The 49,386-nt window shown below is 60.1% G+C and carries 36 protein-coding genes (1 of these 36 cut by a window edge); 12 read left to right on the forward strand and 24 right to left on the reverse strand.

Annotated features, from left to right (window positions below):
• Positions 1-1,722 carry the 5' portion of a PD-(D/E)XK nuclease family protein gene (locus tag PMX21_RS01290; protein WP_271757400.1) on the reverse strand. 1,368 nt of this gene lie to the left of the window's left edge, so the window shows 1,722 of its 3,090 coding nt (coding positions 1-1,722); its start codon is at positions 1,720-1,722; its stop codon lies beyond the left edge, outside the window.
• Positions 1,723-1,906: 184 nt separating this feature from the next.
• Positions 1,907-2,206: a YerC/YecD family TrpR-related protein gene (locus tag PMX21_RS01295; RefSeq protein WP_022094855.1), complete on the reverse strand. Its 300-nt coding sequence runs from the start codon at positions 2,204-2,206 to the stop codon at positions 1,907-1,909.
• A 324-nt stretch (positions 2,207-2,530) separates the two neighbouring features.
• On the opposite strand from PMX21_RS01295, the gene PMX21_RS01300 reads away from it, so the two are divergent.
• The gene (locus PMX21_RS01300) at positions 2,531-2,896 is read left to right on the forward strand and encodes a phage holin family protein (protein WP_035137358.1); all 366 of its coding nucleotides are present in this window, start codon (positions 2,531-2,533) and stop codon (positions 2,894-2,896) included.
• A gap of 141 nt (positions 2,897-3,037) precedes the next feature.
• Here PMX21_RS01300 and PMX21_RS01305 read toward each other — a convergent pair whose 3' ends face one another.
• A complete protein-coding gene (locus tag PMX21_RS01305; protein WP_022094857.1) occupies positions 3,038-3,466 on the reverse strand; it encodes an RrF2 family transcriptional regulator in 429 nt (142 codons plus the stop codon).
• 253 nt (positions 3,467-3,719) lie between these two features.
• Here PMX21_RS01305 and cysK point away from each other — a divergent pair, with 253 nt between their 5' ends.
• Together cysK and mnmA are read left to right on the forward strand one after the other, a co-directional pair.
• On the forward strand, positions 3,720-4,658 hold the full coding sequence (gene cysK / locus PMX21_RS01310; protein WP_055310201.1) for a cysteine synthase A: 939 nt from the start codon (positions 3,720-3,722) through the stop codon (positions 4,656-4,658).
• 57 nt (positions 4,659-4,715) lie between these two features.
• Positions 4,716-5,939 (forward strand): tRNA 2-thiouridine(34) synthase MnmA, encoded by a 1,224-nt coding sequence (gene mnmA, locus PMX21_RS01315; RefSeq protein ID WP_271757467.1) that lies wholly within the window; start codon positions 4,716-4,718, stop codon positions 5,937-5,939.
• A gap of 8 nt (positions 5,940-5,947) precedes the next feature.
• Here the strand turns inward: mnmA and PMX21_RS01320 are convergent, their stop codons facing one another.
• The 4 genes from PMX21_RS01320 to PMX21_RS01335 form a co-directional block, all read right to left on the reverse strand.
• Positions 5,948-7,321 (reverse strand): hypothetical protein, encoded by a 1,374-nt coding sequence (locus PMX21_RS01320; protein WP_271757404.1) that lies wholly within the window; start codon positions 7,319-7,321, stop codon positions 5,948-5,950.
• A 138-nt stretch (positions 7,322-7,459) separates the two neighbouring features.
• A complete protein-coding gene (locus tag PMX21_RS01325) occupies positions 7,460-8,479 on the reverse strand; it encodes a M42 family metallopeptidase (RefSeq protein WP_271757471.1) in 1,020 nt (339 codons plus the stop codon).
• 265 nt (positions 8,480-8,744) lie between these two features.
• On the reverse strand, positions 8,745-9,911 hold the full coding sequence (fucO, locus tag PMX21_RS01330) for a lactaldehyde reductase (protein WP_022094861.1): 1,167 nt from the start codon (positions 9,909-9,911) through the stop codon (positions 8,745-8,747).
• Between the two features lie 164 nt (positions 9,912-10,075).
• A complete protein-coding gene (locus tag PMX21_RS01335; protein ID WP_052044066.1) occupies positions 10,076-10,792 on the reverse strand; it encodes a YoaK family protein in 717 nt (238 codons plus the stop codon).
• Positions 10,793-11,045: 253 nt separating this feature from the next.
• On the opposite strand from PMX21_RS01335, the gene PMX21_RS01340 reads away from it, so the two are divergent.
• Complete coding sequence (locus PMX21_RS01340) at positions 11,046-13,187, forward strand: YgiQ family radical SAM protein (RefSeq protein WP_271757406.1); 2,142 nt, start codon at positions 11,046-11,048, stop codon at positions 13,185-13,187.
• A gap of 126 nt (positions 13,188-13,313) precedes the next feature.
• On the opposite strand, the gene PMX21_RS01345 is transcribed toward PMX21_RS01340, so the two are convergent.
• A complete protein-coding gene (locus tag PMX21_RS01345; protein WP_161144795.1) occupies positions 13,314-14,684 on the reverse strand; it encodes a PTS transporter subunit EIIC in 1,371 nt (456 codons plus the stop codon).
• 11 nt (positions 14,685-14,695) lie between these two features.
• Positions 14,696-16,174: a family 1 glycosylhydrolase gene (locus PMX21_RS01350; protein WP_271757409.1), complete on the reverse strand. Its 1,479-nt coding sequence runs from the start codon at positions 16,172-16,174 to the stop codon at positions 14,696-14,698.
• 153 nt (positions 16,175-16,327) lie between these two features.
• Here PMX21_RS01350 and PMX21_RS01355 point away from each other — a divergent pair, with 153 nt between their 5' ends.
• Positions 16,328-17,320, forward strand: coding sequence for a helix-turn-helix transcriptional regulator (locus PMX21_RS01355; protein WP_271757412.1), 993 nt, complete (start codon positions 16,328-16,330; stop codon positions 17,318-17,320).
• Between the two features lie 8 nt (positions 17,321-17,328).
• On the opposite strand, the gene PMX21_RS01360 is transcribed toward PMX21_RS01355, so the two are convergent.
• The 12 genes from PMX21_RS01360 to PMX21_RS01415 form a co-directional block, all read right to left on the reverse strand.
• Complete coding sequence (locus PMX21_RS01360) at positions 17,329-18,270, reverse strand: CPBP family intramembrane glutamic endopeptidase (protein ID WP_271757415.1); 942 nt, start codon at positions 18,268-18,270, stop codon at positions 17,329-17,331.
• The gene (locus tag PMX21_RS01365) at positions 18,267-18,488 is read right to left on the reverse strand and encodes a type II toxin-antitoxin system RelB/DinJ family antitoxin (RefSeq protein WP_271757418.1); all 222 of its coding nucleotides are present in this window, start codon (positions 18,486-18,488) and stop codon (positions 18,267-18,269) included. The genes PMX21_RS01360 and PMX21_RS01365 overlap by 4 nt, the downstream gene beginning before the upstream one ends.
• Before the next feature lie 216 nt (positions 18,489-18,704).
• On the reverse strand, positions 18,705-20,084 hold the full coding sequence (locus PMX21_RS01370; protein ID WP_271757422.1) for an ATP-binding cassette domain-containing protein: 1,380 nt from the start codon (positions 20,082-20,084) through the stop codon (positions 18,705-18,707).
• A gap of 3 nt (positions 20,085-20,087) precedes the next feature.
• On the reverse strand, positions 20,088-21,146 hold the full coding sequence (locus tag PMX21_RS01375) for an ABC transporter substrate-binding protein (protein ID WP_271757425.1): 1,059 nt from the start codon (positions 21,144-21,146) through the stop codon (positions 20,088-20,090).
• Between the two features lie 2 nt (positions 21,147-21,148).
• Positions 21,149-22,960, reverse strand: a complete 1,812-nt coding sequence (locus tag PMX21_RS01380; RefSeq protein ID WP_271757428.1) for a [FeFe] hydrogenase, group A — start codon at positions 22,958-22,960, stop codon at positions 21,149-21,151.
• On the reverse strand, positions 22,954-24,786 hold the full coding sequence (locus PMX21_RS01385) for an NAD(P)-binding protein (protein WP_271757431.1): 1,833 nt from the start codon (positions 24,784-24,786) through the stop codon (positions 22,954-22,956). The genes PMX21_RS01380 and PMX21_RS01385 overlap by 7 nt, the downstream gene beginning before the upstream one ends.
• A gap of 256 nt (positions 24,787-25,042) precedes the next feature.
• The gene (locus PMX21_RS01390) at positions 25,043-26,425 is read right to left on the reverse strand and encodes a 6-phospho-alpha-glucosidase (RefSeq protein ID WP_271757433.1); all 1,383 of its coding nucleotides are present in this window, start codon (positions 26,423-26,425) and stop codon (positions 25,043-25,045) included.
• 3 nt (positions 26,426-26,428) lie between these two features.
• On the reverse strand, positions 26,429-28,045 hold the full coding sequence (locus PMX21_RS01395) for a PTS transporter subunit EIIC (RefSeq protein ID WP_117769497.1): 1,617 nt from the start codon (positions 28,043-28,045) through the stop codon (positions 26,429-26,431).
• A gap of 99 nt (positions 28,046-28,144) precedes the next feature.
• Positions 28,145-28,999: a PRD domain-containing protein gene (locus PMX21_RS01400; protein WP_271757436.1), complete on the reverse strand. Its 855-nt coding sequence runs from the start codon at positions 28,997-28,999 to the stop codon at positions 28,145-28,147.
• A gap of 17 nt (positions 29,000-29,016) precedes the next feature.
• Complete coding sequence (locus PMX21_RS01405; RefSeq protein WP_271757440.1) at positions 29,017-29,529, reverse strand: PTS sugar transporter subunit IIA; 513 nt, start codon at positions 29,527-29,529, stop codon at positions 29,017-29,019.
• A 343-nt stretch (positions 29,530-29,872) separates the two neighbouring features.
• Positions 29,873-30,574 carry a ferredoxin family protein gene (locus tag PMX21_RS01410; RefSeq protein WP_271757442.1) on the reverse strand — a complete coding sequence of 234 codons (702 nt, stop codon included), beginning with the start codon at positions 30,572-30,574 and terminating at the stop codon, positions 29,873-29,875.
• A 681-nt stretch (positions 30,575-31,255) separates the two neighbouring features.
• A complete protein-coding gene (locus tag PMX21_RS01415; protein ID WP_271757443.1) occupies positions 31,256-33,502 on the reverse strand; it encodes a DEAD/DEAH box helicase in 2,247 nt (748 codons plus the stop codon).
• 588 nt (positions 33,503-34,090) lie between these two features.
• On the opposite strand from PMX21_RS01415, the gene PMX21_RS01420 reads away from it, so the two are divergent.
• The 7 genes from PMX21_RS01420 (at position 34,091) to PMX21_RS01450 (ending at position 45,086) form a co-directional block, all read left to right on the forward strand.
• On the forward strand, positions 34,091-35,053 hold the full coding sequence (locus PMX21_RS01420; protein WP_195245911.1) for an FHA domain-containing protein: 963 nt from the start codon (positions 34,091-34,093) through the stop codon (positions 35,051-35,053).
• Positions 35,054-35,224: 171 nt separating this feature from the next.
• Entirely contained in the window at positions 35,225-37,309 is a 2,085-nt protein-coding gene (locus PMX21_RS01425) for a protein kinase domain-containing protein (protein ID WP_271757446.1), read from the forward strand.
• 320 nt (positions 37,310-37,629) lie between these two features.
• Entirely contained in the window at positions 37,630-40,965 is a 3,336-nt protein-coding gene (locus PMX21_RS01430; protein WP_271757448.1) for a CAP domain-containing protein, read from the forward strand.
• 418 nt (positions 40,966-41,383) lie between these two features.
• Positions 41,384-43,723, forward strand: a complete 2,340-nt coding sequence (locus PMX21_RS01435; RefSeq protein WP_271757451.1) for a heavy metal translocating P-type ATPase — start codon at positions 41,384-41,386, stop codon at positions 43,721-43,723.
• A gap of 147 nt (positions 43,724-43,870) precedes the next feature.
• On the forward strand, positions 43,871-44,092 hold the full coding sequence (locus PMX21_RS01440; protein ID WP_271757453.1) for a heavy-metal-associated domain-containing protein: 222 nt from the start codon (positions 43,871-43,873) through the stop codon (positions 44,090-44,092).
• Positions 44,093-44,230: 138 nt separating this feature from the next.
• Positions 44,231-44,500, forward strand: a complete 270-nt coding sequence (locus PMX21_RS01445; protein WP_231501630.1) for a metal-sensing transcriptional repressor — start codon at positions 44,231-44,233, stop codon at positions 44,498-44,500.
• Positions 44,501-44,612: 112 nt separating this feature from the next.
• On the forward strand, positions 44,613-45,086 hold the full coding sequence (locus PMX21_RS01450; protein WP_271757456.1) for a hypothetical protein: 474 nt from the start codon (positions 44,613-44,615) through the stop codon (positions 45,084-45,086).
• A 91-nt stretch (positions 45,087-45,177) separates the two neighbouring features.
• Here PMX21_RS01450 and PMX21_RS01455 read toward each other — a convergent pair whose 3' ends face one another.
• The 3 genes from PMX21_RS01455 to PMX21_RS01465 all read right to left on the reverse strand — a co-directional run bounded on the left by PMX21_RS01455 (position 45,178) and on the right by PMX21_RS01465 (position 48,983).
• Positions 45,178-46,548: an amidohydrolase family protein gene (locus PMX21_RS01455; protein ID WP_271757459.1), complete on the reverse strand. Its 1,371-nt coding sequence runs from the start codon at positions 46,546-46,548 to the stop codon at positions 45,178-45,180.
• Between the two features lie 295 nt (positions 46,549-46,843).
• Positions 46,844-47,920: a hypothetical protein gene (locus tag PMX21_RS01460; protein WP_271757462.1), complete on the reverse strand. Its 1,077-nt coding sequence runs from the start codon at positions 47,918-47,920 to the stop codon at positions 46,844-46,846.
• A 355-nt stretch (positions 47,921-48,275) separates the two neighbouring features.
• The gene (locus PMX21_RS01465; RefSeq protein WP_271757465.1) at positions 48,276-48,983 is read right to left on the reverse strand and encodes a hypothetical protein; all 708 of its coding nucleotides are present in this window, start codon (positions 48,981-48,983) and stop codon (positions 48,276-48,278) included.
• Positions 48,984-49,386: the final 403 nt, after the last annotated feature.

The following is a 49,386-nucleotide window of genomic DNA, read 5'->3' on the forward strand; positions in this document are numbered from 1 at the left end:
CGGATAGCTGTCCAGGTCGACATCGGCAAACAGCACGGCATCGTAGCTGCCAGGACGCAGAACCGACGCATCGGCAAGCGACGCGAAGCGCACTTGTGCCCGTGGTGTGCGATCGACCTCGTAGGTCTCGTAATCGTAGGCGGTACTGCGCTTGTCCACCTTGGTTCGAACGCCGTCGAGAACCGGCACGGTCGCGGCCTGCGACACGTCGAGCGCGCGGGCGTCGTTCATAAGAATGTCGATGGCATGTCGCAGCAGGGCGGCCTCCGCCTGGCGACGGGCCTGACCGTCGAGACCGCCAAACGCGCGATCGGGCAGCGCCTCGGCGACGGCAAGCATGGCCTTGAGCGCCGTCACGGGCTTGTCGCGCCACAGCGCCTGGAACACGTCCGAGACCACGCACGGCACGTTCTTAAACCAGTTCTCGTCACTCGCCGCCTTGCGCGCGCCCCTCACCTGGCCCTGAACGCTCTGCAGTAGGCTCTTAACGCCCGCAGTAGTCTTGCTGCGCGAAAGACGCATATTCTTATCGAAGGTACGGGCATTGACGGCATCAGCGCCCGAAAGCGGACTGTAGATCCAGTCGGTAAGCTCCGGCGCGGGCCACCACTCGGTCTTTGACACCGTGCCCTCATCGCCGGCCTTCATGCGCTCGATCAGGCCGGCGAGCGCCGCAAACTGCCTGCCCGCAATGGATTGGGAAAACGCCGTGAACTCAGTCGTCTCGGCCGCAATGTGACGCGCCGCCAGACGAGAGGCGAGCTCACCGAACAGCTGGGATGCCCGGGCAGAAACAACGAGCACGCGCACGGGGTCGGCAGAAGCGCCGTCGACCTCGGAACCCCGGCACGTTTTTACCAGATCATCAATTGCGTCCGCATAAGCATGAGCACGGGCATGGGGGCCAGCGACCTCAATAAAGGCAGGCTGAGCGGCGGTCCCGTAAGCGGCATCAGACGCGCCGACACCCTCCCCTAGCGGCGCGATCTCAAACAACACATCGCGGGCATCAAATGCCGTGGCAAGCTCCTCGCGCATCGCCGCCTGCTCGCGGGCAAGCAGCACGACGACCTCTCCCCCATTGTTCGCCACGGCAGACAGCAGCTCGAGCAGACCGTGCGTAAACGACGTGATACCGCGCACGCATACGGCGCGAGTGCACGCCGGCAGGCTATCGGCCAGGACACTGGTCATAATGTCAGCTGCCTCGCAGGGCTCAACCATATCTCGACGGTCCAAACCGCCCGCGTAGGCGCGCAAAAGCTCGAACACACGAGCCTCGGCATCGCTTTTTGGCTCAGGCTGGCAGTTGTCGCCACGGCATCGTTCGGCACCCGTCCCCGCAACGCCCGGCAACACGTCGCGGGCCATGCGCGCGAGCATGCGCACTGTGCCCTGGCTGCGCGAAAGCGGCTGCAGGCCGGCATCGTCGCGGCGGGCAATCATATCCGAAAACAGCATCTGACGTTGCAGGTTGTCGACGAAACCACGCCCGTCGCCCAAAAGCTCCCAAAGCGAGCGAAGCCACGATGCGGGTGTCTTGTAGTCGATACCCAGCGAAATGCCGGCTTCCGCCGCATCATGACGGCACAGATCGAGCTCGGCAAACGTTGGTGCCAGCAACACGGCACGCCCGTGACGGGCAATAAGGTCGGCAAGCAGCGCCGACTCGGCATCGCTCAAATCCGTGCCGGCATTGGTGGTATAGATTCGAACAGGCATGGTCCTCCGCTCAAACCGTTCGCAATAATCAATGCATCCATCCTACCCGCCCAAGCGGACACATTGCCACCGCAGTTCCATCTTTTGGTACAAAGCAACCTGAACCCAACGCACCAGCCGATTGCAGGCATATAAAAACCGCCCCCGGAGGGACGGTTCTTCGTAATTCAATGTTGTCGCTGGCCTACTCGCCATCCTCCAACTTAATGAGGATCTTGCGGTAGCCACCGTACTCGCCGTTCAGCGCCTTTGAAACGCGGCTCACCGTGGTGGACGAAGCGCCGGTACGGGCCTGAACCTCAACATAAGGCTCGCCCTCGTCCAAATAGCGCGCAACCTGCAAACGCTGAGAAAGGTCGCAAATCTCGCGCGGCGTGCAGATATCGGTCAAAAACGCTTGGATATCCTTCTCGTCGTCCAAAAGGCTAAATGCGTGGACCAGCTGCTTGACATCAGGCTTGTCAAACATGTTCTCGATATTCATCGATCACCGCCAAACCCGCCAAAAGGCATCGAAGCTGATACTGACATCGGGCATCGTTCACCCGTTCTATGCAATAGGGCAACGCCTGTGGCTTTTGCCCGTAGCAGTGTAGCACACCACCAAACTAAAGCGACAAGACTCTCTGCCAGCGGCGCGTTTTTCAGGACGAACGCCGTTTAGAAACCATATGCGCACGTAAGCTCCACGAATATTTGAGACAATGGGCGCCCAAACACCGCGGCGCGCCCGCGCAACCATCCAGGTCGCCGCCGTAAGCCGCTTCACGCGACGCCAGCAATCCCGGCGCAAGAAAGGATTCACGCCATGCGCTTTATGCTTAACTGGCTCTTCACCTCGATCGCCATCGCGATCGCCACGTTCCTCGTCCCCGGTATCCAACCCTTCGGCTTTGCCGAGACCTGGGTCTGCTTTGCCTTTGTGGGACTGTTCCTGAACATTGTCGATTCGTTCGTCAAACCGTTCCTCACGGTCATCTCGCTGCCGCTCACAATCATTACGCTGGGCATTTTCCAGCTTGTCGTCAACAGCTTTATGCTTGAGCTCGCGAGTTACCTGTCGGTCAACCTGCTGGGCGTCGGCATCTCCATCGCCAGCTTTGGATCGGCCTTTATGGGCAGCATCCTGGTGTCCATCACGCGCAGCATCCTCGACAGCATCGCCGAGGACTAAAACGGCCATTCCGGCCGTGTCCGTCTCAACAGCCCAAAACGAAGGCCGCCCATCGCAAAAATGGGCGGCCTTCTTATTTGCCAAGTCTCAAAGGGCGAGAAAATCTACCATTTCCACCCCGTCCCCAAATGCAGGTGTGGGTTAGATGACGTAGTCGTAGCCATGGTTGGGAGCGACAAGTTGATCGAGCGTCACACCGTCGAGGTAGTCGTTGATGAGCTTGTCCAGGTTCTTCCACACGTCGAGCGTGGGGCACTCATCCGAACGCGAGCAGCCCTTGCAGTCGCCATCCAGGCAGGCGACCGGCGCCAGACTGCCCTCGGTCAGGCGCAAGATCTCGCCCACCGTGTATTGCTCGGGCGGGCGCGTGAGCACATAGCCGCCGCCCTTGCCGCGCATGCCCGAGAGCATGTTGGCGCGCACGAGCGTAGCCAAAATGTTCTCGAGATATTTCTCGGAAATCCCCTGTCGCGCCGCGATCTCTTTGAGCGGGATGCGACCGGCTGCCTGGTGCTCGGCCAGATCGACCATAACGCGCAGGGCATATCTGCCCTTAGTAGAAACCAACATGTATAGTGCTGCCTTTCGGTCATTTAGTCCGTAGAAATTCTAGCCGAAATATTGGTTTTGAAAATACCCGTTCCGGTCAAGATGGTTAATCGACTCGTAATAATCTTCTATTTCCTATTGCGTTACTAGGCTTTACTGTCTACTATGCTTGCCAACAGCAAAACGAACAACCCATAAGGTTTGTGGGTTTCTCTGCTACACACACCGTAAAACCACACGGTATCCAGTCATTTGAACACTTTGGAGGTTCACCATGAGCAATGTTTACACGTCCATCGATCAGCTTATCGGCCACACTCCGCTTCTGGAGCTCACTCACTTTGAGGCCGATGAGGACCTCAAGGCCCGCGTGCTCGTCAAGCTGGAATACTTCAACCCCGCCGGCTCCGTCAAAGACCGCGTCGCCAAGAACATGATCGACGAGGCCGAGAAGGCCGGCAAGCTCGTGCGCGGCGGCGACTACACCATCATCGAGCCCACGAGTGGCAACACCGGCGTCGGCATCGCCTCGGTGGCGGCGGCTCGCGGCTACAAGGTGATCATCACCATGCCCGAGACTATGTCCGTCGAACGCCGCAAGCTTATGCAGGCATATGGCGCACAGCTCGTGCTCACCGACGGTTCCAAGGGCATGAAGGGCGCCATCGCCAAGGCCGAGGAACTGCAGAAGGAGACGCCAAACAGCATCATCGCCGGCCAGTTTGTGAACCCCGCCAACCCCGCCATCCACAAGGCCACGACCGGCCCCGAGATCTGGGATGACACCGACGGCGAGGTCGACATCTTCGTCGCCGGCGTTGGAACCGGCGGCACCGTGACCGGCGTGGGTGAGTTCCTTAAGGAGCAGAACCCCGAAATCAAGGTCGTCGCCGTCGAGCCCGCCACTTCCCCGGTGCTCTCCAAGGGCCAAGCCGGCCCGCACAAGATCCAGGGTATCGGCGCCGGTTTTGTGCCCGACGTCCTCGACACCCAGGTCTATGACGAGATCATCCCCGTCGAGAACGACGACGCCTTTGCGACCGGCCGCGCCGTGGGCCACAAGGAGGGCGTGCTCGTGGGCATTTCGTCCGGCGCCGCCGTGTGGGCCGCGCTGCAGCTGGCCAAGCGCCCCGAGAACGAGGGCAAGACCATCGTGGCCCTGCTTGCCGACACCGGCGAGCGCTACCTGTCCACGGCGCTCTTCCAGGACTAGGGCCTGTCGCCCATAGGTTGAGCCCACGGACGAGCCGGTCTCCTCTCTCCCGGCAGTCTGAGCCCATCCAATCAGGGTGTCCCACGAGACGCCCGAACTTGCTACAATGTCTGCGGCGCGGAACCAGCCTCCCGCGCCGCTTTTCTTTTTTGGCCACATGCCACCAAGGAGAACCTCCCCATGCACAACAAGCGCGTGCTCGTCGCCATGAGCGGCGGCGTCGATTCCAGCGTGACCGCGTACCTGCTCAAAAGCCAGGGCTACGAATGCGTCGGCGCCACCATGCGCCTCACCTGCCCCGCGCCCGATCCCGCCACGGGCATGAGTAAGGTCGACCGCGACATCGCCGATGCGAAGGCCGTCGCCGAGCGTCTGGGGATACCCCACCATGTGCTCGACTTGCAGCAGACCTTCGACCACAGCGTTATCGAGCGCTTTGTGAACGCCTACCAGGAGGGGCTGACGCCCAACCCGTGCATCATCTGCAACCGCCACATAAAGTTTGGCACGTTGCTCGGTGCGGCGCTGGACATGGGCTGCGACTACATCGCAACGGGTCATTACGCCAAAACAAGCCAGACAGTAGACGGCACCTGGCAGCTGCATCGCGGCGAAGATCCCAAAAAGGACCAGAGCTACTTTTTATATTCGCTTACGCAGGAGCGCCTGGCGCACACGATCTTTCCGCTGGCAGGCCTAGACAAAGAGCGCGACGTGCGCCGCATAGCCGCCGAGCAGGGCTTCATAAACGCCAAGAAAGCCGAGAGCGAGGATATCTGCTTTATCGCGGACGGCGACTACGCGGGCTATATCGAGCACCGCCGTGGACATGCCGCCGAGCCGGGCGATATTGTATGGCGCGACGGCAGCGTGGTCGGGCGCCACAACGGTGCGCTGCGCTATACCATCGGCCAGCGCAAGGGCTTGGGCGTCGCGATGGCGCATCCCGTGTATGTGACGGGCGTCGACACCGCCAACAACACCGTGCATCTGGGCGAGGCCGAAGACCTAACGGCCACAGCACTCACGGCCGACGACTGGATCTGGAGCGCCCCTGCCGACCGCATGGAGGCAGAACTCGATGCCGGCGGCATTCGCGTGGGCGCCAAGTACCGCTACCGTCAGAAAGACCAAGCAGCAACCCTTACGCGCGGCGAAGACGGGCAAATGCTGCTAACTTTTGACGAGCCGCAGCGCGCCATCGCCCCCGGCCAAGCCGTTGTAGTCTACCGCGGCGACATCGTCCTCGGCGGCGGCACGGTGACCGGCGCACTTAAGTAGCCGCGGGTTTATCGCTGTACGTGTCGAAGCACCTCAACAGCGGCACCAACCTCGATTACGCGACGCTCCAGGCCGCGGCGAATGGCCTCGAGTCGACCCTCCGCCGTCGCCCATTCGCTCTGCGAAAGAATCTCAATCGCTTCATCAACAAATCCGTTGAGTCGTGATGAGTCGAACCAATCGAGCGAGTCCGCAAGCGCCAGTTGGACGGAAGGATTGGGTCCAAACGGCTTAGCGGCAAACCCAAACTCCCCAGCTGCGAGCACAGCAGTTGGCACGTTATACCACAGACAGTTGCCGCTATCGAACAGCGGTGCATGCCTTATCTCCAAGGTATCGACATTGCGGATGATGCCGAAGTTTCGCCAATGGCGATCGCTGTTGGCCAAAAGGGCGTCGCAAACGATCATCTGCGACATAGACCTTCTCACGGCAGCCTCATTGGCACCATGCTTGCCAAGGTAGCGACAGTATCGATCGTATGTCGAGTTTCCCCGCTGGCTACCAAGTACGCCCTTAACGTAAACAGCCGGAACGTATTCCTCGCGGCCATCAAGAAAGTCGTCGCACAGGCACACAGGGCCATCGAACATCCGCTCAACCGCATAAGGAACAAACTCACCCTCTGACAGCAAGCGACGATGTAGAGCCGTTGCAACCGCCTCGTTAAAGGGACGTTGATCGTCCATGCCGCATCCCTTGACCAGAACGCGAACGCCGTTGCGAATCATCCACGATTTAGGGAGCTCACCCTCGGACGTGTTATCCGGATTTTTAAGACCGATGCCTTCCAACCAACCCGAACGCTCTTCGGGCGCCGATCGCTCAAATTCGTTCTCGAAGTAATTGAGGTTTCGCCATTCGAGCCCGTCGCATTCTGCCGGCCGCAGCCAATAGCAATCCGAAAGCGAGAGGCCCAGGCACTGAACCGGCACCTCAACGCCGTTGACAATCCCTAGCTCGCGGTAGCGCGAGATAAGCCCAGGGCGAACATCGGGCACCGACCGATGCCCCCACCACGCGTTGAGCTCCCGCTTATTCACCGTTGGAGAAGAACTCGAGCATGTGCCAAACGGCATTCGTTGCGCATCGAGGACCTCGGCGATTTCGAAGGGAAACTCGCGCGTCGGATCAAATGAGACATGCGCGACCTCATGGTCGGCCGACATCAGCGTAAACTTGCGCCCTACATCGGCCGCAGGACGGCGTCCACGTTTGCGGACTTTTTGATAAGCGACCGCAGAATCATACTCAACCATCTTCCGTCCGCCCACAATATCGCACGTGAGCGTTCCCGATACGGCAAGCTGAGATATGCGGGCTTTCGTAACGCCCAACAGGTGGGCAGCATCACCCATAGACAAGTACTCAGATGTATCCATACGCCGCATCACCTCGTTAAGTAATTTACGCGTTTAGTTAATAGATTATATATATCATAATACTAAATTGCCCAAAGCGAAAAAAGGCCCGAGAAATCGGGCCTTAGCGATTGGTCAGCAGAGTCGCAAACTGCTCCCCTAGCGCTGTACGTAGGCGCGGACGAGCTCGAAGGTGTTGCGCACGCCGTCCATGTGGCTGCGCTCGTAGTTGTGGCTCGCGTACACGCCGGGGCCGATCAGGCCGTGACGGATGTCGTAGCCAGCCGAAAGCGTAGCCTCGACGTCGGAGCCGTAGTGCGGGTACACGTCGATGGCGTAATCGAGCTCCAGCTCGCGCGCGATGTTGGACAGCGTGGTTACCAAGTCGTAGTTGTACGGACCGCCCGAATCCTTGGCGCAAATCGACACCATGCGCTCGGTGCAGCCCAGGTCGTCGCCCACGCAGCCCATGTCCACGCTGATCATCTCGCGCGTGTCGGCCGGCACAAAGGCACCGCCGTGGCCGACCTCCTCGTACACCGTAAAGAGCAGCGACACCTTGCGCGAAAGCGACACCTCGCCGTCAGCAACGGCGCGGGCCAGACCCAGCAGAATCGACGCGGACAGCTTGTCGTCAAGGAAGCGACTCTTGATGTAGCCGCTCTCCGTCACCGTGGTGCGCGGATCCATAGCGATGATGTCGCCGGTCTGAATACCCAGCTCGAGCACATCGTCCTTGCTGTCGACGTTCTCGTCGAGCAAGATCTCCATGTTCTTCTCGATGGTTTTGACCGGCTCATCGGCCACGTGCGCCGAAGGCTCGGTATTGAGGACCACACCCGTGTACACATTGCCGTCACGCGTGTAGACGGTGCAGTTCTCGCCATCGGCCGTAGACCACTGGTGCCCACCAAGCGTCGTGGGACGCAGGCGGCCATTGTCCTTAATGGAACGCACCATGGCGCCCAAGGTATCGACATGGCTCGCCAACACAAGCGGCTCGCCCTCGCCGCCAAGCTCAACCAGCACGTTGCCCTTATTGGAGCGCTCAGGCCCAAAGCCCATATCGCGCAACGTTTCCATCAGATAATCAGTCGCCGCACGGGTATAGCCCGTAGGCGAAGCAATAGAAGTCAGCGCCTTCAACTGGCCAGTAATATAGGAGAGCGTAGAATCCATCTTGGACACCAAAGTCACCCTTTCATATCGAATTAAACCCACAACAACGATACCACCGCGAACCATCTTTTTACCTAGCGAGATGACCCATCGAGCTCCCCAGAACCGTGCCCGCTACAACAACAAGCCGGCGGGCCCCCGCCCGTAAGCCCCAGAATCTTTCCGCAGGACAGAAGGAGGCCCCGCCGCACGTAGTGCGCAGCGGGGCCTCCGACATGTCCGAGGACGATTCTGGGGCTAACGGGCGGGGGCCCGCCGAACCAAGTTAGGCAGCCGGGCAAATCTTCTTGAAGAGCTCGATGACGTCGTCGAGCGTCGCCTCGCGCGGGTTACCCGGGAAACAAGCGTCGGCCATGGCGTCCTTGGCCAGGACCTCGATCTCGTCAGCCTTCATGGCCTCGCAGACGTGCGGGATATTCACGTCGGCGGAAAGCTGCTTGACGGCGGCGATAGCGGCGTCGGCAGCCTCGTCGGTGCTCATGCCCGTGGTGTCAACGCCCATGGCGACGGCAACCTTGGCCAGACGCTCGGCGCAAACCGGCTTGTTGAACTCCATGGCGATCGGCAGCAGCATGGCGCAAGCGACGCCGTGCGGGGTGTCGTAGTGAGCGGACAGGGTGTGAGCCATGGCGTGGTCGATGCCCAGGCCAACATTGGAGAAGCCCATGCCGGCGACATACTGGCCAAGGGCCATGCCCTCGCGGCCGGAGCCGGGCTGGCCGGACTTGGCCTCGGCAACGGAGTCGCGTAGGTTCTCGCTGATCAGCTTGATGGCCTCAAAGTGGAACATGTCGGAGAGCTCCCAAGCGCCCTTGGTGGTATAGCCCTCGATGGCGTGGGTCAGAGCGTCCATGCCGGTGGAGGCGGTCAGGCCGGCGGGCATGGAAGCCATCATGTCGGGGTCGACGACGGCGACCTCGGGGGCGTCGTTGGTGTCGACGCACACGAACTTGCGGACCTTCTCGGGGTCGGTGATGACGTAGTTGATGGTCACCTCGGCAGCGGTACCGGCGGTCGTCGGCACGGCGATGGTGAACACGGCGTGGTTCTTAGTGGGAGCAACGCCCTCGAGGCTGCGGACATCGGCGAACTCGGGGTTGTTGATGATGATGCCGATGGCCTTGGCGGTGTCCATGGAGGAGCCGCCACCGATGGTCACGATAGCGTCAGCCTCGGCGGCCTTGAAGGCCTCGACGCCGTCCTTGACGTTCTGAATCGTGGGGTTGGGCTTGATCTCGGAGTAGAGGCTCCAAGCGATGCCGGCGGCATCGAGCTCGTCAGTCACCTTAGCGGTAACGCCAAACTTGACCAGATCGGGGTCGGAGCAGACGAAGATCTTCTTATAGCCACGACGCTGGAGCTCGCCGGGGATCTCCTTGATGGCGCCGGAACCATGATAAGAGATGGTATTGAGAACGAAACGATTAGCCATTGATAGCCTCCCATCGTGTGCGGAGCACCCATTACGCCCCACGCTATGAGTCCCATCCTAACGCTTTTGAAACAAAAAATGCGTGAGAACGTCAAAAGTGTTAAAGCGTTTCAACAGAAGATGAAAAAACTGCGGCAAAGGGACAGTCCCTTTGCCGCATTCGGTTACTTTCGGCAGCCCTCTTTCCAAGCCTCGGCCGCAACCTTCCAGCGTAAGCGCAAGTCGCGCTCGCGGTCGATGAACATGATGGCAAACGCGACAAACAGCAGCAAGCTCGCCACGACGATGGCGTGCAGGCCCATGCGCTCAATACACCAGTTGCCCAACACGGCGCCAAACACAAAGATAAAGATCACGCCAAAGTACAGCAGGCCGTTTTCCAAAAAGCCGCGCCTGTGGGTGATGATGTAATCGTCCACGTTTTGCAGCGCGTTGCGCAAATTGCCGATGCACATGGTCGTAGCGATACCGTGACCGTGAATCTTGCGGAAGCTCTCGACCTGCATACCGCAGGCAAACGAAGTGAGGCAGTTGGCGAGCAGGTTGTAACCGCCACCGGGGATAAAGCTCACGCCCAGCAAGATGACGGCTTCAAAAAACACCGTCACCTGGCGCCAGTGAATCACGCTGCCGAACCGCTCGTGAACCAGGTCGGCAAGCATAATGCCCACGGCAAACGACACCACGGGGAAGAAATAGCGTCCCGCCAGCTGCCAGTTGCCCTCCGAGATGCTTACACCCACGAGCAGGATGTTGCCCGTCTGCGCGTTGGCGAAAACATGGTCGCGCCCAATGTACGAATACACATCCATAAAGCCACCGGCGAGCGCCAAGATAATGCCCAGCTCAATAGACTCCGATATCTGTTTGGCACGCTGCATCGTCGTGCATCCTCCTTGTTGACGACTCTCTCGTGCGTTGGCGGAAACATAGCCGCCGTTCATACTGTAACCCATTGACAACATGGCGTGCGCGCGAGACGGGTTCTCCAACGCGCAGATACACAGTCTGGAAACAAACGATCCCCGTATCGACGCGCCGATCCCCCAGCCCATGTACTCCCCCAGTCTTTTTAGCCCCGCCCCAAAAAGACTGGTTACAATTACGTGCAGCATACAGACACCGGGAGGGATCGTGGCAAAAAAGCCTCAGCACGCTCAGAACAGCCAACGCGGACAGCAGGGCAAACAGGGCCAGCAGCAAAAGCGCGGCGGCAAGGCGCAGGCCACGGTCACCCGCGCCAAGCATTCCCAAGCGACGCCCGCCCGCCCCTGGCGTCCGGGCCGCGATAAATTCCTCCCCGTCAGTCGTGCCGACATGGATGCGCGCGGCTGGGACCAGTGCGACTTTGTCTACATCTGCGGCGATGCCTACGTGGACCATCCCAGCTTTGGCATGGCCATCATCAGCCGCGTCCTCGACGCGCACGGCTACAAGGTGGGCATCATCTGCCAACCCGACTGGACCGACCCCGCCAGCATCACTGTGCTCGGCGAGCCGCGCCTGGGCTTTTTGGTCAGCGCCGGCAACATGGACTCCATGGTCAACCACTATTCGGTGACCAAGCACCGCCGCCACACCGACGCCTATACCCCCGGTGGCGAGGAGGGGCACCGCCCCAACCGCGCCGTCACGGTCTACGGCAACCTTATCCGTCAGACGTTTAAGGACGCCCCCATCATTATCGGTGGCATCGAGGCAAGCCTGCGTCGCCTGGCCCACTACGACTACTGGCAGGACAAGCTCAAGCGCTCGGTACTGCTCGACTCGGGCGCCGACATCCTCATCTACGGCATGGGCGAGCACGCGATCGTCGAGATCGCCGACGCGCTCGACGCGGGGCTGCCCATCGATCAGATTACCTATATCAATGGCACCGTCTACCGCACCAGCTCGCTCGACGAGGTCTACGACTACGACCTGCTGCCCAGCTGGGACGACCTTGCCGCCGACAAGCTCAACTACGCACGCAGCTTTAACGTGCAGCAGCAGAATATGGACCCCATCACTGGGCATCGCCTGGTAGAGCCATATCCCAACAGCGTGTACGTGGTGCAGAACCCGCCGTCGGCGACGCTCACCACCGACGAGATGGACGAGGTGGCCGAGCTCCCCTACGCACGCGATTGGCATCCCGACTACGACGCGGCGGGCGGCGTGCCGGCCTTTGCTGAGATCAAGTTTTCCATAAGCTCCAACCGCGGCTGTTTTGGTGAGTGCTCGTTTTGCGCCCTCACCTTCCACCAGGGCCGCGTGTTGCAGATGCGCAGCCACGACTCGATCATGCGCGAGGCCGAGCTGCTCACGCGCGATCCCGAGTTTAAGGGCTATATCAACGACGTGGGCGGACCGACGGCCAACTTTAGCCGCCCCGCCTGCGACAAGCAGCTCAAGCACGGCGTGTGCAAGAACAAGCGCTGCCTGTGGCCGAGCGTGTGCAAGAACATGGTGGTCGACGAGACCGGCTACACGCAGCTGCTGCGCGACCTACGCCAGCTGCCGGGCGTCAAGAAGGTCTTCGTCCGCAGCGGCATCCGCTTTGACTACACCATGGCCGATGCCTCGGACGAGTTTTTGCGCGAGCTGCTAGAGCACCATGTCTCGGGCCAGTTACGCGTGGCACCCGAGCACGTGAGCGACGCGGTGCTGTCCGTGATGGGCAAGCCGAGTCGCGCCGTCTACGACGCATTCTGCCGTAAATTTGAACGCTTGAATCGCGAATACGGACTCAAGCAGTACGTGGTGCCGTATCTGATCTCGAGCCACCCCGGTTCAACCATGAAGGAAGCCGTGGACCTTGCCGAGGCCGTGCGCGACATGGGCTACATGCCCGAGCAGGTGCAGGACTTCTACCCCACACCGTCCACTATGTCGACGTGCATGTACTACACCGGCGTGGACCCGCGCACCATGAAACCGATCTATGTGGCGCGCGACCCGCACGAGAAGGCCATGCAGCGCGCGCTCATCCAGTATCGCAAGCCCGAGAACTACAAGCTGGTACGCGAGGCGCTGGAAAAGGCTGGCCGTCGCGACCTGATCGGCTACACCAAGCATTGCCTGATCCGTCCCGTGCCGCCGCGCCCGGGCGAGACGTCTGCTGGCGGTGGGCATGGCGCAGGCAAGAAGGGCGGCAAGGCCCACGGTGGCGCCGCTGGCAAGGGGCCTAAGGGCAGCAAGGGCCACGGCGGCATGTCGCGTGCGCAGAACACCGCAGGCCGCAACCGCGCGGCCCAGGGACGACAGGGCGCCAACGGAGGCGGCAGGCGTAACTAGCGCGGCGAGGCGGCATGCCGCCGCTGGCGGCACACACGCCCCCACCAATAAAATGCCGCTCGCCGGGGCGTCGTAAAACGATTCCCCGGCGAGCGGCCGATTAATATTGTCTATCTCAAAACATCGTTACTTTTTGTCAAAACGACCATAGAGCGCAAACGAGAGCGTCGCGGAAATAACCCAAGTCAAAGCGATGCAGACGACAATCATGATCAGATTCATGGGATTGCCGCTTGGATCGGCATAAACGGGCAACGAGGTAATGCCAGGCATAACAAAGCCGAAGCACTTTGCGCCCAGAACAACGGTGAGCGCACCGCCAATGCCATCCGCGATCATCGCAGCGATAAGCGGAGTCCTGTTAGGAACCTGAACGGTAAACAAGGCGGGCTCGGAGATTCCCATAAACGCCGAGAAGGCGCACGTCATTGCAGCGGACTTGAGCTTTTCGTCGGTCATGCGCAGGGCCGCACCAAAAGACGCACCGCTTTCGGCGAGGTTATGGCAGAAAGAAATCGGGAGCAGATAGTCATACCCCAGCGTTGCGATATTGGAAATCTGGATAGGGCTCGTTGACTGGTGCATGCCGAAGAGCACGATAAGCGGCATAAAGAAGCCCAGCAGAAAACCGGCAACGGGGCCTAACGTCGAGAATAGCCAAACGATACCGTTGGCAAGACCAAGACCGCACCAGGCACCAATCGGAGCAAGCACAAACAGGTTAACGGGAATCACGATAGCAAGGGAGAGCGCCGGAACAACAACGAGCTTAAAAAGATCCGGCACGACTTTGTCGATTGCGCGATATACAAAAGACAAGCCAATGACGCCAAAGATGACCGGAAACACGGAATCGGCGTAGCTAAAAATCGGCACCGTAAAACCGAACAACGCAAGAGGCGTCTCGCCCGTACCGACAGCGTTGACAATGGTCGGGTACATCAGCGATCCGGCAACACAAAGCGCAAGCGAGCGGTTGACTCGGAACTTATCAGCCGTAGACATTGCCAGCAAAAACGGCAAGAAGTAGAACGGGATATCCGAAATCATATTGAATATCGCAAAGTCGCCGGCACCCGTGTCGATTCCAAAAGCCGCGATAGCAGCCAGGATGCCCTTTACGATGCCTCCCGCCACCAGTGCGGGAATGATAGCGGAGAAGATGCCGGTGATGATATCGAATACGCGAGCCGAACCTTTTTGGAGCTCAGGCTGCTCGGCGTCGGCGGAGACCTCGCCACCCATCCTGTCGCCCAGCATGGGCTCCAATTCGTCATATACCGACCCCACGCTGGCGCCGATGATAACCTGCCACTGCCCGTCTTTAACTTGCGCGCCCAAGGCGCCGTCAAGCGTCTTAAGGGCCTCCAGGTCTGCCTTGCTATCGTCCTTCAGGTTGAATCTGAGCCTTGTAATGCAGTGCGTTGCCATAACAACGTTATCGGCGCCGCCCACGAGCTCGAGGACACGAGCGGCTAGTTCCTTCTTGTCTGCCACAACAATCACTCCTATCCAAGATCCTCGCCATTAGTGGCGATACATTTCTGGTACCAATAGAAAGAGTCTTTACGCAAGCGCTCCGCAGTGCCGTTGCCGCAATTATCCAGATCGACATAGATAAGCCCGTATCGCTTGTCCATCGTAAGAGGACCGCAGGCAACAAGGTCAATGAATCCCCAGATCATATATCCGCGCACGTCAACGCCATCGATCACTGCCTCTTTAAGGCACTTTATGTGCTGGCGCAAATAATCGATTCGATACTCGTCGTGGATGCTGCCATCCTCCTCGACTACATCAGATGTACCGAGGCCATTCTCGGCGATATACAGGGGCAGCCCATAGCGGTCATACATCTGGTTAAGGGTAACCCTCAGGCCAATGGGATCGAGCTGCCAGCCCCACTCACTCGTCTCGAGATAAGGGTTCTTGTTTGCCATGACCAGATTTCCCGCAGTCTTCTCCCATCCCTGATCGCAGGTGGATACCTGGGAAAAGTAGTACGAGAAGGCCAGGAAGTCGACCGTGTTGCGGGCGATAAGCTCTTCATCGCCCGGCTCCATTTGAATCTCGATATCGCACGCATCGAAATAGCGATTCATATAAGCGGGGTATTTTCCACGAGCCATCACGTCCGTATAGAACCAGTTGGAATACTGGTCGTCGTGAATAGCCTGCATGTTATCTTCGGGACGGCAGGTGGCAGGATACGTACAGAATCGAGCGATCATGCCGCCAACGGGAGTATCGGGCGAAAGACGATGGACAATCTCGACGGCACGCGCATTGGCAACGAACTCGTGGTGCAGGCACTGGAAGATGGCTCGATCGAAGTTCTCTCCCTCTTCGTCTTTGACCAGACAGACCCCGTCCCAAGGCGAAAAACGCGCTGCATTGAACTCGTTAAAAGGCAGCCAGAAATCGACCAGATCGCCCAATTCCGTAACGATTGTCTCGACATAGCGGGCGAAGAAATCAATCGTCTTGCGATTCTTCCATCCTCCATATGTGGTAACAAGATTTACCGGGATGTCATAGTGAAGCATGGTGACGAAGGTCTTAATGCCGTGCTTTTTGCACTCACCCAGCATGCTTCGATACCACTCGATGCCTTCGCGGTTAGGCTCAAGGTCATCTCCGTTAGGATAGATTCGGCTCCAGCAAATAGAGGTGCGGAACAGCTTGAGACCCATCTCCGCAAAAAGCGCGATGTCCTCACGATAGTGATGATAGAAGTCGTTGCCACGCCTAAACGGGTAGAACTCAACGCCATCATCTGCGAGAGCGTTCATTAGCTCGTCATGGCAGAAGGGGTTGTTTTGATGCTTGTCCTCGATCTGGTCATGAGTCCAGGTGCCATCCAGCCATCGACAATCCTGCGTCGACTTTCCCTTTCCGCCCTCATTCCAGGCGCCATCAGCCTGCGAGCACGATATGGCTCCGCCCCATAAAAAGTCGGAGTCAAATCCATGTTTTAACTTACCCATTTGCCCTCCTTGATCGGATGCTCCAGCGGATAACCCAATACTAGGAAGAACAAGATGCATAAGATATCGCATAGAAAGCTTGGGTTTATAACATTTTTTTAGATATAATACCGTTCAAGGCATCAATTCTACCGTTCACCGCTGGAGCACCCCATGGATTCGAATCTCAAACAGTTGCTCTATACGCATACCGAGACCGAAGAGTGGCATCGTACGCATCCGGGAGAGCCCAGCCCGCGATATAACAGGGTGGAAACCACAACCATTAACGGCCAAGAGGTCTATCTGTTTGATTGGAAAGAAACCCTTGACGAAAACCCCGTGGGCCTTATCAAAGAGTCGCGCTTTACCGACATTCCTCCTCATATCAATCGGGATATGGAGCTTAATTACGTGTACGACGGCGTCTGCACGTTCATCGTCAACGGACGGCGACTACTCCTTAAAAAGGGCGACGTGCTCATTTGCAACACCGGAGTAGTCAGAAGCGTTCCATACGTTAAGGGCGAGCATGATATCGTCATTTCAATCGTCTTCAAGAAGGAAATGTTCGATTCGGTTTTCCTGAGCCAGCTACCCGGCGCGTCACCATTAACGAATCTCCTATTTGATTTTGTGTCCAGAAACCGTGAGGCCCGCAAATATCTCATTCTTCCAGAGGAATACGCCCGACATGCGCGACGCCTCATCGAGATGCTCTTTATCGAATATCACTTTAAAGATGCCTACTCCAATGAACTCATGAGGCACCTCGCCGTCAGCCTATTCCTTGTTCTCATTCGAGGACTGTACCGACGCTCCGCAACTGATAACCAGGCGATTATGTCGGACGAACGCATCGTGTCGATTCTGAATCATATTGAGCGAAGCTACGGCGAATGCACGCTTGAAAGCATTGCGAGCGATACGGGTTATAGCACCAGCTATCTCAGCAGCTTGATCAAGCAAAAAACCGGCAAAACGTTTTCGCAAATCAAGCTCAACCAGCAGCTCACAGAGGCGGCATATCTTCTCAATAACACCGAGCGCAGCGTGCAGTATGTAGCCCGAAAAGTCGGCATCTCCAACATGTCATTCTTTTACTCAAAATTCAAAGAAGCATTCGGCGAAACGCCAGGTGCGTTCAGGACGCATCGGTCCAGTTAAAGGCGTTATTACTCAGATCGATCAGCTTCGCGCGGCACAGGAATGCACAATCGGAGCAGTGAGCGCATCGCCTCTACCAGCACAAAACCGGCGATAGCGACCGTAATTGCCACGTCGAGCGGCGTGTTCACAAACCAGAGCATCGTCATGAGATACGACACGGCATTAAAGGCAAAGTGCAGCAGAATCGTGTAGCGGAGCTTTCCGGTGGTCACGAGTACCCAGCCAAAGATGAGGCCGGCGGCCCCCGCGTAGCAACCCTGCACCCAGTTCATGTGCATAAAACCGAAAATCGCCGCCTGCAGCACGATTGCCGCGGCGACACCCCAGGCACTCGGGGCCGCCCAGGGCACTATGGCGCCGTCTTGCGGTCGCACGAGACGTCGGCGCTTCCAAAGTGGGCGGCACTGCGGGTTAAACGCTCGGAGCGAAAACTCAAAAATGATGCCGCGCACCAGCAGCTCCTCGCAAAACGGAGCGCCGAGCACCGTAGTCAGGACGGCGAGATAGCTGGTGTCGCCCATGCCTGTTTCCTCGACAAGTTCACTGTAATCGGCCGCGACCTCGGGCAACAATGACAGTACGGCGTCGGTCACGTAGCCAACGACCACCTGCAGTGCCAAGCCGATCACGATAACGCAGGCAATGCGCTTCCACGCGCTACGCACTCCCCCGCCAAGCGGACGCTCACCTTGCCAGCGCGCGATAAACGACCGCGGCCACAAATAACGCCACCATAGCAGCGCCATCAAAAACGACGCCGTCTGAGCGACGGCTTGAAACCATTGAATATCGAGGTTGTCGATCGGGAAACCCGTCAGCGCCGACACGATGTCCAGCACGGAGAACAAAACCATGCTCAGGACAATATCGGCAGCGACGACGCCAAAACAGGCAAGCGCCCAAACCAGCGCATTGAGCATGCCGACCTCCTCCCAACGACTAGTCATTGGGGACGTTCTTTAACGACTAGCTGTTGGGGACAGTCTTTGCCAAAGGCCCCGCTGGGCGAAATGTCGAACGGAAAGGTGCCGCAGCGATTGAAGGCGGCGATGAACATGCGGATGGCGTTGGACGGCGTGGTGCCTACGAGTTGGGTTGCCGCCGCGAAGGCCGCCTTTTCCTCGGGCAAGACCTTCGCGACAACCGGGGTCATGTGTTCTGCCATGGCGCTTCCTTTTTGAAACGACGGTGGTGCGGATAGATGCGGGCCACGCGGCTGGGCGACGGGCTGTGAAGGCAACCCGATTGGCCCGCATCTGGAGTTTGTTTCTACTGCGTTGGTATTATTTAGTAATCCTAAGTATTACCCCGCAGATAGAATACCATACCCAACCCTATGGGGACGGAGAAAAAACGGATCATTTTGTTGCTGAGTAAGTATTTAGAGCGTGATGATGTCCGAGATATTGAGGGCCTGAGCGTCGACGGCATCGTGCGTAGCAAGCAACAGCATGCGGCCGTCGAGCAAGTCGAGCACGACCTCGGCGCATGCGTCGCGCGCAGCGGTATCTAGGCCGGTAAAGGGCTCGTCCAGAATCACTGCGCCGCCCGGACACAGCAGGGCTCGGGCAATCTCGACGCGACGGCGCTGCCCGCCCGAGAGCTCGGCCACACGAGCATGCACATCGACCCCCGGCACCAGCAGGCGCAACAGGGCCGCGGCACTCGAGGCGTCCACGCGCGCGTCGGCGCACACCAGCACGTTATCCAAAGCCGAGGCGCCCTCTACCAGGCGCACATCCTGAAACACCATGGAGCACGGCGCGCACTCCCCCGCCGCCAGCGCAAGCAGCGTCGACTTGCCCACGCCCGAGGTGCCCATCACGCAGGCGCGCCCACCGGCGGGCACACGAAGCACCAGTCCGTCGAGCGCCGGAGCCCAGGGAGCGCGATCGCCCACGGCGAGCGCAAGCTCCGCAGCAGCCCTGCCGCCAGCAGAGCCGCCTGCACGTCCGCGAGGACCACACCTGTGTGCCCGCACGGCCGCGCGCCACGCCGCGGGCCCCGAAACCCGCAGCAACCACACCAACACGCGCTCGCATGCCCACGATGCCGCCACGACCAACACGGTCCACGCCAGCAGGTCAGCCGTCTCGATGAGCAGCTTCGCCTGATAGATGCGCTCGCCCACGGTGCCCGTCGCCATGCCGATGAGCTCCGCCGCCACGCCGGCCTTCCAGCTCATGCCGATCACGGCACGGGCACACGAAAGCGCAAACGGCAGGACTTCGCGCCAGGTGTGGGCGCAAAACAGTCGCCAGCCCCGCACGCCATGCAGACGAAACATCTGCTCCAGCGGCTGATCAACCTGCGTCAAACCCTCGACCAGCGAGAAAAACACACCCGGCAGCGCCATCAAAAAGACCGCCGCAATGCTCACGCGCGCCGACCCCAGCCAAATGAGCAGCAGGACCACCACGCAGGCAACCGGCGTAGCCTTTACAAACGAAAGCGCCGGTGCCACCAGGCGGGCAAACGTCCGCGAACGTGACGAAATCCCGGCAAGCACGCCACCACACACCGCGGCAAGCGCCAGCCCGCCCAGTATCCGCACGCCCGAGCCCGCCAAAATCGCCCAGGTACCGGCATCGCATACCAGTCGCAGCAGCGCCACCACGACAGCGCCCGGCCCCGGCAAAATCAACGGCTGCGCTGCCAACGCCGCTGCAAAGACCCACACGGCAAGCCAAAAGGCGGCAACGGCACCTACTGCCGCCACCGCCTTCATACGCTCTGTCATTTGTCGAGCAAACGCACGCACGGGCTACTCCATGTAGTAGAAATCGTCAGCCGGGAGCTTGCCGCCCACGGCGCTCGCGTCCGCATCGGCCAGCACCTGCAGGTACCCACCGAGCGCCGCCTTCATATCCTTCCCCGTCTGGCACACGAGCATGCACCCGGGAATCGCCTTTTCGGCAATCGTGGCGTTATCCACGATGCCCGCATCGACCACGGCCTGAGCCCAGCCCGCCGGCGCCGCATTGACGGCCTTCACGCTCGCCTCATGGCGGCGCAAGAATTCCGCCACGGCCTCGGGATGCTCCTCGGCAAAGGCACGGCGCACCACGGTCACGCCCGTCAGCAGGCGCGAACCCGTGTCACCCGCCAGCTCATCCCACACATCAGTCAGATTTACCGGTGCCGACAGCTTGCCCTCGCTCTTGGCGATGGCAGCGGTCTTGAACGGCTCCGGCAGCACGCCCACGGCGGACGGGTCGGCAAGCAGGGCCGACAGCACCTCGGTGGGCTCGCTCTTAAACTCGAGCGTCACCTGGCCGGTCAGGCCCGCGCGCTCCAGCAGGTAGTTCATGACGTACTCTGGCGTGGTGCCCTTGCCCGTCATGTAGACGGTATGGCCCGCCAAATCGCCAAACGAGGCCACACTCGCGTCGCCCGTCACCACGCTCAGCACGCCCAGCGTGTTGATGTCGATGACCTGCACCGCATCCTCGGTCTTGTTGTAGAGCACGCTCGCCACGTTGGCGGGCACTAGGGCGATATCGACATCGCCCTGAATCACCTTGGGCACGATCTCGTCAGCGGCAGTGTTAATCGCAAAGTCGAACTCATTGTCCGTCTCGCCATCGGTCGCCTGGCCCATAAACCGCACCAGCCCAATCGACGTCGGCCCCTTGAGCGAGGCGACGTGCACCTCGACCGGCTCGGCAGCGGCACCGTCAGCGGCAGACCCGGCAGCCGAGCCCGCGGCGGACCCGGCACCGGCAGCCCCGCCGCCACAGCCCGCGAGCGCAAGCGACAGGGCGCCCGCGGCGAGCGCCGAGGCAAACCCCCGGCGCGACATCTCAACATCAAACGCGCGCATCGCTAGCACGTCCCCTCGTTAGGCATCGTCCATGCGCGATGGTCGGTATGCAGCAATTCCTCGGCCAGCGGCGAGAGCGGCTCGCCCAAGAACTCGCGGTAGCACGCCTGGACATCGGGATTCTCGTGCGAGAAGCGAATGTCCGCAGCGGCATCCAGGCCCCACAGCACCTGGCCGCGCTCGGCCGCCAGCTCGCAGCCGTCGTGGATGGGCTGACCGCCACCACCGACGCACCCGCCCGGGCATGCCATAACCTCAACGAAGTCATAGCTCACACGGCCGTCGCGAATCGCGTCGAGCAGGCGGGCGGCGTTGCCCAGCCCGTGCGCCACGGCAACACGCACCTTGGTGCCATCGATATCGGCGACGGCTTCCTTCCAGCCATCCAGGCCACGCACGTCGGTAAAGAAATCGGCATCCGGGTTCTTGCCCGTCACCAGGTAATAGGCCGAGCGCACAGCGGCTTCCATCACGCCGCCCGTGGCGCCAAAGATCACACCCGCGCCCGTGCCAAAGCCCAGCGGCGTGTCGAGCGGCTCCTCGACCAGCGTGTCCACGCTCACGTGGCTCGCGCGGATCATGCGCACCATCTCGCGCACCGTCAGCGCAACGTCCACATCGGGCGTGCCGCCCTCGCCCACCATGCTCGGCAGCGCGCACTCGGCCTTCTTGGCCGTGCACGGCATAACGGACACCACGAACAGGCGCTCGGACTCCACGCCCAGCACCTTGGCGTAGTAGGTCTTGGCAATAGCGCCGAACATCTGCTGCGGCGACTTGGACGTAGACAGGCTGTCGACAAACTCCGGATAGCGCGCCTTCACAAAGCGCACCCAACCCGGGCAGCAGCTCGTAAACATGGGCCAGCCGCGGCTGTCACCCTCGCCCTTGGCGGCGGCGCCCAAGCGCTCGAGCAGCTCGGAGCCCTCCTCCATAATGGTGAGATCGGCCGAGAAATCGGTGTCGAACACGTACTCAAAGCCAACGCGACGCAGCGCGCAAGCCAGGCGCTCAACGGTGGCCTCCTCGCGCGGAATGCCGAGTTCCTCGCCCCAGGCGCTGCGCACGGCAGGCGCGATCTGCACCAGCACGATCTTGTCGGGATTAGCGAGCGCGTCGAACACGGTCTCGGTATCGTCGCGCTCGCGCAGCGCGCCCGTCGGGCAATGCGTGATGCACTGGCCGCACGCGACGCAATCGGTCTTGTCGATCGGCGCGCGCCCGCGGGTACCCACAGCGGTATGCGTGGCGCGGTTGGTCAGGTCCCAAATCCCTAGGCCCTGCACGCTCTCGCACACCTTGATGCAGCGCATGCATTTAATGCACTTGTCGTTTTCGCGGATGATGGGAAAATCGAAATCCCAGCCCTCGCCCGCCAAATGCCTTTGATACGGCAGATAGAAAATGCCCAGGTCGTTGGCGATGGTCTGTAGGTTGCAGTTGCCGCTGCGCACGCAGCTCGTGCACTGCGAATCGTGCTGAGACAGCAGCAGCTGCACGTTGGTGCGACGGGCCTCGCGGGCCTTGGGGCTGTTGGTGTGGACCACCATGCCGTCGAGCACGTAGTTGTTGCAGGCTGCGACCAGCTGATCGCAGCCCTCAACCTCGACCACGCACACGCGGCAGCCGCCAATCTCGTTTAGATCGCGCAGGTAGCACAGGGTGGGAATCTGAATGCCGACGGACTTGGCCGCATCCAGGATCGTGGTGTGCTCGGGCACCACGACTTCGCAGTTATCGATAATGAGCCTGACCATGTTGTGCGCTCCGTTTTCGCTGTAGTCGCCGACAGTGGTTTTGTTGAGCTCTACCATTCCAGGTTCCTCCCTCCGCGGAACGCACCAAAGCCAAAGTGGTCGCAACGCAGGCAGCGACTCGCCTCTTGGCGTGCCTCCTCCTCGGTAAGGCCCTGTTCGACCAGATTCCAATCGTGAATGCGCTCGCCGGCCTCGCGCTCGCCCAGCTCGCAGCGGCCGCACTCGTGCTTGCCCTTAAATTGCACGGTCGGCAGCTCCACGTCGAGCTTAATCTTGTGGTCGAAGCCCAGGTAGTGGTCGATATTTGCCGAAGCCACGCGGCCGGCGTTGATAGCACGGATGACGGTGGCGGGGCCGGTCTGGCAGTCGCCGCCGCTAAAGAGGCCATCGAAGTTGGGCACGGCGCCGTCCGAATCGGTGACGACGCGACCCCACTTGCAGGCGATGCCCATGTCCTCAAACGGCTTGGAGTCGATGTCCTGACCAATGGCCACGAACACGCGCTCGCAGGGGATGACCTGCTCGGGCGTGGCGGCGGCACGCGGGGCCGGGCGCCCACGGCGGGGCTCGCCGATAATCTGCGGCTGCACGCGCAGGCCCCTCACACGACCGTCCTCGCCCGTCTCGATGGCGAGCGGGGCCGTCAGCTCCAGCACCTCGCAGCCCTCGGCCTGGGCACCGGCGATCTCGGCGTCCTGGGCCGTCATATCGCAGATGCGGCGGCGGTAGACGATGCTTACCTTTTCGGCGCCGCAGCGCACGGCAGAGCGGGCCACGTCCATGGCCACGTTGCCGCCGCCGATAACGCACACGCGCTGGCCGCTCAGGTCGGGCAGCGCGTCGTCACCGATGGCGCGCAGTATCTTGACGGCCGACTCCACGCCGGGAGCCTCTTCGCCCGGAAGGCCGAGCTTCTTGTCGCTGTGGGCACCGATGGCCAGGTAGACGGCATCGAACTCGTCGCGCAGGCGAGCGAGCTCCTCGCCGTTCACGGAGTGGTCGAGCTCCACGTCGATACCGACGCTCAAGATCCAGTCGATCTCGGCCTGCAGGCGCTCGCGCGGCAGACGGTAGCTGGGAATGCCATAGCGCAGCATGCCGCCCAGGTGGTGGCGCTGCTCAAAAATGGTCACCTTGTGGCCCATCACGGCCAGGTAGTAAGCGCAGGAAAGACCGGCCGGGCCGCCGCCGATCACAGCGACGCGCTTACCGGTGTTGTCCACTACATGCGGCTTGTGGTCGTTGAGGTCGCTGTGCTCAACGGCAAAGCGCTTAAGAGCAAGGATATTCATGGGGTCGTCGACCATGCCACGGCGGCAATGCATCTCGCAGGGATGCTCGCACACCAGGCCGCAGACGAGCGGTAGCGGGTTGTTCTTGCGGATGACCTTGACGGCGTCGGCATAACGGCCGGCCTCGACGAGCGAGATGTACCCGGGGATGTCGACGTGCGCCGGGCAACCCGAGACGCACGGGACGCGGGCCTCGCGGTCAAAGCCGCAGGAGTGCTCGCGGATGTGGTGCTCAAAATCGTCGCGAAAACCGCGGATAGCCGTAAGCGCCATGGCACCGGCCTCGTAACCGATGGCGCAGTCGCTCGAAAGGTAGATGGTGCGGGCCGTGCGCTCAATCAGGTTGAGCGTGGACTCATCGGCGCGGCCCTCGAGCACATCGGCGAGCAGATCGCTCAGCGCGCTCAGGCCCACACGGCAGGGCGTGCACTTGCCGCAGCTCTGGGTGGAGCACAGGTTGACGAGCGCCGCCGTAAACTCGACGGGGCACGGGGCGAGCGAACTCACCGCCAGACGGCGTCCGAGCGCATCGTGCAGGTCGTCCATGACGGCCTGAGCGTGGCTGCGTTCCATTACGTGCAGTCGAGCCATAAGATCCCCTCTCACATGGCAGCCCGGAGGCGAGGCCGGGCGAAATTGCTACACGCACAACACTGACCTAAAAAGTTGTTAGGTCTCCACGCAGTTCGGCAGGCGGTATGAAATGTCACCATCAGCGGTGAAAATGAACATTATCGCAGATAAATGCCATATTTGATAAAACGCGTTACCAAACGACAATGCCCCGCCCGCGCAATCACGTGGGCGGGGCATTGCTTCAGGCATGCGGCCAGCGACCCTGTTGCTTTTACTTAAGCTCGGGCCAGTAACCCTTGTTGGCCTCGATCATGTCGTCGAGAACCTCCTTGGCGACCTTCATCGACGGCACGGTCTTGTTGAGCGTAAAGGCCTTAAGCGCCTTCTCGTACGAACCCTCGATCGTAGCCTCGACAATGAGCTTCTCGGAGTTCAGCTGCTGCATCATGAGGCCCTGCTGGAACAGCGGAATGTTGTCGCGGCTGATGACCTCGGGGCCGTTCTTGCCAATGTAGGCAGGCAGCTCGACCATAGCGTCGTAGGGCATGTTGGGGATGGCGCCCTTGTTCTCGCAAATGACCAGGAAGCGCTGCTTGGTGTCGTTCTTCAGAGCGATAGCCAGATCGGCAATCCAGTCGCCGTGGCTGCCCGCATAGAACGTGCTCTCGTCGATCTCGCCCGTCTTCTCGTAATGGTCGATACCATCAAAGAGGTTCTTCTCACGCGTCTCCTCAACCTCGTTAGCACGGGTGCGCTCGGGGTTGGAGTGCTCGACGAACTCCTTCTGCTGCAGGTAGTAGTTCAGATACGTGTTGGGCAGGTACTCCGGGAAGCACTCCATGATCTCGTACTCGCCCTTCCAGACGTAGTACCAGCTGCCCTTGGTGTGGCGGTTCTGCTCGGGGTGCTCGTCGACGGCCTCCTCGGGCTTCTTTGCCATGAGCGAGCCCATGCCCTTGAGGTAAGAGTCGGGCAGCAGGATCTGGTGCTCCTTGATGTACTCGCGCAGCTGCGGGAGCACCTCCTCGCCCCTGTGGCGGATCGAGGTGAACCAACCAAAGTGGTTGAGGCCAAAGTAATCGTACTCGACATCCTTCTTGTCGATATCGAGCGCGGCGCAAACCACGTCGATGATCGCGATCGGCATGTCGCAGATGTTGATGATACGAGCGTTGGGACGCAGCACGCGGCAGCCCTCGGAGACGATGGCGGCAGGGTTGGAGTAGTTGAGAATCCAGTAGTCCTTCTTGGCGTACTTCTCAACGTCATCGATCAGCTCGACCATGGGGAAGATGGTGCGCATGCCGTAGGCAAGGCCGCCGCAACCGCAAGTCTCCTGACCCACGCAGCCGTGACGCAGCGGAATCTTCTCGTCCTGCTCGCGCATGGCGTAGCCGCCCACGCGCATCTGGGCAAACACGAAGCTCGCGTCGGTAAAAGCCGTCTTTTTGTCGGTGGTCACCGTGAGCTTGATGTCCAGGCCGAGGTCCTCGTGCAAAATCCAGTCCACGAGCACGCCGATCTTGCGCTGGCGCTCCTCGTTGATGTCGTACAGACGAATCTCGTCAACGTCGAGCTCGTCCTTGCGCAGGGCGATGGACTTGACGATGCCGGGGGTAAAGGTGGATCCGCCACCACACAGAGTAATGATCATTGTTTACTGCTCCTTCTCAATTGCGTTTTCGACCTTGTCGCGCATCTCGGCGACCTTCATGCCAAAGATGATCTGGATATTATTGCCGTTGCGGTTGATGCCGCTGTTGGGCACGTGGTTGATGAGGTCCTCATTGATGAGGTCCGGGTTCTTAACGTTCACGCGGAGACGCGTAAAGCAGTTCTCGAGCTCCTCGATGTTGTCCTTGCCACCAAGACCTGCGACCAGGTCGGCAATACCTGCATCGACGCCCTCTGCGGGAGCTGCGGCAACAGCGCCCTGCTTCACCGCGACAGACGCGGCGGCCTCGCCCTCGGCAACGGACTCCGCGAGCTCGGACTCCTCCTCGCGACCAGGTGTGTGGAGGTTGAGCTTCTTGATGAGGAAGGTGAAGAGGAAGAAGTACAGAGCGGCGTTGACGACTCCAAGCACCAGCATAACCGGCCAGTTGGTCTTGTCGACACCCAGGACCAGGTTGGAAACCACGATGTTGATGATGCCGCCTGCAGTCGAAGCGGGCACGGAGAGGACCTTGAGCAGGACCAGGAAGATGCCGGAAAGAACCGAGTGAACGACAAAGAGCACGGGAGCGGCAAAGACAAAGAGGAAGTCCATGGGCTCGGTGACACAGGAGAGCACGGCGGTGATGATCAGCGGGATGATAACGGCCTTGGTCTTATCCTTGTTCCCCTTGTAAGCGGTGACGATAAAGGCGAGACCGATACCGATGTAGGGCCACAGGTTGTTGAAGGTGTAGCTGTTGAAGTAGGTGCTATCGGAGAAGGGCTGGCCCGTCATTGCCATCTCGGCGACACGGATGGGGTAGGCGCCGGCGATAACCTGATCGCCCAGTGTCAGGGTGCCACCCACATCGGAGAACTGGAACGGGGTGTAGATGAGGTGGTGCAGACCGGTGGGAACGAGCAGCTTGTTGAGCATGCCGTAGATAAACAGACCGATGTTGCCCGACTCCTTAATGATGCCGGCAACGGAGGAGATGGCGCCCTGAACCGGAGGCCAAACGATGCAGAAGCCAGCGCCCATGATCCAGGAGATGATGATCATAATCAGGAACGGGAAGCGAACGCCCGAGAACATCGAAAGGGCAATGGGGAACTGCTTGTTCGAGTACTTGTTGAACACGGCACCGGTGATGCAACCGAGAATGATGCCGCCAAACACGCCAGTATCGAGTACCTGGATGCCCATAACGGTGGCCTGGCCGGTTCCGGTAAGACCGAGCATGCCGCTCGCATCGGCAAGAGAGCCGGTGGCGTTGAGCACGATGTTGTTAGCCTGCAGGAACAGGAAGAACGACATCAGGGCGATCAGCGAAGCATGGCCCTTGTTCTTCTTTGCCATGGCGCCGGCGATGCCAACGCAGAACAGAATCGAGAGGTTATTGATGATAAACATCAGCGACTGATAGACAACGGCGCCCACAAGCTGGAACGGACCGGAGCCCAGTACGGGGACCAAAGCGCAGATGGTCTTGTTGGTCAGAATGATGCCCACGATGAGCAGGATGCCGGCAACCGAGAGATACATCATCGGCTGAACGATCGACTTCGCGAACACCTCCAACGGCGCTTTGAAATTGAACTTCTTTTTTGCGGTCATAGCGGTACTCCCCTTCCTTTTCCGCAAATTAAGACAGATGTGCCCTAGACAAGACTGTGAACCTTGCCTTATATCAATCGATGTGTGGGCACGTTATGCCTAGAGACCAGGTTCTCCAAGCAGGTTAACAATGTGGTACGCGAGATAACTCTTCTCGGCATCGGTAACGACAACGTTATAGGTAGACGACAAGTGGGCGGCTATGGCGTCCGCGCACGAGAATGCGCACGGATACGCCGTTTCATCGATTCGGAACAGCGCGTCGCCATTGATTTGCCCGGCCGCGGGATCGAGCGCTCGCTGTGCGAAAAACTGCAGGTGACGAACGAAGCGTTCGTAAGGCAGCGAGGTGTCATCGAGGGTCGTAGCATAGCGCTCAGAAACAATCGCGAGCACGTCGCGAACAAGCTGGACCGAAACAATCAAACGATCGGAGCGTTGCGGCATGGTGGCGTTGACGATATGCAGCGTAATGAAACCCTGCTCTTCTTCGCTCATCTGGATGCCCATATACTCCTTGATAATCTGCAGCGCACGGCCCGCAAGTGCATACTCCTTGCGATAGAACTGCTGAATCTCGAGCAGCAACGGATTCTCACAGGAGACGCCCTTGCGCTCGCGCTCCAAAGCAAGGCTGATATGGTCTGCGAGAGCGATGAGAATCTTGTCATTGATATCGACATTGAGCTCTCGACGAAGCATCTGAACGATGTCCTCGGAAATCACGAGGTTGACGGTGGGGATGGACTCCAAAAGATGTGCCAAGCGGTCGATCGTACGCGAATCCTGAGAAGTTCCCTCCTGCAACGCGTAGGTCTTTTCGACCGACGTCTCATCGATGGCATCGCCGGCATGACGGCCAAAGCAGAGGCCTCGACCGATGACGATGAGCTCGGAGCCATCGTCCGAAGTGACCATTGCGACGTTGTTGTTAAAAACTCGCTTGATAACCACGGTACCCACCAAAGAATTTACTCGGAAAGCCAGATGACAGGCTCTTTAACAGCAACAGGGCCGGAAGCATGCTCGCGAAGAGTCGAGTTCTCCGAACGCTCGCACACGATAACGAAGACCGTGGGATCGAAGCCGGCGGCGCGGACCACATCGAAATCGACCTCGACGAGGGCCTGACCCGCGTCGACATGGTCACCCTGGGCAACAAGCGCATGGAAGCCCTTGCCCTCAAGCTTAACAGTGTCGATTCCGATATGCAGCATCACCTGAGCAGAGCTGTCGTCGGACATGATGCCCAGCGCGTGCTCAGTCGGAAACAGCGCCGCAACAGTGCCGGAAACAGGAGCGCACACCGTTCCCTCTTGGGGAACCACGGCAACGCCATCGCCCACAGCACGGCTGCTAAAAGCGGGATCATTGGTTTTTTCTAGATTAACAAGCTCGCCGGAAACAGGAGCAAGGATTTCGAACTCGGAAGCTGCAGTCTTCTGCTCATCCGAACCGCCCATCAGGCGAGAAAAGAAACCCATGGTGGCATGTCCCTTCATAAATATAGCCCAACCAAAATCAAGCGAATGCATCCATAGAGACACACCCGTTCAAAGACTTTGGTTAGGCCCACGTCCGAGGGACTCGGTAACCTTCCGCATTTCTTTTGACGGGAGCTATTGTAGACAAGCCCAAAGCCAGAATAATCATTATGACCGGTGAACGGTATTTTTTCTCCGATAAACGGTATTTATGCGGTACTTAGGGACGTTCCTTTTCTGCCGGCACTCGGGGACACTCCTCACTCTGGTGCATTGGGGACAGGTTTGTTTGCACCAGGTTGGTGCAGATTAACCTGGTCCCATTGCACCAATTTCGTATGCGCTAGATAAAGAGCTCGCATTCCTTCCGCACGACGCAAACCTTGCTCAGCATCTGGGAAACAGCTGATAGCTTGTTGGGATCAAGCTTACGAGCGCCTCGCGGACATACGGCAATGCAGCGCATGCAGGAGATGCACGCCTCGCCAGCTGCTCGTTTGGGGTCACCCTTGTCGATAGCACAAACGGGGCACGCCGCGGCGCATGCACCGCAGGAGACGCAATCCTCTGTTGCCTCGGGTGCCATGCGGTGACCTCCGGCTTGTTTATAAGGACAATTGCCGGGGATAGAGGGCTCGGACGCATCCTCAGCCAACAGCTTTTGCTGAATTTTCTGCGCAAACTCTGCGAGCTGCGCCGCATCCTGCGCATCCGGACGACCGGCAGCAAACTGTCGCGCAATGGAATGTTCTGCAATGGCTGCAACTGCCGCGATCACCCGGAATCCCGCATGCTTCGCAACGTCCTCCAGCTCTACGAGCGTGTCCTCAAACGCGCGGTTTCCGTAGACGCACACCAGAACGGCCCGCGCTCCGTTGCCGTGAACCATGCCCAACCGGTCAGCCACCACAGCCGGGATTCTACCGGCATACGCCGGCACAGAGATTACGGCCACGTCGTCCTCGGTCATCGAGACAGCGCTGAAATCTAGCCCGCTATCGGTCAGATCGACGGTAACGGTATTCTTGTCCAGTGCCCCGGCCACAAGGCCAGACACCTTCCGCGTTCCGCCCGTCGGACTAAACACAATTTCGAATACGTTCATCTAGACACCCTCCCCCTACGCCTGGCAACGCGTCAAGCCGCTTTCACATCCAGCCAGAGTATACGGCACGTGGGGTCCCCGTTTTGATGCGCCAAGCACCCCAATGCACCCACCCTACGCTGTCTGCCTCTTCGTTTTGTATAAATTACGGTACAGATTGTATATATTTACGGGATACCGCCGTGTTCTCCCGAGGTACCCCATCCTGGCCCGTGCAAAAAACGGAGTATTCTGCAACGTGACCGCGCCAGCACCGCCGCGGGTGGGCAAAACTGTAGGGCGCCGTATCATTCTAAGTCCCGACATGGCGAGAATAACGCGCCCCTGCTCCGGAAAACGGCGAGATCTGGCTCAAAACGCTCGCTAGGGATATCCGAAGACCACCGTTGGCGACGTCGAATCATATGCAGACAACTCGAACTGCAGAATACTCCAAAAAATGCACGGCGCACCTCATGGGACCCATTGCCGCATGGCAGGAAACAGGTCCACGGCATCCTCTAGATGCATTCCCGAGGAAATCACATTTGAACTAGCGATCGGATACGGCAAACAAAAAGGGCCCCGAACGTAGTTGCTCGGGGCCCTTGGTTCACCTCGCCCTAGCGGGCGATGCGTATGTTACTTGCGCTTGCCGCCGCCGTCACCGGGGCGACGGGAGCTGCCGCCGCGCTTGCCGCCACGGCTGTTGCCATAGCTGCCACGGTTATCGCGACCGCCGGCACGGCCGCCACGGGAGCCGGTCTGGTTGCCGCCACGCCCGCCACGATAGCCGCCACGACGCTCCTCGCGGGTATCGTCGTAGTTGCGCCAATCATCGCGACGATCGCGGCTGGCACGCGGGTCACGACGATCGCGTGACCCGTTAGAACGACCAGCGCCGCTGCGGCTGCCGTTGCCGCGAGCACCCTCGCGGCGCTCGCCACCACGGCCCCCGCGCTCATCAAATCGCTTGCCGCCGCGGGACTCGCCACCGCGGGCACCGCGCTCACCACGGCCCTCGCCGCCATGACGCTCATCACGGCCACCGCGCTCGTCATCGCGACCGGAACGACGACGGTTGCCCGCACCACGCTTGCCGCCGCGCGAGCCACGGCCCTCGTCCTCGCGCTCAACACGGCGACGACCGCCGCGGTCCTCGTCCTCGCGGCGACGGCGATGTGCCTCGCCCTGGAACTGCTTAGCACGGCGCTCGGCACGGTTGCCGCGCGGGGCCTGCTCGACGGCAGCGCCAGCACGCTCCTCGGCAGCCACCTCGCGGGCCACGCTCTCCACGGCCTCGTCCACGCGAGCCTGAACGCCCTCGCGCACGCGGGTCTTGCCGCCGCGCTTGGGACGGCTCGGACGCTCACCGTCGCCGCGACGCTCGTCTCGACCGCGGTTGGAACGACCGGCCACATCACCGTAATCGTCGCCGTTGCGTTTGCCGTCGCGACGCGCCTGCTCAAGCTTCTTCTTGCTCTTGGACTTGCCGCGCTTGGTCTTCTTCTTCACCTTAAAGGCCGCAGGATCGCGCTCGGGGTCAACCGCGGGCGGATTGGGGCCCACATGCAGGTCGCCGGCCTCGTAGATGTCGGCGGTCTTGTCCATGAGCTTCTCGATCTCGTAGAACTCATCGACATCCTGCTCGGTCACAAACGTGATGGCCCAGCCCAGCTCGCCGGCGCGGCCCGTACGGCCAATACGGTGGATGTAGTCGGTCGGCTCGGCCGGCACGTCAAAGTTCACGACGTAGCGCACGTCGCTGATGTCGATGCCGCGGGCGAGCACGTCGGTTGCCACCAGCACGTCGACGGTGCCGTCGCGGAAGGCCGAAAGGGCACGCTCGCGCTGGGCCTGGCTGCGGTTGCCGTGAATCGCGGCGGCCTTGATGCCCTTACGCTCCAGACGACGGCAGCAGCTGTCGGCGCGGTGCTTGGTGCGCATGAAGACGATAGTGCGCTCCGGGCCCTCCTTCTTGAGGAACTCGGGCAGCAGGTTGTTCTTGGCCTCGATGGACACCGGGAATACAAACTGGTCGACGGTGTCGGCGGTCGACGTAGCGGGCGCGATCTCCACGCGGGCCGGGTCGCTCACTAGATCGGTGATCTCGCCCACGGCCTCCTCGTCGAGGGTCGCCGAGAACAGCAGCGTCTGGCGCTCGGCCGGCGTCTCGCGCACAATGCGGCGGACGGCGGGCAAAAAGCCCATATCGAGCATGCGGTCGGCCTCGTCGAGTACCAGCACTTTGACCTCGCCCAGGTGGCAGGCACCCTGCTCGATCAGATCGACCAGACGGCCCGGCGTTGCGACCAGGATGTCGCAGCCGTACTTAAGTGCCGCGGTCTGCGGCTTGTAGCTCACGCCGCCCACGACGGTCACGGCAACATGGCCGGTAACGTCGGCGATTTTGCTTGCGACCTCGTCGATCTGCTGGGCAAGCTCGCGCGTAGGGGTGATGACGAGCATCACGGGGCCACGGCCGTTGCCCTCGGGCTTTTTAACACCGCGACGGCGGTTGCGGCCGCCGCGCTCGCGCACGGGTTTGGGAGGAGCGATGTGCTCCAGATTGTTCATGGTCGGCAGCAAAAAGGCAGCCGTCTTGCCGGTGCCGGTCTGAGCGGCGGCAAGCAGGTCACGGCCCTCGAGCACCACAGGGATGGAGCCGGCCTGAACAGGCGTTGGCGCCGTGTAGCCCAGGTTCTCGATAGCACGAAGCATCTCGTCGGAAAGCCCCAGCTCGTCAAAGGCGGGCAGGCTCTCGGTAGCGGACTCGACGGCCTGGGCAGCATTTGCCTCGTCGGCGGCATCGAAGGCAGCCTGGGTCATGGCCTCGCGGGTCTCGTCCAGAATCTCGGCGTCCGTGACGTCGGATACAGAATTACGCATATGTCGTTGTTCCTTATCTGCACGCGTTATGGGCACGGCATGCGGCCGCACGGGCGTGCTTGGTAGTGCGCTAATACATACAAAAACGGGTGCGCACAGAGAGGACGTTGCTCAGCACGCTGGCGATCGCTTTGGCAGCTCTATCACGCGCCGTCCAGACGCAGCAGCTCTAAGCGATGGAGCAGATTCGCCGCCGGTTAGTATACCCGTGCTTCGCATGCCCCCACGTAAACCACAGATGACGAGGTGGACGAGGTGGGCCCGGCTGATTGTCTCAATCTGTAACATCTACAGGGCGAATCTTCCTCTACGTGTTACAGATCGAGACAAACGGTCGACACGGCTCACAAACGTCTCAATCTGTAACAGTTAACGAGTAAAATCGGCCCTAATTGTTATAGATCAAGACAGAGGGGGATTTCCGTCCAGTCCAAACCAAATCTCTCAGTCTTCCTGCAATTTCGAACATGTGGCCTATAATGTTGCTTTGGTTACGCTATATATTGCGCAGCCATTTAATACGTCGCCCACCGGGGGCCATTAATTCCTATCGCCATATTGGCTAGGAAGCAATCAAAGGAGGTATCCGTGGCAGCAGAGACGCCTTGCTCGGTCCTCTATAACGATATTCGCTCGTTCGGCGGTCTTAAACATCTCGAGATCGCCCGAATGCTTATCAACGGAAACTCTTATCTCGGCAGTACCCTGCTCGAGAAATGCTCTTCCAACCGCTCGTATCTCACCCGTTACATCGTCCATCGCAAGCCTGACCAGTGCGCGCCCGCCATCTACAGCGACTTTACCGTCACCACGCTCAACCTTTCCTCGGCAATCTGCAGCAAGCTCGGCGGCGGCGAGTCCGCCTATCGGGCAATCGCCGAGCACTATCGCGGTCCGGCCGCCAACGAAATGATGTCGGCTCTCGCCAGCTACAAGCTGGACAGCCGCCTATATGCAAATGCCCTCAATCGCATCGACAACTTTGACGGCAATGCCGTGCGCGAGAAAAGCACGCTTTACCTTATGCTCTTTGTGGCAACGGGGGCGCTCGCCGATCCCGTTCAGGGCGTGGCCACCGTCGAGCGCTTTTGCGACAGCAAGACGGGCGGGCACTTTGGCACCACCGAAACTACCGTCGGACGTGGCTTTATGAGCAGCCTGGAGCAGCCGCGCACCGTCGCCCCCAACCTCGGTCTGCTCAGAACCCATGCCGACAACTGCGCCGACATGCAAATCCATCCCCTCACACGCAATCCGCGCGGCACCGTGATTGGTTCTTTGCCCAAAACCTCGCCCAGCATCACCGATGTAGGCGCCGACGCCTCGCGCGAGCATCTTCGTATTTGGCTCGAGGGTGAGCACTGGTACGCCCAGGGCCTTGGATCGACCAACGGCACAGTGCTCGAATCGGGCGCGGGCGACGGCGATATTGTGATTGAGCCGCCGCGCGACCAACGCGAGCCCGGCAAAGTCTATCCCCCCGTGGAAATCGCCAACAGCGACAGGCTCCATCTGGGTCTCTACACGACATTCCTTGTCATTGTGGACTAGCACGGACAGCGATCGGAAGACGGTCGCCGTCCGTCTTTCGTCTTCTACCTTCTGCGTCGTAAACGACAATACTCAGCGGTACACGTGAGCAGTGCGGCTATCATGGTACTTTACCGATATCCGCACTGCTCACGTGTACGCGCGGCAACCCATGCCAGACAAAGGAACGCCATGGATACTACCGATAGCGCCTATGGCGACAAACTCATCCGTCTCGATACGTTCGATACCGCCGTGGCGGTCGACCCCAGCGCCGAGGACGACGCCAAGCGTCGGTTTATGACGCTTATTCTCCAGACGGCCCACCGCAACAACGGCAACATCGGGCACGTGCTGCGCGCGACCAACACGAGCGGCGAGGTCTTTGCCGTCAAGCTACTCAAGGACAACGCCATCCTTTCCGGCCAAGCCCCCGACCGCTCCGCCGAGCAATCGGCCGCGCACCTGGCCAACACCGCTGCGCTGTTCGAGGAGTACCGTCATCTGTGTACCGTCTCGCACCTGCACGGATTTCCGCGCGTCTATGGCTACGGATCGTGCGAGGACGACCCGCTCATCCTCATGGAGTGGATCGAGGGCACCTCACTCAAGCAGGCGCTGCCCCTGCTTCCGCACGACGCCTCGGGCGGGCTGACCACCCAGATGGTCGCCGCCGTCGGAAACGCCGTGCTTCGTGCGCTCTTGATGACCCAAGGCCTCGTGAATCCGGTCATCCATCGCGACCTGTCGCCTGCCAATATCATGTTCCGCACCACCAGCCGAACGCTCGAGCAGCAGATTGCTGATTGTTCCTTTGACCCCTGCCTCATCGACATGGGCTCCGCGACCATGGCTCTCGGCGACGACACGATCACCCGGCGCGCCGACATCTGGCGCTTTGCCACGCCCGCATACGCCGCGCCCGAGATGCTCACGCAGGATATCGAAGGCATCGCGGCCCTTCGCCGTTCGCCGGCAATCGACGTCTATGCGCTTTCGAGCATTCTGTACCAGCTCTACAGCGGTCGCAAACCGTTTGACTTTGAGTCGACGGACGCCGCTGCAACCGGCTCGTTCTATCTCGTAAAGACCAAGACCAAGCCGGCACCGCTCGAGCCGCGCTGCGAGGGCGATGAAGCGCTCGTCCAAATCATCATGAAGGGTCTCTCAGTCGAGCAGTGCGATCGTCCCACCGAGCAGCAGATGCTCGAGGTGCTCTCGGCATACCTCACCGATGCCGAATCCGAGGGCCGCGAAAGCACAGGAGACGAGGCCGCGATTGATATCGATTCTGGCACGCACCTTAAGGTCGACGTCGCCGGCGAGCGCGCACGAGAGATCCTGAATCAGGCCCGTCACGATGCCATGACCCGCCGCCGCTTTATTATCGGCGGCGCTATCGCAGCCGTTGCGGGGCTCAGCGTTATCGGGGCGGCAACCCATGGCTTTGGCATCCCCGACTACCTTGACGGCATCCGCGGTTCGCTTGACGACTACACCTGGGATCAGCTGCAGGAGATTTCGCTCAAGATTAAGGCCGCCGAGACCCGTAGCGAGGCACGCGAGATTGCCAAGCGCTATCATCTGCTCGATGCCGATGGGCATATCCCCTATCCGTGTACCAAGCGTGTCACGCTCACCAACGGGCTGCAGGTTGGCGCGCAGCTTGTGGGCATCCGCCACGATGAGCTCCTGGACGGGACGGGCAAGGCCGGACTGACGTTTATGTTCGATGCGGGTATTGCCGAGCGCAACGCTGCAGCTGAACCGCCGAGCGCCGGCTGGGCAGATTGCGAGCTGCGGGAATGGCTCAACGGCGACGGCCTTAAGCTGCTACCCAACGAGTTGCGCGCGCTCATTAAAGGGGTCAAGAAGATCTCGAATAACGTTGGCGCCGCCAGAAGCGCATCGTGCCTGAGCGAGCTGCCCGCAACTCTTTGGCTGCCCGCCATGGTCGAGCTGTGCGGAGTGCAGCCGCCCGAGTCGTTTACCGAGGGCTTTCACTACCTGGCCGACATCTATAACGGCGAGGGCAAGGAGTATCAGCTCTTCCGCGAGCTCAAGGTAAGTCCGTATACCACGAACGAGACGTTGGTTCGCCAGTGGAAGGGCAAGGACACCTGTTGGTGGGAACGAACGGCAAGTCCCGACACATCGGAGAGCGAAGGCACACTCTATATGAACCGCGTGGGACGCGACGGCGACGTCTTTACGTACGCAACGCCTGCGGAAAAGCCAAACAAGCTAACCTGTGTGATTCCCGGGTTCTGTATCTAGGCGGCGGGCGTCTTGCCATGACGGGACCCCTCCCCGGCAATTGTCTCGATCTGTAACACTAGCTCGGCAGATACAGGTCTAGATGTTACAGATCGAGACAAACCCCAACCCCGCGAGACAACGTCTCAATCAGTAACAGTAAAGGGTCAAAAACCTCTCTAGATGTTACAGAACGAGACATTAGCTTGCCGAGAACTTCGCCTCGTAAATGTGATTCAAGTGTGTCGATATTTCCTTGCCAATGTTGCGCAACAGGAACCCTTTCGGCGGTCGTAACGTACGAATTGTCATAGGTACCCCTTCAACGATTGGGAGAAGAAATGGCAAAGTACGCACCTAAACACTTGGAAGTCTCAGGCGGCGCCGAGTCTCGCCCCACATTCTCGGGCCATAAGGCAACACGACTCGCCATCACCGCGGCAACCACCATCGCTATGACTGGCTCGTCGCTGCTCGCGCCGTTCTCGGCATTTGCCAACGATGTGAGTGATACCACGGCACAGGACGCGATCATGTCCCCGCTTGCCGTCCGCGCCGGCGAGGCGGCAGGCTCCGCAGTAAAGGCAAACGCCCAGAAGATTGCCGACTTGCAGGCCGCAATCGACGCCGCAAAGGCCGCCGAGGCAGACGCCAAATCCGACTACGACACGGCGGCTGCCCCCTATACCGAAAAGCAGGTGGCACGCGACAACGCCCAGACCGCCTACGACGCCTCCGTCTCCGATAATTCGCAGGCAGAAGCCGCCGCGCGTGCCGAATACGCCCGTCAGCTCGACGAAAGCGTCAAGGCGGCTGACAGCGCCAGCGCCACGCTGAAGGATGCCCGGAGCAAGCTCGATGCTGCCAAGGCCGATGCCGAGAGCAAGGCAAAGGCACTCGACTCCGCAAAGCAGTCGGCAGCCGATACGCAGGCCAAGCTCGAGGCAGCCCAGAAGGCAGCCGCCAACGCAACGCCGGAGGAAATCAAGGTCGCCGAGCAGGCTGCCGCAGATGCGCAGGCCGCTCTGAACCAAGCAAAGGCTGCGAAGGCCGCTGCCGATTCCGCGCTCGCCGATGCCCAACAGGCTCAGAGCGCCGCGCAGAGTGCTTACGACGAGGCGGCAGGCACGCTGGCTTCCGCTCAGCAGGAAAAGACCGCCGCGGATGGTAAGGCGGCTGAGGCACAGGCGGCATACGACAGCGCACAAGCCGATTTGGCGGCCGCAAAGGCAGGCGCTGAGGGCCCGGAGTATGACGCCGCCCAGGCAAAGGTCGATGCTGCCCAAAGCGCACTCGACCAGGCGAAGCAGCAGCAGGCGGCTGCCGAAGCAGGCCTTTCTCAGGCAAATAGCGACGTTGCATCCAAGCAGGACGCCCTCACCGGTGCCGAAAGCGAGCTCGAAGCCAAGAAGCAGACAGTCGCAGCAGCCGAAAATGATGTAACGGCAGCCCAGACGAAAGCCGATGCGGCGCAATCGGAGTTGACCTCGGCAAAGCAGGCACATGCTACCGAACTGGAGAAAGCAAAGGCCGCTCAGAAACAAGTCGATCAGGCAAAAGCCGAGAAGGAGCAGGCAGACAAGGCGCTCAAAACTGCCAAGGCAAACCAGGCGGCCGCCGATCAAGCCGTTATCGATGCACAGAAAGCATACGATACGTGCAAGGCGGCAACCGATAAGGCAACGACGGCGGAGGCGCAGAGCGTCATCGGCTTCTACCAGTTCATCGGTGCCAACGACGCTGCAAACATCATCTATAGGCAGAGCGATAAAAACCCGACGACCATTGGCGATAAAAAAGACGGCACGTCACTCGACAACGCCAAGCTTTCGTTTGGCAAGCTGCGCGAAATTAATGAATATCGCAAAAGCGTCGGCCTTAGCGAGCTTAAGGTAACGGCAGAGCAAATGGCAATCGCTCAGTCTGATTCCAATTACTCCGACGCAACGAAGGGGCACTCAGACTATGCCGGATTTGAAAATGCCGCTTGGAACTTCAGCACGAAAGAAAACATCGCGCACCAATGGGTTGATGGCGAAAAGAAAATATTTGACGATGCTGCAGCGAAAGCCGGCCTTGGCAACGTTGCCCCCAAAGATGCTTGGAAGACTTTCTGGAGTCACGGTACCGAATTCGGAGCCCAAGGCGTGGGTTTTGGCACCGTCGGCCATTATTTGAATATCGTACAACCTAACGCCAAAACCATGGGATACGGCATCAACTCGCGCGGAACCCTTTGGCCGTATGTGTTCGTCTTGGAGATCGACAATAATTACGGTTCGTACGAGAAAGAATACTCGATCGATGAACTCGAGAATCTCTTTGATCAGTATCAGCTGAGCCTCTCCAAAGCCAGCGAAAAGCTCGCCGCCGCAAAGACGGACCTTGAACAAAAGCGCAGCACAGCGGCATCGAAAGCCAATGCCGTAAAGGTAGCTGAGACCCTCGTCGCTCAAAAGCAGGAAGGCGTTGATACCGCGAACAGCAACCTTGCCGCCAAGAACGACAGCGCAGCAAGTGCCGCCGCCGCTGTTGCCCTAGCAGAGCAGAATCTCGCCAAGGCAAACGGAAAAGTTACCGAAGCCGAAGACCAGGTCAAAGCCGCCCAAAGTAACGTGGCGACCGCAGAGCAGGTCGTCAACCAGAAGCGCGCCGAGCTTAAGGCATCGCAAGAGCAAGCCGCTCAGAGTCAGAAGAAGGTTGATGACGCCAAGGCAGAAACTCTCGTAAAGCAGCAGGCTCTGCAAGATGCAAAGAAGGAACTTGCCAAGTATTCTGCCGATGTTGCTGCGGCTCAGGAAAAGGCTGACAAGGCCCATCAAACGCTTGATGAAGCCACGGCAGCCCAGACGTCTGCCCAGAGTGCTCTCGAAAAGGCGGAGCGCGACGCGGCTGCCAAGAAGCAGGCCCTCGACACCGCGAAGGACAACGCCGAGGCCAAGGCGGCGACCGCGGAGCACGCTGCGAGCGATCTGACCACGGCGAAAAACGACTTTGCTTCAAAGAAGGCCCATGCCGACGCCCTGAGCAACGCGGCCAACAATCTTACCGCGGCCAAGGCGGCCAAGAAGGACGCCGACGCAGCAGTGACTGAGGCCGGAGTCGCCCTTGGTGCGGCAAATGATGCCATCGCGAACGCCGAACAGGCGATCGAGAATTCTCAGGCCGCATCGGATGCCGCTGTCGCTACCCTCGGAAAGCTAAAGTCCATCAACGTCGAAAACGGCATTGCTACTGGCTCTGATGCAAACGCGAATGATACGCTCAATGCCCTCTTTGCCAAGTGCGTCGCCGCCAAGCAGGCAGAACATAACGCAAAGGCCGCACTTGATGCCGCTCAGGCAGACCTTGATGCTGCGACGCCCGCCTACACCGCAGCGCTCAATGCCTACAACGAGGCGAAGGCAAAACGCGTAGCCGCCGAGCAAGCCCTGAAGGACGAGATCGCCCGCCAGGAGCAAGAGGCAGCGAAGGCCGAGCAGGCCAAGATCACGCAGGCTGCCGCTAAGCCGGCTGCTGGAAAGCCGTCTACCGGCAACGCCAAGACGGCCGCCAACTCGGCACTTCCCACCACAGGCGACAATGCTGCGCTCACCGGTGAGACGTTTGTCATCGGAGGTGTCGTGCTCGTAGCCGCTGGCGTCTTCCTGACCGACAAGAAGCGTCGTCAGGAGTAAGGATTTCAGGAGGACGGCTTCTCCTCCCTCCCACCGCTTCGCAAACCCTGCCCAGCATCCGCCGGGGCGCCCATCACGCGGGCGCCCCGGCGTTTTACGTTGTATGCCCGGGGCATCTGCTCCGAGATTGTCTCGATCTGTAACAAATACTCGGTAAAACGGGGTCTAGATGTTACAGATCGAGACGTTAGTTTTCGGCTGAAATGTTTGTCTAAATCTGTAACAGCTATGGTTCAAAAACCGGTCCAGACGTTACAGATTGAGATGATTGGTTGGGACGGTCCATCGGCCAACCAACTATCCTCATCTGTAACGAAATGTCATACATTTCTTTCTGTACTGGACACCCCCAGGGGGTATGGGTGTATAGTATCGGCGGGTTAACAATTCCAACACCGAACTACAGAAAGGAGAAGCCATGGCTCAGGATAAGTTTGACGTGGGCGGTATGACGTGCGCCGCGTGCCAAGCGCACGTGGACCGTGCCGTGAGCAAGCTCGACGGCGTCCAAAGCGTCGCGGTCAATCTGCTCGCCGGCTCTATGCTGGTGGACTACGACCCTGCGCAGGTCTCCCCCGACGACATCTGCACCGCTGTCGACCGCGCGGGCTACTCGGCCTCGCCCATCAGCACGGGCACCGACGCTGTCCAAAGCGGAAGTGCGCAAGCCAGGTCCGGCGCCGCCCATATGGAGTCGCCCACCAAAAAGCTGGAGGCCGCCGCCTCCGCCATGCACACCCGCCTCATCATCTCGATCATCTTCCTCATCCCGCTGTTCTACATAGGCATGGGACACATGCTTGGTTGGCCGCTGCCCGGCATTTTCACCGACCATACCCACAGCATGACGCTCGCCCTCACCGAGCTCGTCCTGCTCATCCCCATCGTCTATGTCAACGACGCGTACTTTATCAACGGGTTTAAATCGCTCGCGCACGGCGCGCCCACCATGGACGCCCTTATTGCCGTGGGCGCCACCGCCTCCATCGCCTGGTCGCTCTACGCCATGTTCATCATGGCCGACCAGCTAGCCGCGGGTCAGGTCCACGAGGCCATGATGACGGGCATGGACAATCTGTATTTTGAGAGCGCGGGCACGATCCTGTCGCTGGTCACCGTGGGCAAATACCTCGAGACGCGCAGCAAGTCCAAAACCGGCGGCGCCATCGAGGCGCTCATCGACCTGGCGCCCAAGACCGCGACCGTCGTGGCCGACGACGGCACCGAGACCGCTGTGGACGTCGACAGCATTCTGCCCGGCCAAGTGCTGCGCATGCGCCCCGGAGAGTCCATCCCTGTCGATGGCGTGGTGCTCGAGGGCGCTTCGGCCGTGGACGAGAGCGCGCTCACCGGCGAGTCCATCCCCGTGGAAAAGACCGCCGGCGACACCGTCAACGCCGCCACTGTCAACCGTACCGGCTCGTTTACCTTCCGTGCCACACGCGTGGGCGCCGACACGTCGCTCGCCAAGATTATCCAGCTCGTCGAGGACGCCAACGCCACCGAGGCGCCTATCGCCCGCATGGCCGACAAAGTCGCCGGCGTGTTCGTGCCCGTGGTGTTCGTGATCTCGGCTGTGACCTTTGCGGTGTGGATGGCACTGACCGGCAGCATAAACGAGGCGCTCACCTCCGCCGTGGCCGTGCTGGTGATCAGCTGTCCGTGCGCGCTGGGCCTGGCCACGCCCGTCGCCATTATGGTCGGCACCGGCAAGGGCGCCGAAATGGGCATTCTGTTTAAGAGCGCCGAGGCGCTGGAGAACCTACGCAGCGTGGGCACCGTGGTGCTCGACAAGACGGGCACCGTCACCCGCGGCAAGCCGGCTGTGACCGATATCACGGTAGCCACGCGCGCTGACGGCTCGCCCGCCATGAGCGAAAAGGCATTGCTCAAGCTGGCCGCTGCGCTGGAGCGCTCAAGCGAGCACCCGCTGGCCGAGGCGATTATGGCCGAGTGCGAGGCGCGCGGAATCGTCGCACGCATGGTCGAGGACTTTACCGCCGTGCCCGGGCGAGGCGTTACGGCACGCGAGGGGCAGAATGTCATCGCCGCCGGCAACGTGCGTCTGATGGACGAGCTGGGCGTGAAGGTTCCCGCCGGCCTTGCCGAACAGTTCGCGGCCGAGGGCAAGACGCCGCTGTTCTTTGCCAAGAACAGCGAGCTTGTCGGTACCATCGCCGTGGCGGACGAGGTCAAGGAGACGAGCGCCGGGGCCATCGCCGCACTGCGCTCGCTTGACGTCGACGTGCGCATGCTCACCGGCGACAACCGCGTGACGGCCGAGGCCATCGCCCGCCGCGTGGGGCTGAGCAGCGAACAGGTCATCGCCGACGTCCTCCCTGCCGACAAGGAGCGCCACGTCCGCGAGCTGCAGGATGTGGGCGGCAAGGTCGCCATGGTGGGCGACGGCATCAACGACTCCCCCGCCCTGGCGCGCGCCGACGTGGGCCTTGCTATCGGCACCGGCGCCGACATCGCCAAGGAGGGCGCCGACGTGGTTCTCATGCGCAGCGACCTCATGGACGTCGCCCGCGCCATCGAGCTGTCGCGCGCCACAATTCGCAACATCAAGCAGGACCTGTTCTGGGCGCTGTTCTACAACGGCATCGGCATTCCGCTGGCGGCGGGCGTGTTCTTCCCCCTCACCGGTTGGCAACTCTCGCCGATGTTTGGCGCCGCGGCCATGAGCCTGTCGAGTGTCTGCGTCGTAAGCAATGCTCTGCGCCTGCGAACCTTTAAGCCTAAAGTGGCAAAATAGGCTCACCATTACGTCCATTTAGAACGGGTTTTCCAGGTGCCCGAGATCGACCTGAAAGAGGAGCGACGCGTACTTTGGTACGCGAGCGACGGCTTGAAGGTCAAGGTCGAGTGCCTGGGAAAGCCGACACAACAGAGAGGAATACCCATGCGTTACACAATCAAGACTACCGGCCTCATGTGCGGCCACTGCGACGCCACCGTCGAGACGGCGTTGCTCAACATAGCCGGCGTGACCGACGCCGACGCCGATCATGAGACTCAGACCGTACAGGTGGAGTGCGCCGACACCGTGACCGCTGAGCAGCTCGCTGCCGCCGTCGAGGACGCCGGCGAGAAGTTCCACGCCCTATCCGTGACCGCCGCGTAGCAGACGCCGCCTACTGAATCCTCAGAAGTTGCGGTGAAATACGGACTGTTGTGCCGCCCTAGGCCTTTAAACGGTCCGTATTTCACCGCAACTGACGGGGATATCCGAAAGATCGACCAGAAACGAGGACCCGCCATGATGGCAGACCACAAATCGGTGACCCGCATGCTCAAGACGGCACGCGGCCAGATCGACGGCATCTTGCGGATGGTCGAGGAGGACCGCTACTGCGTCGATATTTCCACGCAGCTCATGGCAACGCAGGCGCTCATTGCGCGCATCAACGCCGACGTGCTCAAGGCGCATATCGAGGGCTGCGTAACTTCGGCAATCGAATCGGGCGACGAAGACCTCAAAGCCGCCAAGCTCGCCGAAATCGAACGCGTCGTCGACAAGCTCTCCAAGTAATAGGGGCATTGGGGACAGGTACGTTTGCACCACCTTGGTGCAGATTAACCTGTCCCCAATGCACCAAAAGGGGTATAAAGGCGTGCAGCATATCGAATGAAAGGCAATTCGCATGAATGACTTTATGAAGGGTCGCAACGGCGCCGATGAGCTCACCATCGTGCTGGGCTTCATAGGAATTATTTTCGCGATGGTCGGATCGATGGCCCACCACCAGTGGCTCAGCTGGATCGCCATCGCCGTAATCGTACTCGGCGTGCTGCGTGGCCTGTCCAAAAACATCGACGCCCGCCGCAAAGAGAACGAGGCCTTTGTCGCCACGACCGCCAATGTTCCCGGCTTGGGCAAGTTCGTCGCCAGCTTGGGCAGCGGCGCTGCAGCGGCTAGCACCTCACGCGCAGCCGGCACCAGTAAGGAAGACTTTGAGCGTGCCAAGCGCACGGCCAAGAAGATGTGGAAGGGTCGCAAGACCACGGCATACCTCAAGTGCCCCAACTGCGGCCAGATGCTCTCCGTCCCCAAGGGCAAGGGCAAAATCCGCGTCACCTGCCCCAAGTGCCACGCCAAGATGGAAACGCGCTCCTAGCCGCTACACCATAGGACAAATAAAAGCCGAGGCCTCGCACTGAGGCCTCGGCTTTTTTGATTATGGCAAAGGGACCGTCCCTTTGTCACACCTATGCCACGCCGTCGCGGGCGAGCTCCTCGGCCAGCGCCTCGGACGGCATGGCCATAATCGCGTCGAGCTCGGCGTCCACCTCGGGAATGCGCTTCACCTTGAGCTTGCGCGCCAGATCGCCACGGCACATCACGTGCGTCGGCTCACGCAGGGCACACAGATCATCCAGAGGATTCTTGCGCGTCACCAGGATATCGGCTGCCTTGCCGCACTCGATCGTGCCGGTCTCGCCGCCCAGCCCCAGCAGCTCGGCATTGACCTGTGTGGCCGTGTGCAGCGCAAAGGCATTGCTCACGCCAACGTACTTGGCAAAGTAAGCCACCTCGCGCCACATGTCGTACTGCGTCACAAACGGGCAGCTCGAGTCCGTGCCCAGACCCACCTTGACGCCGGCATCCAGGGCGGCGCGGGCGCTCTCAATAATGCCCGAGCATACGATGTCGCCGTTCTTCTTTTGCGTGTCGGTCGAATGGGTCTTCTCCGGATCGAGCAGTACAAACGGCAATGCGGGGCTGATCGTGCAGGTCACGCTCGGCGCACGCCCCTCAAGCTGCGTGCCCGCGGCACCGCGATACAGCTCCAAAATCTCAGGCGTCATCGGAGCACCATGCTCGATCGTGTCAACGCCCGCCTGAAGCGCGGCCTTCACACCTTCGGCACTCTCGACATGGGCCATGACCGGAAGGCCAACCTCGTGCGCCGCCTTGCACGCCGCGGCGGCAACCTCAACCGGCATGCGAAGCACGCCCGGCTCGCCCACCTCGGTCGCGTCGAACACGCCGCCCGTCACGAACAGCTTGATGACGTCGGCACCACGCGCATACAAATCGCGCACCTGCTCGGCGGCCTCGGCAGGGCTGTTGGCAACCTGGGCGAACAAGCCCGCGCCGTGGCCACCCGGCACCGTGACGCCCGTTCCCGGCGCCACCAGGCGAGGACCTTGATACTTGCCGGCATCGATAGCATCGCGCACGGCCAGATCGGCAAACAGCGGATCGCCCGCGCCGCGCACCGTGGTCACGCCACTTGCCAGTTGTTGTTGGGCGCTGCCCTTAAGAATATGGCGCACGATGGCGCGCCCCACGGGATTATCGAGCTTCTTCATCAGCGCGCCCGCATCGCCGGCCGAGACAGGCTTGCCCGAACCGCACAGATGCACATGCATATTGATGAGGCCTGGCATGAGATACGCCCCTGCCAGGTCGATGACCTCGGCACCTGCAGGCGCCTGCGCCACAGCACTCGGCCCCATCCACGTGATGACACCGCGCTCAACGGCCACGGCCATATCGGGTTGCGGCTCCATATGCTCCGAACCATCCAGAATGGTCGCATTGATAAACAACGTGGAACGATCAGCAGACGCCATATCGAGCTCCTCCCTCACGATTAACTTGAACATTTGTCCATTATCACCTAATGCAGCGACCTAAAGTCAAGCATATCGGTTAACGGAGGGAAGAGGGGATGTGGGGGACGGAATACGTTGCAGCCCCACCCCAGCAACACCAGGGAAATGTCTCGAACTGTAACAGGTACAGGGTTATTGGGCCCCTTGATGTTACAGATCGAGACATTCGGTCGACGTTTCACCGGTTTGTCTCGATCTGTAACAGTTACGAGCTCAAATAACCTCTAAACGTTACAGATTGAGACAAAACCCCTCAGCGCCCATACCACTGACGTCTCCACTCCTCAGCCAGATCGGCCCGCTGTTGAATTCCCGCCAGTCTCATCTTTTCAGCCAGCTTCCCCGGGTTCTTGAGTTCATCAAACGTAAACCGAAGCACCTTGTGCCCGAGCATCGTCAGATGAGACTCTCGCTGACGTTCTGCCACGAATGGGTCGACCGACCCCCGATCCCCACCATCCTGCAGGGTATACTTTCCCTTCCCGTCGAGCTCGCCGATGACACATGTCCCATCCTCGAGCCTCCAGAAATAATCAACCCGAAACACCTGGCTCGAATCGAGCGGATCGCGAAACTCCACCTGCAGCTCCGGAACCGGAAAACCGTATGCAATAAAGAACGCTCGGAACCGAGACTCGCCGCCGTTTTCGGACAGCCCGTCCGCATACGACGCGATCACCTGCGCCCTGCGATACCCTCGCCTGCCCTCGCAATCGGCGCGGAGGCGCTCGCACAAATCCCCACGTGATACGCCTTTCGCCCGCAGTGCAGAATCGGCAATCGCCAACCCGTAGGAGAACGGCGCACGCAGCAAGCAATCCTCCACCGTGCGCCAAAACGACGTCACCCGCACGCCATCAACACGCTCGAGCGCGCCCGCCATCTGTGGACGCAACAACCTGCACCCGCTGCTCAACGTCACCGAACAACCCGTCTTAACAAGAAAACGCGGCCCAAGCAGATTATTCGGCACCTCCAGACCCCATATCAGTGCGGCGTCATATCCCCAAAACGCCCAATCGGGATGAAATTCCGCAAGCCCTCTGATAGTCCTCAGTGCTCGCTCCGCTGGCGTCAATGCATCCCAATCATGCTGAAAACAGAACAGGAACGGCTCGGGCTCCGCGATATCGTCGGTTCCAACATGGCGCCGCAGCCACATGAGCTCGGTATTGTCATGCGTTGCGAGCAGCGCACCTTGCTTGGCCGTCTCCGTGAGCCGCGCGAGCATCCTATTCCGCGCCAACGTGTTGCGAGTCGCATGTTTGTGTTTGAGAACGGTATTAGACACTTTCATCACCACCACGTCAGACAAATGGACCATCGTCACCGTTGCCTCCGCTGACAAATGTCTTGATCTGTAACAGGAAGACCGATTTTTGGCCGCTAGATGTTACAGATCGAGATCTTTCGACACCGCGTCCAACCTTTGTCTCGATTTGTAACAGGTAGGTCGAGTTTTGGCCTGTAGATGTTACAGATTGAGACATTCCCCCAACCAGGTGCCAAACGTCTCGATCTGTAACAGTTAGACGTTCTCCAGCCCCCCAAACGTTACAGATTTAGACAAACCAGCGGCGCCCAAGCGTTCGTCTCAATCTGTAACAGGTAGACCGGTTTTTTGCCCCTAAACGTTACAGATTGAGACAAAGTCAGGGGCAGCAGAGCGACACCAGTAACATCCCCTACTCCCACTCCTGCTCGTAGATGTTGAGCGACTTTACGTACCGCCCCTGGGCGCCCATGATGTCGCGGACCAGACGCAAGAAGAAACTGATGCACGAGGTGTCAAAGCCATCCTGCAGGTCCTCCGGATGCACCGCACCAGGCCCATCGACCGCCGTGTCACTCAGGCGTGCGATGTCATACAGATAGAGTTGTCCCGCCGTCAGCCAGACATCGTCGACGCAGGCGAGGCGCACCGCAATCGCTCCGTCGCTCCAATGCTCCTTTTGCACGATATGCGGGTCGTAGACATCAAAGCGACGGTCGGCGCGCGTGTCCTTCAGCGCGACCATACCAGTCGCAGGATCCTTGTCCAAAATGCCAAAGCGCGAGAAATACTGCGTGTCGCGTACCTGCTCGAGCCGCTTGAGCGAGGCAGGCGAAAGCGATGTCGGCGGCTCTTCAACATACAGCTCGAGCAGCGTCTTGCCATGGCGATAGGGGCGCTCGAAGAGCAGCCAATCGGTAAATGCCATGTTGTAGGCCATGATTTCGTTTTGCGAAGGCTCGGTGCAATAGCTGAGCCACGGGTCGACAATGATCTCGAACTGTTCGCGCGCCGGCTCCAAAAACTGGAACTTCCGCAGCATCCAAAAATGGGCCATGTCGGCAATATCGTTGCCGACGGCTTCGGCTAGCTGCGCTCGGTCTAAAGCGTGATCAGTCATGGCATCCTCCTCAAACTGATGGACCTCAATTTGAGCTTACGAGGAGGGTGGGCAGCCACGACCAGCGCGGGCAAAATAGGCCTCCGGCTGCAAACCAACTGCTGACCAAACACTTGACGAAAAGCTTGACCGAAAATGCGCACCGCAACAAAACCACAGGTAAACATAGACGGCCAACCCGCCCTTTTGAGCCAGATACCCACAGCCACCACAGAAACAACAGGTGACCACAGCCCAAGAAGTCGACAAATGAACACCCGCACGTCGACAAACGAGCAAATCGCTCGCAAAGAGTGTCCCCAACGACTAGACAAAAATGACCAGTCGTTGGGTGTTCCTATAGTTTTGTCAACCGTCGGGGCTACTCCCGGTAGGGCACCCGGTCGCGCATCACGGCGTATAT

Source organism: Collinsella aerofaciens, assembly GCF_028209885.1.
Taxonomy (GTDB): Bacteria; Actinomycetota; Coriobacteriia; order Coriobacteriales; family Coriobacteriaceae; genus Collinsella; species Collinsella aerofaciens_BA.

Coding starts and splice junctions, on each gene's coding strand:
- PMX21_RS01355 (WP_271757412.1), top strand. CDS start 16,328: ATGGATTCGAATCTCAAACAGTTGCTCTATACGCATACCGAGACCGAA.
- PMX21_RS01435 (WP_271757451.1), top strand. CDS start 41,384: ATGGCTCAGGATAAGTTTGACGTGGGCGGTATGACGTGCGCCGCGTGC.
- PMX21_RS01300 (WP_035137358.1), top strand. CDS start 2,531: ATGCGCTTTATGCTTAACTGGCTCTTCACCTCGATCGCCATCGCGATC.
- PMX21_RS01335 (WP_052044066.1), bottom strand. CDS start 10,792: ATGCAGCGTGCCAAACAGATATCGGAGTCTATTGAGCTGGGCATTATC.
- PMX21_RS01385 (WP_271757431.1), bottom strand. CDS start 24,786: ATGGCTCGACTGCACGTAATGGAACGCAGCCACGCTCAGGCCGTCATG.
- PMX21_RS01455 (WP_271757459.1), bottom strand. CDS start 46,548: ATGGCGTCTGCTGATCGTTCCACGTTGTTTATCAATGCGACCATTCTG.
- PMX21_RS01440 (WP_271757453.1), top strand. CDS start 43,871: ATGCGTTACACAATCAAGACTACCGGCCTCATGTGCGGCCACTGCGAC.
- PMX21_RS01365 (WP_271757418.1), bottom strand. CDS start 18,488: ATGGCAGAACACATGACCCCGGTTGTCGCGAAGGTCTTGCCCGAGGAA.
- cysK (WP_055310201.1), top strand. CDS start 3,720: ATGAGCAATGTTTACACGTCCATCGATCAGCTTATCGGCCACACTCCG.
- PMX21_RS01325 (WP_271757471.1), bottom strand. CDS start 8,479: ATGGATTCTACGCTCTCCTATATTACTGGCCAGTTGAAGGCGCTGACT.
- PMX21_RS01395 (WP_117769497.1), bottom strand. CDS start 28,045: ATGACCGCAAAAAAGAAGTTCAATTTCAAAGCGCCGTTGGAGGTGTTC.
- PMX21_RS01350 (WP_271757409.1), bottom strand. CDS start 16,174: ATGGGTAAGTTAAAACATGGATTTGACTCCGACTTTTTATGGGGCGGA.
- PMX21_RS01430 (WP_271757448.1), top strand. CDS start 37,630: ATGGCAAAGTACGCACCTAAACACTTGGAAGTCTCAGGCGGCGCCGAG.
- PMX21_RS01360 (WP_271757415.1), bottom strand. CDS start 18,270: ATGACTAGTCGTTGGGAGGAGGTCGGCATGCTCAATGCGCTGGTTTGG.
- PMX21_RS01295 (WP_022094855.1), bottom strand. CDS start 2,206: ATGAATATCGAGAACATGTTTGACAAGCCTGATGTCAAGCAGCTGGTC.
- PMX21_RS01320 (WP_271757404.1), bottom strand. CDS start 7,321: ATGGATACATCTGAGTACTTGTCTATGGGTGATGCTGCCCACCTGTTG.
- PMX21_RS01390 (WP_271757433.1), bottom strand. CDS start 26,425: ATGATCATTACTCTGTGTGGTGGCGGATCCACCTTTACCCCCGGCATC.
- PMX21_RS01450 (WP_271757456.1), top strand. CDS start 44,613: ATGAATGACTTTATGAAGGGTCGCAACGGCGCCGATGAGCTCACCATC.
- PMX21_RS01380 (WP_271757428.1), bottom strand. CDS start 22,960: ATGGTAGAGCTCAACAAAACCACTGTCGGCGACTACAGCGAAAACGGA.
- fucO (WP_022094861.1), bottom strand. CDS start 9,911: ATGGCTAATCGTTTCGTTCTCAATACCATCTCTTATCATGGTTCCGGC.
- PMX21_RS01445 (WP_231501630.1), top strand. CDS start 44,231: ATGGCAGACCACAAATCGGTGACCCGCATGCTCAAGACGGCACGCGGC.
- PMX21_RS01375 (WP_271757425.1), bottom strand. CDS start 21,146: ATGCGCGCGTTTGATGTTGAGATGTCGCGCCGGGGGTTTGCCTCGGCG.
- PMX21_RS01405 (WP_271757440.1), bottom strand. CDS start 29,529: ATGGGTTTCTTTTCTCGCCTGATGGGCGGTTCGGATGAGCAGAAGACT.
- PMX21_RS01465 (WP_271757465.1), bottom strand. CDS start 48,983: ATGACTGATCACGCTTTAGACCGAGCGCAGCTAGCCGAAGCCGTCGGC.
- PMX21_RS01415 (WP_271757443.1), bottom strand. CDS start 33,502: ATGCGTAATTCTGTATCCGACGTCACGGACGCCGAGATTCTGGACGAG.
- PMX21_RS01425 (WP_271757446.1), top strand. CDS start 35,225: ATGGATACTACCGATAGCGCCTATGGCGACAAACTCATCCGTCTCGAT.
- PMX21_RS01305 (WP_022094857.1), bottom strand. CDS start 3,466: ATGTTGGTTTCTACTAAGGGCAGATATGCCCTGCGCGTTATGGTCGAT.